The 45,960-nt window shown below is 31.0% G+C and carries 51 protein-coding genes and 1 tRNA gene (1 of these 52 running past the window's edge); 13 read left to right on the forward strand and 39 right to left on the reverse strand.

Annotation, left to right across the window (positions count from 1 at the left end; translation table 11 throughout):
• The 6 genes from QZ357_RS06860 to QZ357_RS06885 all read right to left on the reverse strand — a co-directional run.
• Positions 1-411, reverse strand: the 5' portion of a protein-coding gene (locus tag QZ357_RS06860; protein WP_290773629.1) for an aspartate carbamoyltransferase regulatory subunit. 24 nt of this gene lie to the left of the window's left edge; 411 of the gene's 435 nt are visible here — the first part of the coding sequence; the start codon lies at positions 409-411; its stop codon lies off the left edge, out of view.
• Positions 404-1,330, reverse strand: a complete 927-nt coding sequence (gene pyrB, locus QZ357_RS06865; RefSeq protein WP_290773632.1) for an aspartate carbamoyltransferase — start codon at positions 1,328-1,330, stop codon at positions 404-406. Before pyrB ends, QZ357_RS06860 begins: the two co-directional genes overlap by 8 nt.
• A 395-nt stretch (positions 1,331-1,725) precedes the next feature.
• Positions 1,726-3,033 carry a hemolysin family protein gene (locus QZ357_RS06870; protein WP_290773635.1) on the reverse strand — a complete coding sequence of 436 codons (1,308 nt, stop codon included), beginning with the start codon at positions 3,031-3,033 and terminating at the stop codon, positions 1,726-1,728.
• A 254-nt stretch (positions 3,034-3,287) separates the two neighbouring features.
• Positions 3,288-4,016 (reverse strand): 23S rRNA (guanosine(2251)-2'-O)-methyltransferase RlmB, encoded by a 729-nt coding sequence (rlmB, locus tag QZ357_RS06875; protein ID WP_290773638.1) that lies wholly within the window; start codon positions 4,014-4,016, stop codon positions 3,288-3,290.
• 15 nt (positions 4,017-4,031) lie between these two features.
• Entirely contained in the window at positions 4,032-4,805 is a 774-nt protein-coding gene (gene thyX, locus QZ357_RS06880; protein ID WP_290773640.1) for an FAD-dependent thymidylate synthase, read from the reverse strand.
• A gap of 112 nt (positions 4,806-4,917) precedes the next feature.
• Positions 4,918-5,580 (reverse strand): transaldolase family protein, encoded by a 663-nt coding sequence (locus tag QZ357_RS06885; protein WP_290773642.1) that lies wholly within the window; start codon positions 5,578-5,580, stop codon positions 4,918-4,920.
• A gap of 374 nt (positions 5,581-5,954) precedes the next feature.
• On the opposite strand from QZ357_RS06885, the gene prfB reads away from it, so the two are divergent.
• On the forward strand, positions 5,955-7,055 hold the full coding sequence (gene prfB / locus QZ357_RS06890) for a peptide chain release factor 2 (RefSeq protein WP_290773644.1): 1,101 nt from the start codon (positions 5,955-5,957) through the stop codon (positions 7,053-7,055).
• Here the strand turns inward: prfB and coaBC are convergent.
• The 5 genes from coaBC to QZ357_RS06915 are packed head-to-tail and all read right to left on the reverse strand — an operon-like array spanning position 7,052 to position 11,276.
• Positions 7,052-8,266, reverse strand: coding sequence for a bifunctional phosphopantothenoylcysteine decarboxylase/phosphopantothenate--cysteine ligase CoaBC (gene coaBC, locus QZ357_RS06895; protein ID WP_366934132.1), 1,215 nt, complete (start codon positions 8,264-8,266; stop codon positions 7,052-7,054). The genes prfB and coaBC overlap by 4 nt on opposite strands.
• Positions 8,259-8,660, reverse strand: a complete 402-nt coding sequence (gene panD, locus QZ357_RS06900; protein ID WP_290773646.1) for an aspartate 1-decarboxylase — start codon at positions 8,658-8,660, stop codon at positions 8,259-8,261. The genes coaBC and panD overlap by 8 nt, the downstream gene beginning before the upstream one ends.
• A gap of 9 nt (positions 8,661-8,669) precedes the next feature.
• On the reverse strand, positions 8,670-9,515 hold the full coding sequence (gene panC / locus QZ357_RS06905) for a pantoate--beta-alanine ligase (RefSeq protein ID WP_290773649.1): 846 nt from the start codon (positions 9,513-9,515) through the stop codon (positions 8,670-8,672).
• 14 nt (positions 9,516-9,529) lie between these two features.
• Positions 9,530-10,357 carry a 3-methyl-2-oxobutanoate hydroxymethyltransferase gene (gene panB / locus QZ357_RS06910; protein ID WP_290773653.1) on the reverse strand — a complete coding sequence of 276 codons (828 nt, stop codon included), beginning with the start codon at positions 10,355-10,357 and terminating at the stop codon, positions 9,530-9,532.
• Positions 10,308-11,276: a Rossmann-like and DUF2520 domain-containing protein gene (locus QZ357_RS06915; protein WP_366934135.1), complete on the reverse strand. Its 969-nt coding sequence runs from the start codon at positions 11,274-11,276 to the stop codon at positions 10,308-10,310. The genes panB and QZ357_RS06915 overlap by 50 nt, the downstream gene beginning before the upstream one ends.
• 264 nt (positions 11,277-11,540) lie before the next feature.
• Here QZ357_RS06915 and QZ357_RS06920 point away from each other — a divergent pair, with 264 nt between their 5' ends.
• Positions 11,541-12,218, forward strand: a complete 678-nt coding sequence (locus tag QZ357_RS06920) for a nucleotidyltransferase domain-containing protein (protein WP_290773656.1) — start codon at positions 11,541-11,543, stop codon at positions 12,216-12,218.
• Between the two features lie 62 nt (positions 12,219-12,280).
• Here the strand turns inward: QZ357_RS06920 and QZ357_RS06925 are convergent, their stop codons facing one another.
• Positions 12,281-12,472: a hypothetical protein gene (locus QZ357_RS06925; protein WP_290773659.1), complete on the reverse strand. Its 192-nt coding sequence runs from the start codon at positions 12,470-12,472 to the stop codon at positions 12,281-12,283.
• Between the two features lie 110 nt (positions 12,473-12,582).
• Between QZ357_RS06925 and nth the strand changes: the two genes are divergently transcribed.
• Positions 12,583-13,248 (forward strand): endonuclease III, encoded by a 666-nt coding sequence (gene nth, locus QZ357_RS06930; protein WP_290773662.1) that lies wholly within the window; start codon positions 12,583-12,585, stop codon positions 13,246-13,248.
• A 78-nt stretch (positions 13,249-13,326) separates the two neighbouring features.
• On the opposite strand, the gene QZ357_RS06935 is transcribed toward nth, so the two are convergent.
• The 21 genes from QZ357_RS06935 to rplU all read right to left on the reverse strand — a co-directional run bounded on the left by QZ357_RS06935 (position 13,327) and on the right by rplU (position 28,967).
• Positions 13,327-14,574 carry an ATP-binding protein gene (locus QZ357_RS06935; protein ID WP_290773666.1) on the reverse strand — a complete coding sequence of 416 codons (1,248 nt, stop codon included), beginning with the start codon at positions 14,572-14,574 and terminating at the stop codon, positions 13,327-13,329.
• Positions 14,574-15,254: a response regulator transcription factor gene (locus QZ357_RS06940; RefSeq protein WP_290773669.1), complete on the reverse strand. Its 681-nt coding sequence runs from the start codon at positions 15,252-15,254 to the stop codon at positions 14,574-14,576. Before QZ357_RS06940 ends, QZ357_RS06935 begins: the two co-directional genes overlap by 1 nt.
• 15 nt (positions 15,255-15,269) lie before the next feature.
• Positions 15,270-15,944 (reverse strand): phosphate signaling complex protein PhoU, encoded by a 675-nt coding sequence (gene phoU, locus QZ357_RS06945; RefSeq protein WP_290773671.1) that lies wholly within the window; start codon positions 15,942-15,944, stop codon positions 15,270-15,272.
• A 42-nt stretch (positions 15,945-15,986) separates the two neighbouring features.
• Positions 15,987-16,748, reverse strand: coding sequence for a phosphate ABC transporter ATP-binding protein PstB (pstB, locus tag QZ357_RS06950; RefSeq protein WP_290773675.1), 762 nt, complete (start codon positions 16,746-16,748; stop codon positions 15,987-15,989).
• An 8-nt stretch (positions 16,749-16,756) separates the two neighbouring features.
• A complete protein-coding gene (gene pstA, locus QZ357_RS06955; protein ID WP_290773678.1) occupies positions 16,757-17,605 on the reverse strand; it encodes a phosphate ABC transporter permease PstA in 849 nt (282 codons plus the stop codon).
• 16 nt (positions 17,606-17,621) lie between these two features.
• Complete coding sequence (gene pstC / locus QZ357_RS06960; RefSeq protein WP_290773681.1) at positions 17,622-18,509, reverse strand: phosphate ABC transporter permease subunit PstC; 888 nt, start codon at positions 18,507-18,509, stop codon at positions 17,622-17,624.
• A gap of 79 nt (positions 18,510-18,588) precedes the next feature.
• A complete protein-coding gene (locus QZ357_RS06965) occupies positions 18,589-19,386 on the reverse strand; it encodes a phosphate ABC transporter substrate-binding protein (RefSeq protein ID WP_290773684.1) in 798 nt (265 codons plus the stop codon).
• Between the two features lie 669 nt (positions 19,387-20,055).
• Positions 20,056-21,264: a hypothetical protein gene (locus QZ357_RS06970; protein WP_290773687.1), complete on the reverse strand. Its 1,209-nt coding sequence runs from the start codon at positions 21,262-21,264 to the stop codon at positions 20,056-20,058.
• Positions 21,265-21,434: 170 nt separating this feature from the next.
• The gene (locus QZ357_RS06975; RefSeq protein ID WP_002801797.1) at positions 21,435-21,857 is read right to left on the reverse strand and encodes a hypothetical protein; all 423 of its coding nucleotides are present in this window, start codon (positions 21,855-21,857) and stop codon (positions 21,435-21,437) included.
• A gap of 186 nt (positions 21,858-22,043) precedes the next feature.
• Positions 22,044-22,190 carry a helix-turn-helix transcriptional regulator gene (locus QZ357_RS06980; RefSeq protein ID WP_290773809.1) on the reverse strand — a complete coding sequence of 49 codons (147 nt, stop codon included), beginning with the start codon at positions 22,188-22,190 and terminating at the stop codon, positions 22,044-22,046.
• Positions 22,191-22,659: 469 nt separating this feature from the next.
• A complete protein-coding gene (locus QZ357_RS06985; RefSeq protein ID WP_290773813.1) occupies positions 22,660-23,406 on the reverse strand; it encodes a carboxymuconolactone decarboxylase family protein in 747 nt (248 codons plus the stop codon).
• Between the two features lie 14 nt (positions 23,407-23,420).
• Positions 23,421-23,792: a MerR family transcriptional regulator gene (locus QZ357_RS06990; protein ID WP_290773816.1), complete on the reverse strand. Its 372-nt coding sequence runs from the start codon at positions 23,790-23,792 to the stop codon at positions 23,421-23,423.
• A 171-nt stretch (positions 23,793-23,963) separates the two neighbouring features.
• Positions 23,964-24,524 (reverse strand): aminoacyl-tRNA hydrolase, encoded by a 561-nt coding sequence (pth, locus tag QZ357_RS06995; protein ID WP_290773819.1) that lies wholly within the window; start codon positions 24,522-24,524, stop codon positions 23,964-23,966.
• 68 nt (positions 24,525-24,592) lie between these two features.
• Positions 24,593-24,820, reverse strand: coding sequence for a hypothetical protein (locus tag QZ357_RS07000; protein ID WP_290773822.1), 228 nt, complete (start codon positions 24,818-24,820; stop codon positions 24,593-24,595).
• 353 nt (positions 24,821-25,173) lie between these two features.
• A complete protein-coding gene (yqeK, locus tag QZ357_RS07005) occupies positions 25,174-25,758 on the reverse strand; it encodes a bis(5'-nucleosyl)-tetraphosphatase (symmetrical) YqeK (RefSeq protein ID WP_290773825.1) in 585 nt (194 codons plus the stop codon).
• Positions 25,759-25,770: 12 nt separating this feature from the next.
• Positions 25,771-26,367: a nicotinate (nicotinamide) nucleotide adenylyltransferase gene (gene nadD / locus QZ357_RS07010; RefSeq protein ID WP_290773828.1), complete on the reverse strand. Its 597-nt coding sequence runs from the start codon at positions 26,365-26,367 to the stop codon at positions 25,771-25,773.
• A gap of 8 nt (positions 26,368-26,375) precedes the next feature.
• Complete coding sequence (yhbY, locus tag QZ357_RS07015; protein WP_290773831.1) at positions 26,376-26,660, reverse strand: ribosome assembly RNA-binding protein YhbY; 285 nt, start codon at positions 26,658-26,660, stop codon at positions 26,376-26,378.
• 10 nt (positions 26,661-26,670) lie between these two features.
• Positions 26,671-27,954, reverse strand: a complete 1,284-nt coding sequence (obgE, locus tag QZ357_RS07020) for a GTPase ObgE (protein ID WP_290773834.1) — start codon at positions 27,952-27,954, stop codon at positions 26,671-26,673.
• Between the two features lie 67 nt (positions 27,955-28,021).
• On the reverse strand, positions 28,022-28,315 hold the full coding sequence (gene rpmA / locus QZ357_RS07025) for a 50S ribosomal protein L27 (protein WP_290773837.1): 294 nt from the start codon (positions 28,313-28,315) through the stop codon (positions 28,022-28,024).
• A 2-nt stretch (positions 28,316-28,317) separates the two neighbouring features.
• Positions 28,318-28,644, reverse strand: coding sequence for a ribosomal-processing cysteine protease Prp (locus QZ357_RS07030; protein ID WP_290773839.1), 327 nt, complete (start codon positions 28,642-28,644; stop codon positions 28,318-28,320).
• Entirely contained in the window at positions 28,644-28,967 is a 324-nt protein-coding gene (rplU, locus tag QZ357_RS07035; protein ID WP_290773842.1) for a 50S ribosomal protein L21, read from the reverse strand. Before rplU ends, QZ357_RS07030 begins: the two co-directional genes overlap by 1 nt.
• A gap of 302 nt (positions 28,968-29,269) precedes the next feature.
• Here rplU and QZ357_RS07040 point away from each other — a divergent pair, with 302 nt between their 5' ends.
• The gene (locus tag QZ357_RS07040) at positions 29,270-29,977 is read left to right on the forward strand and encodes an N-acetylmuramoyl-L-alanine amidase (protein WP_290773846.1); all 708 of its coding nucleotides are present in this window, start codon (positions 29,270-29,272) and stop codon (positions 29,975-29,977) included.
• Positions 29,978-30,083: 106 nt separating this feature from the next.
• On the opposite strand, the gene QZ357_RS07045 is transcribed toward QZ357_RS07040, so the two are convergent.
• Together QZ357_RS07045 and mfd are read right to left on the reverse strand one after the other, a co-directional pair.
• Positions 30,084-31,577 (reverse strand): SurA N-terminal domain-containing protein, encoded by a 1,494-nt coding sequence (locus tag QZ357_RS07045; RefSeq protein ID WP_290773849.1) that lies wholly within the window; start codon positions 31,575-31,577, stop codon positions 30,084-30,086.
• A gap of 64 nt (positions 31,578-31,641) precedes the next feature.
• Entirely contained in the window at positions 31,642-35,094 is a 3,453-nt protein-coding gene (gene mfd / locus QZ357_RS07050) for a transcription-repair coupling factor (RefSeq protein WP_290773851.1), read from the reverse strand.
• Positions 35,095-35,441: 347 nt separating this feature from the next.
• Between mfd and QZ357_RS07055 the strand changes: the two genes are divergently transcribed.
• From QZ357_RS07055 to QZ357_RS07080, 6 genes are all read left to right on the forward strand, one after another.
• On the forward strand, positions 35,442-37,406 hold the full coding sequence (locus QZ357_RS07055; protein ID WP_290773854.1) for a fructose-1,6-bisphosphatase: 1,965 nt from the start codon (positions 35,442-35,444) through the stop codon (positions 37,404-37,406).
• Positions 37,407-37,502: 96 nt separating this feature from the next.
• Complete coding sequence (locus QZ357_RS07060; RefSeq protein ID WP_290773857.1) at positions 37,503-38,426, forward strand: alpha/beta hydrolase; 924 nt, start codon at positions 37,503-37,505, stop codon at positions 38,424-38,426.
• 43 nt (positions 38,427-38,469) lie between these two features.
• A tRNA-Thr gene (locus QZ357_RS07065) sits at positions 38,470-38,545 on the forward strand.
• A 377-nt stretch (positions 38,546-38,922) separates the two neighbouring features.
• Positions 38,923-39,255, forward strand: coding sequence for a hypothetical protein (locus QZ357_RS07070; RefSeq protein WP_290773860.1), 333 nt, complete (start codon positions 38,923-38,925; stop codon positions 39,253-39,255).
• 253 nt (positions 39,256-39,508) lie between these two features.
• A complete protein-coding gene (locus QZ357_RS07075; RefSeq protein WP_290773863.1) occupies positions 39,509-39,682 on the forward strand; it encodes a hypothetical protein in 174 nt (57 codons plus the stop codon).
• 127 nt (positions 39,683-39,809) lie between these two features.
• Positions 39,810-40,118, forward strand: coding sequence for an MGMT family protein (locus tag QZ357_RS07080; protein ID WP_290773866.1), 309 nt, complete (start codon positions 39,810-39,812; stop codon positions 40,116-40,118).
• A 22-nt stretch (positions 40,119-40,140) separates the two neighbouring features.
• Here QZ357_RS07080 and QZ357_RS07085 read toward each other — a convergent pair whose 3' ends face one another.
• The 4 genes from QZ357_RS07085 to QZ357_RS07100 form a co-directional block, all read right to left on the reverse strand.
• Positions 40,141-41,091 (reverse strand): sugar-binding transcriptional regulator, encoded by a 951-nt coding sequence (locus QZ357_RS07085; RefSeq protein ID WP_290773869.1) that lies wholly within the window; start codon positions 41,089-41,091, stop codon positions 40,141-40,143.
• Between the two features lie 12 nt (positions 41,092-41,103).
• Positions 41,104-41,454: a PTS glucitol/sorbitol transporter subunit IIA gene (locus QZ357_RS07090; protein WP_290773872.1), complete on the reverse strand. Its 351-nt coding sequence runs from the start codon at positions 41,452-41,454 to the stop codon at positions 41,104-41,106.
• Between the two features lie 87 nt (positions 41,455-41,541).
• The gene (locus QZ357_RS07095) at positions 41,542-42,387 is read right to left on the reverse strand and encodes a class II fructose-bisphosphate aldolase (protein WP_290773874.1); all 846 of its coding nucleotides are present in this window, start codon (positions 42,385-42,387) and stop codon (positions 41,542-41,544) included.
• Between the two features lie 10 nt (positions 42,388-42,397).
• Positions 42,398-43,663 carry a zinc-binding dehydrogenase gene (locus tag QZ357_RS07100; RefSeq protein ID WP_290773878.1) on the reverse strand — a complete coding sequence of 422 codons (1,266 nt, stop codon included), beginning with the start codon at positions 43,661-43,663 and terminating at the stop codon, positions 42,398-42,400.
• A gap of 235 nt (positions 43,664-43,898) precedes the next feature.
• Here QZ357_RS07100 and QZ357_RS07105 point away from each other — a divergent pair, with 235 nt between their 5' ends.
• The 3 genes from QZ357_RS07105 to QZ357_RS07115 are packed head-to-tail and all read left to right on the forward strand — an operon-like array spanning position 43,899 to position 45,822.
• Entirely contained in the window at positions 43,899-44,291 is a 393-nt protein-coding gene (locus QZ357_RS07105; RefSeq protein ID WP_253229621.1) for a transcriptional regulator GutM, read from the forward strand.
• Between the two features lie 18 nt (positions 44,292-44,309).
• Positions 44,310-44,834 carry a PTS glucitol/sorbitol transporter subunit IIC gene (locus QZ357_RS07110; protein WP_290773886.1) on the forward strand — a complete coding sequence of 175 codons (525 nt, stop codon included), beginning with the start codon at positions 44,310-44,312 and terminating at the stop codon, positions 44,832-44,834.
• 1 nt (position 44,835) lies between these two features.
• Positions 44,836-45,822, forward strand: a complete 987-nt coding sequence (locus QZ357_RS07115) for a PTS glucitol/sorbitol transporter subunit IIB (RefSeq protein WP_290773889.1) — start codon at positions 44,836-44,838, stop codon at positions 45,820-45,822.
• Positions 45,823-45,960 lie beyond the last annotated feature (138 nt).

The raw sequence follows: 45,960 nt of genomic DNA on the forward strand, positions 1-45,960 counted from the left end.
CTTTGAATCACAATAAGAACATCTGTACTCTCTTTTTTCTTTATTTGCAAGATAAAACTTTATATTTTCAACCTTTTCATATTGTGTGATACATCGTGGATTTTTACATTTTAAAATCCCCTCCACAACTTCGGGAAGCTCAGGCTTCACTTTCTTTACTCTTTTTCCGTCTTTAATATAGCTTACAGTTATATTAGGATCTATAAGGCCCAAAATAGTCAAGTCTAACTTTAAATCAGTTTCTATTTTTATTATATCTTTTCTGCCCATTTTATGACTGGGAATATTTCTCATAAGAACTATTACGTCATCTATTTCATCAAGCTTAAGCTGTTTAAAAACTTCATAACCGTGATTTACTTTTATATGGTCGATTACGATACCTTGTTTTAACATAGAAACATTAATCATCTAATTCTACCCCCAATAATTTCATAATAAGCGCCATTCTTACATACATCCCGAGTCTGCCCTGCATAAAATATACGGCTCTTTCATCATCATCAACATCAGTTGATATTTCGTTTACTCTAGGAAGAGGATGCATAACAATCATATCTTCTTTTGCTTTTTCAAGCTTTTCTCTTGTAAGAATAAAGTAATCTTTAAGTCTTAAATATTCCTCTTCATTTACGAATCTTTCTCTTTGAACTCTAGACATATACAAAACATCTAAATCGCCTATTACCTCATCAAGAGAATTTGTCTCAGAGTATTTAACCTTACCTTCGATTTCTTCTTTTATATATTCAGGCATTGCGAGTTCTTTTGGTGAAATAAATACAAATTCCACATTTTCGTATCTTGACATTGCTTTAACCAAAGAGTGAATAGTTCTGCCAAACATCAAATCTCCGCAAACACCGATTTTTAAATTGTCAAATCTGTGTTTATAGTACTGAATTGTAAGAAGGTCCGTTAATGTTTGGGTAGGATGCTGATGTCCTCCGTCTCCCGCATTGATAATAGGAACATCTGAATGTTCGCTCATAAGTTTAGCTGTACCTTCTCTTGGATGTCTTGCTACTATAATGTCTACATAATTTGAAATTACAACAGTAGTATCCGCAAGAGACTCTCCCTTTGATGTACTTGATGTATTTGGATCGGAAAATCCGAGGACGTTACCACCTAATCTATACATAGCCGCATCAAAAGAAAATTTTGTTCTCGTTGACGGCTCATAAAAAAGGCTTGCCAATAATTTCCCATGACATACATCAACGTATTTTTTTTCATCTTTAAGGATATCATTAGCAAGCTCAAATATTTCATCTAATTCTTCAATAGTAAAGTTCGTTGGTTCTATCAAATGACGACCTTTTAACATAGTTTTATACCTCCGATATTTATAAAAAAATACCTGCACTTAGGCTAGGTACTCACAAAAAATGCATAGCTTCTCCATCAAGCTACTCATAAATCAGATATAACCTTTTTAGCCTCTCGTGCTAAGTTAAAAGTATTTTTGTTTATTATATAAAATTACACTAACAAAGTCAACGAAATATACTGTTAATTTGCCATATTATAAAGTTTTATTTTATTAATAAGATTATTTGATATGTATATGTTGTATCGCTTTGTTTTTGAGATAAAAACTATTTATATTGTTATTAATCATCTAAATGAATTATCAAAACAGTTTATCTTTTTTGATATTAATAAAAGAATAAATCATATAATAAAAAGGCTCTAAAAAATTTAGAGCCTTTCCCTTATTCACTATGAATTATCTGTATCATCAACAACTTTATGTATCACAGCATAAATAACCTTATGATTACGTATCTTTACATCTGTTACTTTTATTCCTTCAAAATCAAATTCTATATTTTCACCCTTTTCTGGGATACTTTGAAGATTATGGAATATAAGCCCTCCAATTGTATCATACTCCTCTGATGATAAAGCCATATCTATTTGTTTCGAAATATCATCCAAAGATGCAATACCCTTTACTTTCCATGTTAAATCATCGATTTTTTCAATCTCGTTGTCCTCTTCAAGGTCGCCAACAAGCTGCTCTACCAAATCATTTATGGTAATTATTCCTGCAGTACCGCCATATTCATCAAGAACAACAGCCATCGTGTTCCCACTTTTTCTCATGTTTCTAAATAAGTCATCAGCCTTAATCGTATCCGGAACATAATATGCCTTTGATATTGTATGTTCTATTATATTTTCAATATTTTTATCTTCCAAACGAAAATATTTTTTTGAATCCAAGATACCTATTATTTTATCTATAGAGCCATCACATACAGGATATAGAGTATACTTTGTACTAAAAATTATACTTCTCCATTTATCAATATCTTCTTCCATGTCCAACATAACAATATCTGTCCTATGTGTCAGTATATCCTCAGCAGATAAATCATCAAACTCAAAAACATTTTGTATGAATTCTCTCTCTTCGTGGTCAATTGTTCCTTTTTCGCTTCCCACATCAACCATCATCCTTATCTCTTCTTCACTTACATTTTCGTCCTCCTCTTCAGGATCGATACCGATAAGTCTTAAAACAAAGTTGGTTGAAACTGTAAGCATACTTACAAGAGGTGCAAAAATCTTAGAAATGGAATATGTAAGAGAAGACATACCAAGAGCAAGCTCTTCTGATTTCCTCATAGCAACTCTCTTTGGTACAAGCTCACCGAAAATAAGAGTTATATAAGACAATATAATCGTTATTAATATTACCGCAACAGAATCCAAAACACCCGGTGGAATCGGTACCCCTAATTTCATTACTACATTAACCAGTCCGTCAGAAAAGTTTTCTGCCGCAAACGCACTGCCTAAAAACCCGGACAATGTAATCGCTACTTGAATTGTCGCAAGAAATCTTGCAGGTTGCTCGGTTAATTTTACAAGTCTTATCGCTCTTTTATCTCCTTTTGCCGCCATTTTGTCAAGCTTGTTATCATTCATGGAAATAACAGCTATTTCAGCGCAGGCAAAAACAGCGTTTAACATTATTAAAACAATTTGCAATAAAATCATCAATATTATCGAACTATCCAAAACATTACCTCCAAATACATTTTTTATTTAATTCGATATCAATCTATATCACTCTTTTTTATATCGAAAAAATATCAAATAATGCATTATCAAGGGTTTTGGTTTATTCGTCGGGACGCCGTCGTCATCATTCATCTTTGATTCTATTCTCCTTTCACAAATCTAATTTAAGCTATTTTATCATTTTGTATCTGTTAAGTCCATATAAAGTTAGCTTTATATCACAAAAACAGCACCCAAAAGGCGCTGTAAAACTATCTGTTTTTAACCGCTTCAAAAAGAACTATTCCCGCTGCAACGGATGCATTAAGAGAATCAAAATTATTCTTTAAAGGAATTGAACTTATAAAATCGCATTTTTCTTTTACAAGTCTGCCAAGCCCCTTTCCTTCTGCGCCTACTACCAATGCAAGAGGCATATCATAATCTATATCATAATAATTTTCTCCGTCCATATCGAGTCCGACAACAAACAAACCTTCTTTTTTCAAGGTATCAATGGTTTGCGCAATATTAGAAACTTCACATATATCGATATGCTCAATTGCACCCGCAGAAGATTTATACATTCCCTCTCCTATGGATGCACTTCTTCTCGTTTGCATTATTACACCATCAGCACCTGCACAATAAGCACTTCTTATTATTGCCCCTGCATTGTGTGGATCGGTTATGTTATCAAGAATCACCAAAATAGGCTTATCATCCTTTTTACTTATTTTATCCATAAGCTCTCTTAAGGATATTGTTTCTACCGGAGAGCAAAGCGCAACAACCCCCTGATGGTGTATACTCCCTGCAATATTCTCAAGCTTATGCTTATTTGTTTTTTGGATTGATATTCCTTTTTGTTTTGCCATTTTTATTATATTTGTAAGACCTGAATCATGATTTTCGCTTATATAAAGCTTATTTATATTTCTTCCTGCCTTTAACGTTTCTCTTACTGCATTTCTGCCGCTTACTTTTTCGTAATTACTCATCTTATATATTTACCTCTATAAATTCTTAAATTTTTCTCTTATCTCTTTTGCTTTACCGCAACTCATTTTTCCTTCAGGACATCCCCCGTTTACACAGCCCGGACCGGCATTTTCAAATATTACAGGACAAACTTCTTTAACCAACTTTAACATCTGTGTTGCAAGCTCCCTTATTTCCCATTGAGCTCTTACACAGGTCCTTTCCTCAAAGAAATGAAGTAGTTGTCTGGCATTCATCGTCGTTATGATTTTTGTTTCACATGCTCCGGGGAGAACAAATCTTGCATCTTCATTAGCAAGTTTAACGGCCTTTTTCCTTGCCTCACTCTCATTTAATCCATCTTCAGCCATAATTTTCTTTGTTGTATTTAAAGTTAATATATCCCTTAATTTTTCATAAGAAGCCTGAATCGTATCCATACTTTCTTCAAACACCCTCAAAGCTTCTTCATCATTTTCAATCATAGGCGGAATTATATAGTCAAACGCATTTTCATCAACATACCTTTGAGATTGTTGTGAATAACTTGCAAGCCTGTGCCTTACAAGTTGATGAGTAAGGGTTCTACTTACTCCTTCAATTGCAAAAGAAAAACTTATATGCTCAAGAGGCGACATGTGTGAAAATCCCATAAGCATTTTTACAAATTTTTCAGCTTCCTCATCATTCATTTTCTTATTTATATCTTCAATTCCTACTTTTGAATAACAAAGCTTGGCTGCCATAGCAACAGTTTTTACAGGTTCTGGAGTATATCTTACCAAACTTACTTTCAATTCACTTTTCATGTTTTAACCTCCGCTTTGTAAATATTTATTTTATTATACAATATTTAAAGTTATAAGAAAAGTATAAAAAAAGAGCAGATAAAATTATCTGCCCTTTAAAATATGGATTTAATTATTTATCGTATGTATAGAATTCAGAACCTTTTTCTTCAAATTCCATGATAGCAGCTGTTGTAAGTGGATGATATATTAATTTTTCAAATAAATCACAACTGATTGTAGCAGCATGAGAACCTACCATTGCAACGTTATGAACTTGTTGAGTATTTTTGAAACTTGCAGCCAATACTTTAGTATCTTTTCCGTACATATCAAATAATTCAACAATATCGCCTACAACCCCGATTCCGTCTGAAGAGAAGTTGTCGATTCTGTTTACATATGGAGCAACATAGTCTGCACCTGCAGTAGAAGCAAGCAATGCTTGTTGTGCTGTGAAGATAGCTGTTGCAGTAACACCAAAACCTAATTCTTTAAGTACACTGATAGATTTAAGACCTTCTCCTGTTACAGGAACTTTTACAAAAAAGTTTCCGCCTACAGCATCTCTAAGTCTAATAGCTTCTTTTACGATTTCGTCACATGTATTAGCCAATACTTGTGCATGAAGTTCGCAGTCAGGACCTATAACATCTCTTATTTCTTTAATTTTTTTATAAACATTTTCACCATTTGCAGCAATAATACTTGGATTTGTAGTTACTCCCGTGATTGGGAAATATTGAGTAATAGTTTTAATGCTTTCAATGTTAGCATCATCAATTAAATATAACATGTATAATTTCTCCTTATTTTATATAACACTTATTTTAATAAATGCATTATATATTATATAAAAAGCAATTACAAGTACTTTCGTTAAAAAAAAGAAAAAAAGGTTATTAAATTTTATTATGTTTTATTAAACATAATTATATTTAATTTAAAAAAACCTTTTCAATAGGCTAAAAAATAATAAAGATAATGATGAAATATGTTATGTTAAAAATATCAATCAATTATATATGCTTGAAATTTTATAATAATAACAACAAAATGAAAGCAATCTTTCCTTTAATATGATAATAAAGCGTATATATTGTTAAATTATCAAATATCATATATAATGTAATATAATTCTAAATCACATATAAAAAAGGAAGTAAGCAAATGGCTGAATTAACAGAACTAAAAAATCTTTTAAACGATATATCAAAAGAATTGGATGATATATCAAAATCAATAGATATACCAACGTTAAAAGAAAGTTTAATTCAAAAAGAAAATTTAATGAACGATGAAAATTTTTGGAATGAAAGTGAACAGGCAAACAAAGTCTTAAAAGAAATAAAAACTCTCAAGTCTCAAATAAACAAATTCACAAGTATCGAAAATAAAAAAGAAGATATGAACATACTTATAGAAATGCTTGAAGATGAATTTACGGAATCAGATGCATCAAGTACTATGCAAGAATTGAACTTACTAAAAAAAGAATTACAATCTTTCGTAATTGACACTCTTTTGTCCGGTGAGTATGACTCAAATAACGCTATTCTTTCAATACACCCGGGGGCCGGTGGAACAGAAAGCCAAGACTGGGCAGAAATGCTATACAGAATGTTTTTGAGATTTGCGGAAAAAAGAAAATTCAAAATAAAAATACTTGAAGAATTATCCGGTGACGTAGCGGGAATTAAAAGTGTTACAATGTTATTAAAAGGAGAAAATGCTTACGGATATTTGAAGGGAGAAAAAGGGGTTCATAGACTTGTAAGAATATCCCCATTTGACAGCAACAACAGAAGACATACTTCATTTGCTTCAGTAGATGTGGAACCTGAAATAAATGAAGATATAAACCTTGAAATCAATCCAAGTGATTTAAAAATTGATACTTATCGATCAGGAGGCGCAGGAGGGCAACACGTAAACAAAACAGACTCGGCTGTAAGAATAACTCATCTTCCAACAAAAATCGTCGTATCATGCCAAAATGAAAGAAGCCAATTCCAAAACAAAGAAACAGCTATGAAAATACTTAGAGGTAAGTTATATAAAATACTTATGGAAGAACATAAAGAAAAACTAGATGAAATAAAAGGAGATTACGGTCAAATAGCCTGGGGAAATCAAATTCGTTCATATGTATTCCACCCATACAGTATGGTAAAAGACCATAGAACAAAAGCCGAAACTTCAAACGTTCAATCAGTAATGGATGGAGATATTGATTTATTTATTGATGCGTATTTAAAAAAGACCGATTAATCGGTCTTTTTATTTTTTATTTCAAGCAATTTATCAAATAAAATCTCGCTTACTTCATCTTTACGCATAAGCTCTTTTTTCTCTATATTATCTTTTGTAAGGAATGTCACTTTATTTGTATCACTCTTAAAACCTGCTCCTCCTTCTTTTAAGCAGTTCGCCACTATTATATCGGCATTTTTATTTATAAGCTTTGTTTTGGCATTATCTATTAAGTTTTGGGTTTCCATTGCAAAACCGCATAAAACTTTATTTTCTTTTTTATTTTCTCCAAGATACATCAAAATATCATCTGTTCTTTTTAATTTTATGGAAAGATCTCCATCTTTTTTCTTTATTTTTTCATCGCTTACATCAATAGGTGTATAGTCAGAAACAGCGGCAGCCTTAATTATAAAATCCATTTCACTGCTTTTTTCTTTCACTGCCTCGAACATATCTTTTGCACTTTTTACTTTAATTAATTCAACAAAAGGAGGAACTTCTTCGCTGCTGTTTGCACTTACCAAAGTTACATTTGCACCTCTTAGCATTGCATTTCTTGCAATCGCATATCCCATTTTACCGCTTGAATGATTGGTTATGTATCTTACAGGGTCTATAGCTTCCATTGTCGCTCCTGCCGTTACCATAACATTCATACCTTTTAAATCTTTTTCATGAGCTATTTCTTTTAATACATAATTTACAAGAGTCTGTTCATCGGGAAGTTTACCGTCTCCAACATCTCTGCAAGCAAGTATACCTTTTGCAGGTTCTATTATTTCAAAGCCATAATCTTTTAATTTTTCTATGTTATCTTGAACTATTTTATTATGATACATATGTGTGTTCATTGCTGGAGAAACGATCTTTTTGCAAGTAGCTGCCAAAACCGTAGTTGATAACATATCATCCGCTAATCCATAAGCCATTTTTGCAATTATATTTGCACTTGCAGGCGCAATAAGCATTACGTCCGATTTTTGACCGAGAGATACGTGAGAAACATGAAATTCAAAATTTCTGTCAAACGTATCGACTAAACACTTTGTGTTGGTCAAACTTTCAAATGTTATCGGATTTATAAAATTCGTGGCATTTTTTGTCATTATAACGTGAACTTCCGCACCGAGTTTTATAAGCATACTTGCTACATTTGCCATTTTATAAGCAGCAATACTTCCCGTTACCCCGAGGGTTACGACTTTACCCTCCAAAATTTTATTCATTGACCATATCCTCCGTTAAAAGCCCGTGTTTTTCATATCTTGTTATTCTTTTTATTTTATTATCTTCATCAACGAAAAGTACTTTCGGAGGATTTTCTTTTATCTCATCAGGACTCATGTTTGCATAAGCCATTATTATGATTTTATCTCCTACTTGAACTTCTCTCGCCGCAGCACCGTTTAAGCATATCATACCACTGCCTCTTTTTCCAGCAATTGTGTAAGTTTCAAATCTGCTTCCGTTGTTTACGTCTACAATTTGAACCTTTTCATATTCATATATTCCGGCTTTTTCAAGAAGCTCTTCATCAACGGTAATACTTCCTACATAATCAAGCTCTGCTTGAACAACGGTTGCCCTATGAATTTTACCTTTTAACATATTAAGTAACATATTTTCCTCCTAACACTCAAACACAAAGTTGTCAATTAATCTTGTTTTACCAATATATACAGCCATTGCAACAAGAACCGTACCTTCGATTTTATCCACTTTTTCTATTCTTTCAATATCTACCGCTTCAACATAATCAATTTTCGCAAGTGGTTCTTTATTTATGTTTTCTTTCATCTTTGAAAGTAAAACAGAACTGTCTCTTTCGCCTTCTTCAAGAAGTTTCTTACCTAAATTAATTGTTTTATATAATATCAAAGCTGCTTTTCTTTCCTCTTCGTTTAAATAAGTATTTCTTGAACTCTTTGCAAGACCGTCTTCTTCTCTTACTATTGGACAGCCTACTATTTCTATGCCAAAACTTAAATCTTTTACCATTCTTTTTATTATAAGAAGTTGTTGTGCATCTTTCATTCCAAAGTACGCTTTATTAGGTGTAACAATATTAAACAGCTTACTTACAACAGTCATAACACCTCTAAAATGAATAGGTCTGCTTTTCCCGCAAAGTTCTTTTGTAAGTGAGTTCATATCAACATACGAACAAAAACCTTCAGGGTACATTTCTTCGGGTGTTGGATTAAAAATCAAATTTGCTCCTGTTTCTTCGCATAGTTTTGTATCTTTTTCAAGATCTCTTGGGTAGCTTGCTAAATCTTCGTTTTCACCAAATTGCATAGGATTTACAAACACGCTTACAAATACTCTGTCATTTTCTTCTACGGCCTTTTTAATTAAACTTTGATGTCCTTCATGAAGATAACCCATTGTAGGAACAAGCCCAACGCTAAGCCCTTCTCTTTTCCATTTATTTACAATTTCTCTTACTTCGCTGATTTTATGTACTACTTTCATATTTCTCTCCATAATTAATATAATTTTTCTATAACTTCATCATCAATTTTATATGTATTTTCTTCCATAGGGAATTTACCCTCATTTATTTCTTTATGGTAAGTTCTAAATGCATCCTGCATTATTTCCCCTATATTTGCATATTTCTTTACAAATTTCGGCGTAAAATCAGAAAACATTCCAAGCATATCTTGATATACCAAAATTTGTCCGTCACAGTATTTTCCTGCACCTATTCCGATTGTTGGAATACTAACTTTTTGAGTAATAAGTTTAGCTAATTTTTCCGGAACACACTCAAGAACAAGTGCAAAAGCTCCCGCTTCTTCAACTAACAAAGCATCTTCAAGAATTTGTTTTGCTCTTTGCTCATCTCTTCCTTGTATTTTAAAACCTCCAAATGCATTAATACTTTGTGGTGTTAAGCCAAGATGTGCCATTACAGGTATACCGGCAGAAATTATTGCTTTTATCTGCTCACATACTTCTCTGCCGCCTTCAAGCTTAACAGCATCACCTAAGCCTTCTTTCATAAGTCTTCCTGCATTTTTAACGGCATCATATACACTTGTTTGATATGACATAAAAGGCATATCTATAACAACCAATGCATCTTTTGCCCCTCTTGCAACGGCTCTTCCGTGATGGATCATATCTTCCATTGTAACAGGTATTGTATCTTCATAACCAAGGATTACATTACCAAGAGAATCCCCTACTAAAATCCCGTTAATACCTGCCTGATCAATCAATTTTGCCATTGAATAATCATAAGCCGTAAGCATGGAAATCTTACTGTTTTCTTCTTTTTGTTTTTTGAATGTTGTTACTGTGTTTTTCATCCTCTTTTTCCTCTTTAATAATTTTTTTCATATTGCAATAATCTTTTGTATTATCTTTTTTCATTGCAACATCAATAAGCTCCTCAGACAACAATTTATAAATATCCCTTTCACTTCCGTTTATAACAGATAAATGCTCTTTTACTGTTTTTAAATCGTTCCTTTCAATTGGACCGCTTAATGCATTTATTACATCTTTTGAAGCAATATTCTCTGCATTATTCATAAAAAGAGGAAGTAGTGCATTTTTAGCTTCATCAAAAGTAAACCCTGTTTCCATAAGAATTTTTATACTCTTATAAAACAAAGCTACAACTAAATTACTTGCAAAAACGCAAGATAAATGATATTTGGTTTTATTGTCTTTTGGAATGATTTTTACATGATTTCCAAGGCTTTCAAAAAAATCCTTAATAACATTAATTCTCTTTTCGTTTCCTTCAATTGTAAAGTAAGCCTTTGAAAGATCTTTGTAAGAAGTATACTTATCGCTGAAAGCATACATTGGATGAATGGAAAAACCAAGAATGTCTTGGTCACACTTTTGAAAGACAGCAGAAGACATAGCTCCGCTACAATGAGAAAATATTTTATTTTCTATATCAAATGTACATATTTGCTCCCATACTTCTTTTATCTTTGAATCAGGAACAGTCAAAAATAAAATATCACAAGAAGATATAATATCTTCCAAAGAATTAAAATAATTAGTATTTGTAAAATTTGCAGCATCAACTGCTGAAGATAGAGTATTACTATAATACCCCATTACTTTTTTTTCATGCGTAACAAAGTATTTACCAAGGCTTACCCCTACTTTGCCAGCACCGATAAATCCAATTTTCATTCTTCTTTTCTTCCTTTTGATAATTGAAAAGTCTCTTTCTTTCGATAAAAGCTTTATAGCAATTAGGTAGATTGAAGACTATTAATATTTTTCTCGGTATAGTTTCAAAAGAATACCATCCGCATAAATAATATCACTATAAATTCAAAAAGTAAATATTTTTATCTAGAAACACACTGCCTTTTACGATTTAGTATTTAACCCTATAATAAAATATCTTTTTTATGGGCTACTTTAAATTATTTTATATGTAATCAGGAACATACATACTAAAATATATTTAATACTTATAATATTAAATATGATACAATAATTAAACACAAAAGGAGGAGAAAAATGAACGATATCAATATAAACGAATGGATGGAATCATTTAAAGAAAAAATAATAGATTCATTTGGTGAAAGAGTGGAATTTATAGGAATCCAAGGAAGCAGAGGCAGACATGAAGAAAGAAAAGACAGTGACATCGATGTTGTTGTAATACTTGATACACTTAAAACGAAAGACTTGGATAAATATGAACAAACCATAAACAAAATGGAAAACAGAAATCTTATTTGCGGTTTTATCTCCGGAATTGAAGAAATAAAAAACTGGGATAAGTCAGACCTTTTTCAGTTTTACTACGATACTTCTCCGGTATACAAAAATATCGATTTTATAAAATCAATAATTAAAAAAGATGATATAAAAAGAATGATACATCTCAGTTCATGTAATATATATCATATGGCAGTGCACAATTATATACACGAGAAAAACATTGAAATACTAAAATCATTATATAAATCCCTGTCTTTTATAATTAAAGCAAAATATTTTTATGAAAGCAGTAAATATATAAAACAAAATAAAGAACTGGCAAACTGTATGAGTAACACGGATAAAGAAATATTTAGTATTTATCTAAATTTTGACAATAATATTGATAAAAACAATAAATATTTTAAAGATTACTCGGAAATGATAATAAATTATACATCGACAATCATAAAAAACTACAGTATGTAAAAGTGCTTTAATAAAATACTTTATTAAAGCACTTACCAAACTCCCCTTAAATAAACAAATCTTTAGTTTTTCATAGACATAGTAACATCTTTTATCTCATCCGCCGCTTCTTTTGCCGCCTTTTCAACTGCATTTTTCATTTTTTTCATAGGTTTCTTCAATTCTTTGTTTGAAGCAACATACGAAGCCAAACTAACTCCGGCTATAAGCCCTGTGGTTACACCTGTTATCATTGACATTGTGGTTCTTCTCATATTTTTACTTCCTTTCTTAAATTTTATTCATATTTATTGTTCCATTTTTAATTTGCTATGATACAATAAAAAAGAAATTAATCTAGGTAAAATAAGTTAAGGTAAAATTTATGAAAACAAAAAAAGAAACTTTGGAAATTATAGATTTATTAAGCGAACATTACGGAGAGTATAAATGCGGTCTTGAGTTCAAATCTCCTTTTGAACTTTTAATAGCAACGATATTGTCGGCACAATGTACAGATGAAAGAGTTAATATAGTCACAAAAAAACTTTTTGCGGTCGCAAATACTCCTAGTCAAATACTGGAACTTGGAGAGTCAAAGCTTCACGAATATATAAAAAGCTGCGGTCTTTCAAATACAAAAGCAAAAAATATAATGAAAACATGTTTTACATTATGTAATGATTACGACGAAGAAGTACCAAGCACAATGGAAGAACTAATCAAACTAAACGGAGTCGGAAGAAAAACAGCAAATGTAGTTATGTCCAATGCGTTCGGAATTCCTGCAATAGCAGTTGACACACATGTTCAAAGGGTATCAAACAGAATAGGACTTGCAAAAAGCGATGACGTATTAAAAACGGAAGAAACCCTTATGAAAAAAATACCTAAAGAGTACTGGTCCGATGCACATCACTGGATTATCTGGCATGGCAGAAAAATATGTAATGCAAGAAATCCCAAATGTAATGAATGTATGTTAAACAGCTTATGTGATTTTTATAAAAAAAATCAAAAAAATAAAACAGAGAAGACCTGTAATGCATAAATTTATATTATTTTTTAATATATAAAATCTTTATTTAAAAAAATAATAATTAAAATAAGAACAGAATTAATTCTGTTCTTATTTTTGTACCAAATTGAATGACAATGTAAATGTTGTTCCGGCATTATATACAGATCTTACATCTATATCACCGCCATATTTCATCACAATTCTTTTTACTATCGAAAGCCCAAGTCCCGAACCCTCTACCTTTCGGTTACGGCTTTTATCTACTCTGTAAAACCTTTCAAATATATGAGATAAATCTTCTTCTTTTATCCCTATACCGGTATCTCGTATCGTAATCACAGCTTTTTTCTTAATACTTTTTACGTCAATATATATTTTACCGTTGTCTTTATTGTATTTGATTCCATTTTCGATTATATTAGTAAAAGCTCTAAGTATATCTTCATGTCTGCCCATTATTATCGCATCTTTTAAATCCAAATCGATTATGATATTTTTTTCGATTATCTTATAATCCAAAATTTCAATAGCTTCTTTCACAATATCCGAAACGTTGACTTCTTCAAGAGGCAAATCATCTTCTCCTATATCTTCCAAGCTGGACAATTTAAGAATCTCTTCAACTAAGGTATCCATTCTTATGGCTTCCTTTTTTATTGTTTTGCTGTATTCTATTATCTTATCCTTATCATCTATAAGCCCGGAAGAAATGAGTTCCGAAAACCCTCTTATGGATGTAATGGGTGTTTTAAGTTCATGAGAAGCATTTGCAAAAAATTCTTTTTTGTAAATATCAATTGCACTTCCGAAAGGCTTTACAGAATCATTCGCAAATTTTTTTGCAGCAAACCAAGAAATTAAAAAGGAAATAATTATTGAAAGAACAAAAATTCCTATTTTTGTAAAAAGATCGCTATGTATTGTTCCCATAGGAACCATAACTCTTAAAACATTACCGTTTTTAAGTTTAATGGCACCATACATAACTTTCTCATCAATAGTTGAAGAACTTCTTTTGGAGTATCCTTCTCCTTCTTTCAATGCCTGCTTGACTTCCTGCCTGTCTTTATGATTTTCGCTTAAATCCTTGTGAGTCGAATCCGCCAAAACAACTCCTTTGGGAGATATTAAAGTTACTCTGTATTTATCAGTGGATATCTTTTCCAAAAATTCCACATCTTTGTCATAATCCCCACTGAAATCATACGTTTCATTAACCGTATGCAAAAAAGCTTCTATTGTTGTATGATAACCATTGTCTTGGGTTTTAGACAAAACAAAAATGAAAGAAAAACTCAATATAAGCGTACAAATAAGACCGACAAGAAAACTTCTTATAAATACGAATCTTCTCATTATCCCAGTTTATACCCTATTCCTCTTATGGTTTTTATATATTTATATTTATCGTCTTCACTTCCTATTTTATTTCTGAGAGTTTTCATGTGCATATCGAGAGTCCTGCTTTCACCCTCAAAGTCATATCCCCAAACCTCATTTAAAAGTTCTTCTCTCGTTACAACTCTTCCTTTATTTTCAAACATATAAAGAAGAATTTTATATTCTTTCTTCGTAAGAATTACTTCTTCTCCTGAATGAGTAACAAGATAATTCTCTTTATCTATAGTAATATCCTTATAAGTAAGTATATTATCTTCCTCTTTATAGCTTCTTCTAAGTACACTTTTTATCCTCGAAGAAAGCTCTAAAACGGAAAAAGGCTTGGTTACATAATCATCGGCCCCAAGTTCAAGAGCATTCACTTTATCTATTTCACTGCTTTTTGCACTTAAAATAATTATGGGAATACTTTTATATTTACTGCTGTTTTTAAGTAATTTTAGAGCGTCTACCCCGCTCATTCCTGGTAGCATTATATCAAGAAGAATAAGCTTAGGTTTTTCTTCTTTTAATGCAACCATCATATCTTCACAATTTTCATATACTTTTACAAAAAAATTAAATGCCTCCAATGAACATTTTAAAAGTTCACTTATATTATTGTCATCTTCGACTACGTAAATATAATTTCCCATAATAAATCCTTTTCCTTATAATAATTTCTTATTTTTATGTTCTCCCGTCAAATAGAAGATTACCCATTCACAAATATTTGTTGCATGGTCGCCTATTCTTTCAAGATACTTAATAAGCATTAAAGTATCCATTGCAATGCCCGGAGTAATTTGATCATTTTTAAGTCCTCTTATTATATCATCTCTAACTTCATAAAACAACTCATCCACCTCGTTGTCAGTTTTGATTGTTGTTTTAGCTAAATCTAAATTATCATTTACAAATGCAGATATACTTGATGCAACCATTTCAAGGTCAATATTTGACATTTGTACAATTTTTTCATCTACAATTTGGAATTTTTCTTGATTTTTTTCTCTTTCATCAGGTATACAGATTGATGCTATATCAGCAGCATGATCCCCGATTCTTTCCATATCGGTAATCATCTTCATTGCTGTTGAAATAAGTCTTAAATCAGAAGCAACCGGTTGTTGTCTTAAAATTAATTTAAGACATCTTGCTTCTATTTTTCTTTCCATTTCATTTATTGCTTTATCATTTTCAATAATATCTCTTGCAATATCTTCATCATCACTTTCAATTGCTTCAAATGAAGATTTTATTGCTTTTTCAATCATAGAACCCATTTCAATAAGTTCATGATATAATAAATCAAGTTCTTCATCAAATCTTCTTCTTGCACTCATTTATATATTTCTCCTTCCTGTTTGATAAATTATCATTAAGTATCAACCAAATCTTCCTGTTATGTACTCTTCTGTTTTTGGATGCTCAGGATTAGCAAACAAAGAAGAAGTTTTATTGTATTCAATTAATTCACCAAGCAAGAAAAACGCTGTTTTATCAGAAATTCTCGCAGCTTGTTGCATATTATGAGTTACAATTACAACAGTATATTTCTTTTTAAGGTCAAATACAAGCTCTTCTATCTTCATTGTGGAAATAGGGTCCAGAGCTGAAGTTGGTTCATCCATAAGAAGTATCTCAGGTTCAACGGCTAATGCTCTGGCAATACAAAGTCTTTGTTGTTGACCACCTGATAAACCAAAAGCAGATTTTTTAAGTCTGTCTTTTACTTCGTCAAATAAAGCAGCACCCCTCAAACTTCTTTCTACGATTTCATCAAGTTCGCTTTTGTTTTTTATACCATGCACTCTGGGACCATAGGCTATATTATCATATATACTCATGGGAAACGGATTCGGCTTTTGAAATACCATTCCTACTTTTTTTCTAAGTAAAGTTACGTCAATATCATTATCATATATATTTTCATTATCAATTAATATTTCCCCGGTAATTTTTACTCCTTCAACCAAATCATTCATTCTGTTGAGACTCTTTAAATATGTAGATTTACCGCATCCACTGGGACCTATTAATGATACTACTTCATTTTCTAAAATATCCATGTTTATATTTTTTAAAGCATGGTTTTCTGAATAATAAAGATTCATATCTTTAGTAATAATCTTCTTTCTGTTTTCCATTTTTCCTCCTACTTAGCTTCCAATTTCTTTGAAAGCAATCTCGCTGATACATTTATTATTAAAACAATAACTATAAGTATACTTGCAAGGGCAAAACATACTGATAAATTTTCTCCACGTGATGCATATAAATAAAGTTGAACGGTAAGTGTTGCACCGCTTTTGAATATTTGACTTACTATGCCGTCAGTCAACATATATCCCATACCCGATGTGAATATAAGCGCCGCACTTTCACCTACAACTTTACCTATACTTAAAATTACCGCGGTCACAATACCCGGCATAGAACACGGAAGCAAAATAGTTCTAATAAGATGAATCTTTCTCGCCCCCATACCAAGCGCCCCTTCTCTGTACATATCCGGTACGCTGCTCAATGCTTCCTGAGTTGTTCTTATAAGTGTCGGAAGAACCATAATTGCAAGAGTAAGAGAACCCGATAAAATCGAAACTCCAAAACCGCAAAATATACTAAAAAACATATAACCAAACAGACCGTATATAATTGAAGGTATTCCTGCCAATGTTTGAGTCGTAAACTCAACCAATCTTACCAATTTACTGTCTTTTTTTGCATATTCATTCAGATATATAGCACTGCCTATTCCGATAGGAACAGATATAAGAAGAGTAAGCACTATCATATAAAGAGTATTTACAATCATTGGAAGCACACCGACTGTACCCTTAAGTTCACTGGGAGCAGTGGTTAACATTTCCAGGTTTATGCTGCCTACCCCTTTAAATAACACATACAATACCAAAGACAGTGCAAGTAATGCAGTAAATCCTGCGCAAAAAACAATTAAAGATTTTAGTATGTTGTCACCTATTCTTAATTTTTTACTTTTCATCATTACCCTCCTGTCTTTAATCATATTTTTTATCAGCTTTGTTTAATATACTGTTTAATATTAAATTGATTGCCATAATAAATACAAAAAGAACCAATCCTATTGCAAACAAAGCATCTCTGTGTGTTCCAACGGCATATGACATTTCCGAAACGATACCGCTTGTCATGAGTCTTACAGAACCGAACAATTTCGGTAAATTAACACTGTTACCCGTCACCATAATCACAGCCATTGTTTCTCCTATAGCTCTTCCTATACCGAGAACTATACCTGTTGTTATACCGCTTCTTGCAGCTGGAATTAAAATTTTAAAAATTGTTTGTATTTTTGTTGCTCCAAGTCCCAAAGACGCTTCTTTATATTCGCTCGGAAGAGCTCTAAGGCTATCTTCACTGATTGTCACGATTGTCGGAAGTATCATAATAGCCAATACAATCATTCCCGTAAACAGACATGCACCGTAAGATAAGCCAAACACATCTGCAATAAAAGGGACCAGTAATATAAGTCCGACAAATCCGTAAATTACAGAAGGGATACCGGCAAGAATTTCAATAAAAGGTCTGATAAAATTTGCCACCTTTTTATTAGCTATCTCACTTAAAAACACTGCAGTCAGTATACCAATGGGAACACCTATTACTATAGCTCCGATTGTTGCGCAAATACTTGAAAGTATCATTGGGAAAATTCCAAAGCTCGGATTTGAACCCGTCGGATTCCACTCAGTACCAAACAGAAAATTAAAAAAACCAACTTCTTTCATAACGGGAGCTCCTGAAATTATCATATACAAACTTATGACAACTACACTGATAACAGAAACAACGGCACAAAACAAAAATATTTTTTCAAACATATTAGATATTCTATCTTGTTTATGTGTATTTTTTAATTTCATGTACTTACCTCTTTAACGAAACATTAATGCACCATAAGGTGCATTAATGTTTGTAATTATTTATGTTGTTTTTATAATCTTATTTCACTTTTACAAAATGACTGCTTTCAACGATACCTTGACCGTCCGCACTTAACATATATTCAACAAAAGCTTTAACTTCACTTGAAGCATCACCTTTTGTAACAACTATAAACGGTCTTTGTACTTTATAGCTTCCGTCAGAAACTGTTTTTTCGCTTGGTTCCACTCCATCTACACTTACTGCTTTAAGTTCATCGTCTACATAACCCAAAGACATATAACCTATAGCACCAGGAGTAGAAGCAACTGTAGATTTAACTTGACCCGTTTCATTAAGTTCCGCTTTATACTGACATTTTTCTTCAACGCCAAGGATACTTTCGAAACCATCTCTTGTACCGCTGCCTGCTTCTCTTCCCACAACTACGATTTCCTCATCGGCACCACCAACATCTTTCCAGTTTGTGATCTTACCTGTGTATATATCGGCAATCTGCTTACTTGTTAATTTCTCAACTTTATTATCTTTGTTTACTACAATAGCTATACCGTCAATTGCAACTTGATATTCTGTTAAGCCTTCCTGTTTCTCTTCATCTTTTAAATCTCTGCTTAACATACCGATTTGAGCACTTCCGTCAACAACACTTGTAATTCCGGCAGAAGAGCCTCCACCTTGAACATCAATTGTTACGTCATTGTTCAATTGATAAGCTTCTCCCCACGCTTTTGCAACGCTTTCCATTGACGTTGAACCTGCCATTGTAATTGTACCTGAGCCTGATGAACCGCATCCTGCAAAACCAAATAAACATAATGCTGCGATACCTACAGCCAATAATTTCTTTTTCATTTCTTATTTCCTCTTTCTTTTGATTATTATGTGGATATAATATATCAATAACAAAACTTGAGAAATCACATTTAAGTAAATATAATGTAAAAAAAACGTAAAGAAAGATTTTTTTATAACATTATTTTATTAAGTAAAAAATGAAAAAAATAACAAATTACCCTTTAATATTAAAATAAAATTAATTTATAAAACTAAAATAGGAAATTATAAGATATATACTTTATTTTATGAATAAAAAATATTAAGTGCATATTCATGTAAGAACAATTAAACTAAAATATGCAGAAATAAAATAATATTTATTTCTGTATATAATTTTCCAAATCATAAAATCAAAAATAAAATTTTAATATCATATCAATATTTATATAAAAAGACAACCAATTTCTTACTTAAAACCAACTGTCTTTCTTATGTCTTATTCAATTTTTCCAAGTGATAACGGCATAATTTATATCACACCATGTAAAATGCAGTTTTTCCTTGTAAATACAGCGTTTTCCGCTTAGTAGTGTATATTGTCTCTTGTTTTTTGTGCCCCCCTTGTTAGATAACGGGGGCTTGATGTTCGCTCGCAAGCTCGCTCAACTGCCGAAGTGAACCAGCCACTTAAAACGGCGGAAAAATCTAAGAGATTTTCCCACCGCCGTGTCTGGATCACTCCGTCTATGCTCTTTTACCGGCTTTGAATATGCAAGTAATATTTCTTGCTTTAAAGTATAGTTCTATTTCTTTTTTTATGTCCTCAATCTCTGCTTGTGGAAAATTAAAATCATCTAGCCAAATCATCATGCTATCATTTTCATCAGGTACTGCTTCAATGATGGCTTTGTAGATATGCGTTTCATCTTTTATTGCAAGAAGATACTTGTACATATGAATGTTTTTCATAGCAATCGTATATTTTTTGTTATTATTTTCATCTATCTCATTTGAAGTTTTTTCTTCGAGTTTCATTTTGTTATAGGTATACCAAAGCTGACATAATAAAATAGCTACAAGAATTATATCGTATATAAGCCAAAAACTTCCCATAAATAAAGGCGTCAAAAAACATAAGATAATTACTAAAGGTATCATCCATAGTGTTCTTCTAAATTTACCTTTATAATTCATATTCCAATAGATAATCGATTTATCCTTTTTATTTGACGCAGTATTTATATCTTCTGTATTTTCAATAACTACTGGACATATTTTGTGCAATAAATTTGATACTTCTGTTTGACGAAACTCATCTTCACGCCATTTGTTGCTACCAGGGAATTGGTATTCTTCACCATTAGAATATATAAACTTAACTTGTTCATAATTTCGAATAGGACCTTTATATAAATAATAGATTTTTTTAATTTCGTTTCTTGAAAAAAGGCGTCCATCCATAACTACCCAGTTTTCACTAATAAGAACATGAAAATATTTTTGTAATAAACTATTCTGAAACATTACTTTTTCAAAACATTCTCCTTGCAACAATTCTTGGAGTTCTTCTTTTGCTTTTATATGGTTTAATACAGGCACGCAGTGATAAGATAATTTAATATATCGCCATATCTTGCGTGCTGTAAAAATAGTGATAAACCAAAATAAAACTGTAAAGAATATAAATGCACCACGAGGATTGTTGAAGGTTACGAAAATTCCTCTAACTGCACCATATAAACAAAATAACCATAATAAAGCGAGTAATATTTTCTTCAATGGATAGAATCTAAGCCATTCTATCTTTGTTAAAAAATTTAATTGTGAAGTTTGTAAATTTTCTTTAGCTTTACTGCTTTCATCAGCGATTTTTTCTGTTAGCTGTTTTCTAATATATTGAGGTAAATTAGCAAGTATAAATATCAGTGCAACAGCGATAATACCATACATCATTTCTCATCCATCCTTTTTAAATTAATTTTAACTTCTTTTGATTTTGCTATTTTAACAATTACATTTCCCTTTATATGAAGATATAAATTATCTTTACCTCTGAAAATTCAAATTCTTGTATTACTAACATCAAACAAATTCACATTTTTAGTTCTACAAGCTGGAATTTGTTACTCTTTTGTATCGTAAATAATTTTGCCCGTAAAGTAAATTGAAATGTCCATTTGAACTAAATCTTCTGTTTCTAAGATAGATAAATAACCAGAATACAATACTTGATTATACCCGTATAATTCATCTACAATTTCAAAGCTATAGTTTTTGTATCTCTTTATAAAGCGTTCCAGTTCTAATTTCTCACCGTTGAATTTTCCATAGTTTCCCCATTTGCTCTGCAACATCACGCAGGTACAATCAAAATCCACACCTTCGATTGTGATGTTTCCCTCGACCTGTTCAAAAGGTTCTGTAAGTTTTTCATATCCGTCCTCGAATTCAAGGACTATTGTTTTATCTTGAATTATAATCTTTTTGACCCGCATATCATGCAGACTATATGGAATGGGCGGATTGTGTTTATATTCTGTCCTCATGAGACCTCCCCGTCAAATTCTAATTTATCGTTCTCTATAATATAAATTATATCACGCTAGAAATGAACAGTCATTCTTTTTCAGTTATCTAATGAAAATTTATTAGATATAGAAAAAGACACTATATTTCAAGTGTCATTCTCTTATACACCAGTATTCTGCAAGCAGGTAAACACAGGTTATTCCTTAATATCCTTTTGTTTGGGAAACTCCTCTCTCCCACTTTGATACGGCTTTATCGGTAACACCCATTTTATCTGCAAGCTCAAGCTGTGTCATATTATGCTCTTTTCTTAATTCCGATATTATCATCCCAAAAGTTTTTTTCTTCATGATTTACTCCTCCTTTTAAGTTATTATAATTCAGTATTGCAATAATACTCAATCGACTAACAGTATAATTAAGTAAACAATTTGTTTATATTACATTAAACATCCATTATAAATAAGACAATATAAAGATAATTGTAATAACTCTATTTTATAAAATATTATCAAATAATTTGAAACCTTTTTTATTATATCTAACATTAATCTTTAAATAAAAAAGAGAATCATTTATATATTAATCCATAAAAGATTCTCTCTATATACATATAACAAAATGCTATTTTATTTTTTATTACAATGAATCAAAATTTTTAATTTCTTGTATTTTGAAATTAATTGATTATCATGAATTCATTAAAAACTATTACTTGTATTAAATAATATCGAATATGCAATAATAAACACAAAAGAAATAATAAAATACAAAAAACTTTATAATAAAATCAACTAAATATATTAAAGTTAACCAACCTTACACTATCTCATTAAGACAGCTTAAAGCATTTAAAGTTCTCGGGAATCCGACATAAGGAAGACAATGCGTAATTACCGCAATTAAAACATCCTTTGTATTTCCCACATTGATATTTCCTTGAATATGCGCTTTAACTTGACTTTCACATCCTCCAAGGGATATTAAACAGCATAAAGTAATAATTTCTCTCGTCTTAAGAGAAATTCCGCCTCTTGTATAAAAATCTCCAAAACACATTGCAGATAAATAATTTTGTATATGCTTTTGGTTTTTTGGAGCATTTTTGTGCATATTATCTATAACATCTCCGAATATTGACTTTTGCACATCAAGACCTTTTTCAAACCTGTTTCTTTCATTTACTCTTTTTTGTTTTGAGCCGTCAGTTCGTATGCCCTTCTCATCAAATACTTCATTCATTACTTCAAGAGCATTCAACACTTTCGGAAAACCTATATACGGTGTACACTGATATATCGTTTCTCTGATTTGCACAGCGCTAGTACCGATATTTAAAGCAGCCTCCAAGTGTACTTTGAGCTGAACAAGGAGTTGATTCGTCGTAAGAATAGATATTGTAATAAGCTCCCTTAATTTACTGTCTATAAGTTCACTGCTTTCAAAAACTTCTCCGAATATAAAATAATTGAGTATTTCCGACATATCATGATTTGGAACATTTGGCAACTCTCCGTTTTTAAATAATTTTTCACGGTTTTTTATGCAAAGTTCAATTCTATCCATTATTCAACCTCCTGCTATCTCAACTCTTTTTCTTTGTTTAAACAACGCTCATATCCCTCAATTTTTTTGTCAAGTCTTTTTAAGGTCTCCTTCATTTGAGCTATTCTTTCTCTGAGCTTTTCCCTCTCCTCAAACAAAATATCTTTTCTCGCTCCTGCCGTATGCTCTCCTTCTTCAAATAATGTAACATATTCTATCAAACTCTCTATCGAAAGTCCCGCATTTCTCATGCACTTTATAAACTCTACCCATCCAAGATCCTTTTCTTTATAATCTCTTATTCCGGAAGAATTCCTTCCTACACGAGGAATTAAACCTATACGTTCATAATAACGAAGTGTATCTTGAGATAAATCAAACTTTTTACTGACTTCGGCAATCTTCATATGCATACCACCTCCTTTTAGTTATTCGTATTATAATACCTGGAGTTAACTCCATGTCAAGTTATTTTAAATTTTTTATCTTCTTATATAAATTTTTTTATTACACTTTAATTACATTTAATATATGATTATTAAAAACCCCAATGTATAAAAATACATTGGGGTTCTGTTTTATTTTTTATTATATAAATTCATTGCTTTATCTAAATCTTTTTCAACAGCCACAAACACTGCCTTTTGTGTATTAACAATTAATTCTCTTATAACTGGAATCTCTTCATCCCTAAATTTACCCAAAACATAATTGATTAAATCTCCATGTTCCGGACTTCCGACTCCAAGCCTAAATCTGGGAAAATTTTTAGTATTTAATTCCTTTACAATTGATTTCATCCCGTTATGCGTACCTGATCCGCCGCTTTTCCTTATTCTGAGTTTGCCTTTTGGAAGCTCTATATCATCATAAATAATAAATATATTTTCATCGGGAATTTTAAAATAATCTTTAAACAGTTTAACGCTTTCTCCGCTTAAATTCATATAAGTTCTCGGTTTAACAAGAAAAACATCCTCATTACCGATTCGCCCCTTGCCGTAATCAGCTTTAAACTTCATTTTGTTTATTTTTATATCGCTCTTTTCGCTTATATAATCTATTGCCTCAAAACCTATATTATGTCTTGTTAAGTTATATTCGCTGCCTATATTGCCAAGCCCTACAATCAAGTACATTGCTTTCTCCTTAAATTACAAAATAGTCTATATATTATATCATTATTTAATATATTTTAAATATGTATTTAATCATTTATTTTATTTATAATCAAATCTGCCACCATTTTAACCATATGATTCATAGAAGTTATAGCTGTTATGGCAACTTTACTTACTTCATCCAGATTTTCAAAAGAATCTTGTCGCTTATCTTTTTTACAACATACTTCCTCTTCCTCACTCTTTATAGAAATCTCATTGTTTTTACCTATAATATCTTTACTTAAAGGTACAAATTCATTTATATACTCCATCTTTAAACCTCCGTATTATAATCATATGAAAAAATTCCAAAATAATTTATCCATAATTTTGTTATTTACCGTAAATATTTGTCGTTTGCGTTGATAAAATGTCGTTTATGCGGATAGGTTTATTTTAGCCCAAATATGTTATATAATATACCTACTTAATAGATATGAAATATGTGAACTATTAAGATACAGTTTGTATTTTTTAATATAAACTTTTGGGGTTCATAAATATATAAATTTTATGATTTTGTTTGGGAGAGGGAAAATATCACATGTAAAAAGAGAATATATATTATATATTGTATTCTCTTTTTTTTATATCTATTATAATAAAAAAGCCCTAAAGGGCTTTTTTATTCTTTATTTCTTTTTTCTCTTTCCATTATTAAGTAATTTCTAGCTTTAACCGTATCCGGATGAAGTAATTTGCCATTTTTTAAAATAGAAAGAATCGTTCTATTTAAACTCATTACAATAGCTTTGTCGATACTTTGATAAGCAACCTCTCTAACCTCATCAACACCTTCATAAGTTCTTGTTTCTTCTATAACATCTGCCAAAAATACAATTTTTTGGAGCATTGTCATATTTTCCTTACCCGTAGTATGGTACTCTATCGCGCTCAATACATCTTCATCCGTTACATTAAATCTGTATTTTGCCACTATCCTTCCTGCTTTTCCGTGCAGTAATGCAGTATTTGCCAATTCGATTTCATCAAGCTTAACATATTGTTTTCTCAAAATATCAAGCATTACTTTCGTGTCCATATTTTTTGCACAATCATGAAGCAAGGCTGCAATCGAAGCCTTCTCGGGATCTACATCATAATGCTTCGCAAGTCGAACCGCTTCTCTTTGCGTTGCTAAAGTATGAATATATCTGTCTTCTTTAAGGAGTTTTTTTAGTTGTTCTTTTATGTTGGTATATTCTTTCATGATACTCTTCCTTTAATCATCATAATATAAATTATTCTCTATAATATATTGTGCCACTTTTTTCGGGATTTTTAAAGACTTATTTTCTAAAATATTTTTTCTTATTTCACTTGAAGATAAATTAATAAGCTTAAAGTTCTTAAGAATTTTAATGTTTACATCGTATTTTTCGTTATAATATAATACTTTCTTATACAATTCATCACTCATATAAGGAGCTCTATTTGCAATTACAAAACAAACTTCTTTTAAAAGCTCATCGTAGCTTTTCCATTTATGAAGTTCAAATATCAAATCCGCTCCTCCTATAAAAAACAAATCTTTATATTTACTTTTAAGATACTTTACAGTATCAATTGTATAACTTGTTCCTTTTTTATCCGTTTCATACGTATCAATTTCAAAAGAAGGGTATCCTTCTATTGCCGCTTTTACCATTTCCACTCTGTCTTGACAGGTTACTTTGCTTTTATTTTCTTTTATCGGGTTTTTACTGTTGGGAATAAATAACACCTTATCGAGACCTAACTCCTTCTTAGCTGCCAAAGCAAGCTGTATATGTCCGTTATGAATGGGATTGAAACTTCCTCCTATAAATCCGACCTTCATAATATTACCTAAACATTATATTTGTTTTTATCCGGATTTCTTTTATACAAAACGAAAGTACTCCCCATTGTTATAACAACCTGACTGTCGGTTTTTTCAGCCAAATATTCGGAAACTTCCCTTACATCTTCAAGAGAATTCTGCTGTATTTTCCCTTTTATCAATTCCCTCGCTTTTAATGCATCTTTTACCTGTATAACTATATTGTCGCTCATTCCGTCTTTGCCTATATGAACTATAGGCTGCATCTTACTTGCCTCTTTTTTTAACAAACTTCTTTCTTTACTGTTCATATTCTACTTCCTATCTGTAATATTCAAATTCATATCCTTCTATATTAATTATATCCCCGTCCTCAATACCAAGAGCTTCCAATTCGGCAAAAATCCCTTTATTTTTAAGAACTCTTTGGAAATACATACTCGACTCATAATCATCCAAGTTAACCGAACCAAGCAGTCTTCTCATCATCTTACCTTGTATATAATATATACCCTCATCAATTTCAATCTCATATTCCTTTTGCGCTTTCGGAGCATATAAAACTTTTTCTTCCGTAGTAAAGAATAAAGGTGTTTTTTCTATCGAAGGAAGCATTTCAACAATGCAGTTCATTATACCGTCAAGCCCGTCATTCATGACCGCACTTGCATCAAACACTTTATAACCTTTATCCTCAAAATATTTTTTTAAATCATTTATGATCTTTTCTTTTTCGTCGGATTGTATTAAATCAGTTTTATTCAATACAACAATTTGAGGTCTTTGCATAAGCTTTTCGGAATAAAGAGAAAGCTCTTTATTTATAATATCAAAATCTTCTTTGGGATTTCGACCTTCTATTGATGAAGCATCAAGAACATGAACAAGAAGTCTTGTTCTCTCAACATGTCTTAAAAATTGATGCCCTAATCCCTGTCCGTCACTTGCTCCTTCTATAAGTCCCGGAATATCGGCAAGAACAAAATCTTCACTGTTTTTATACTTAACAATCCCTAAGTTAGGTGATAATGTTGTAAAATGATAGTTGGCTATTTTAGGAGTAGCATTTGTAACCATGGAAAGGATGGTAGACTTCCCTACATTCGGAAACCCTATCAACCCAACATCTGCAATTGTTTTTAATTCCAGTACCAAGTCTTTTTCTTCCGCTTCGTCTCCGGGTTTGGCAAATTTGGGAGACTGTCTGGTAGAAGTCGCAAAATGTTGGTTTCCTCTTCCGCCTCTTCCACCTTTTAGCACGGTTATTTCAAGATTATCCTCAGCCATATCACAAATCAACTGCCCCGTATCGGCATCAAAAATAACGGTACCCACAGGTACTTCGATTTTTATATCTTTTCCATCTTTACCGCTCATATTACTTCTGCTGCCGCCTTCTCCCGGCTGTGCGGCAAATTTTCTTTTGTATCTAAAAGATTCCAGTGTATTCAATGCACTGTTGCTTACAAATATAACGTCTCCGCCCTTACCGCCGTCTCCGCCGGAAGGACCTCCGTTTGGAACATATTTTTCTCTTCTGAAAGCAACTGCACCATCTCCGCCTTTTCCGCTTTTTACATTTATTTTTACTTTATCTACAAACATAATTATTTTCCTTTATAAAAAATTAAACTCCACACATATTAGTATGGAGTTCATCAATTAATTTATTCTATTGAGCCTTTGGATATACACTTACTTGTTTTCTTGTTTTTCCTTTTCTTTCGAATTTAACAACTCCGTCAGCCTTGGCAAATAATGTGTCATCTCCGCCGATTCCTACATTAACTCCAGGATAAATTCTGGTTCCTCTTTGTCTAACCAAGATATTTCCGGCTAAAACATATTGACCGTCACCTTTTTTAGTTCCAAGTCTTTTAGCTTCACTGTCTCTACCATTTTTTGTACTACCCATACCTTTTTTATGAGCAAACAATTGTAAGTTATCTAAATTAAATTTAATCATTTTTATTCCTCCGTAATGTTTAATTTAATGAACTTGGGATTCTCTTTTTCAAGTCCTCTGACAGAAAGCAAAAATACATTTGTCAAAGTTTCTATCTTCATTCTTTTTTCTTTGTCTTTATCAAATATATGAATAAAAGAACATCCTTCTTCTACCTTTACTTCGATATCCGCTTTTACATATTCACTCAATCCGTTTATCAAAGATATCAATAGAGTGGATACGCTACAGCATATCAGATCATATCCTTTTTCTGCACTTCCTGCATGTCCATTAATTTCTATTTTTTCTATAAAATCCGATTTTATATCTATACTGATATCAATCATTATTCAGCTTTTACTAGACCTGTAATTTCAACTTTTGTATAAGGTTGACGATGACCTTGTTTTCTTCTATAGTCTTTTTTAGCCTTGTATTTATAAACAATGACTTTTTCGCTTTTACCTTGTTCTAAAATTTTACCTTCTACTTTGTAACCTTCTACTACAGGTGTACCAACCAAAACGTTTGAATCTTCGTTTACCATCAATACTTCATCAAAAGTTACTTTCTTTTGATTCTTTCTCTTTGGAACAATTTTTTCAACGTTTATAACGTCACCTTTTTGTACACGGTATTGTTTACCGCCTGTTTTAATAATTGCATACATATCTTTCTTACCTCCACTATCCTGTCTCGCCGTCTAAGGTGTGAAAATCAACTTATTTTAACCTTTTTCAGTGCGGATACATACTAAATTAGTATAACACAGGGGATATTTACTGTCAACAATATAATAAACTTTTTATTTGGTTTATGACATTTTAAACATTAAAAATACAATTTATATTAAACAGATTAATTATATAATAAAAATATCTTGTAACATAAAGCATTTTTCCAAGCTTAGACTATCATAAATCAATCATATTATATACTTTTATTAAGTATATTTTATATGGGAGGATAAACATGAAAAAATATATTTATATGATATTGTCAGGAATTTTTTTAATTGCATTTATGTTTGCCATATGCGGATACTTATTATTGACCACATCATATGTGGATAACTCCTTATATATACTAGACGGAAAAACGATTTGTATAGATCCGGGGCACGGAGGGAAAGACCCCGGGAAAGTAGGTACAATAGAAAATGAAGACAAAATAAATCTCAAAGTGGCACAAGAGTTAAAGAGCATCTTAATGACCATGGGTGCCAATGTTGTTCTCACAAGAGACAACGACAACGGACTTTTTGAAGACGGCAGTATACAATGGTCGAAAAAAAGCGATATGCGAATAAGAAGAGAAATAATAAAAGAATCAAAATGCGATGCAATGGTAAGCATACATATGAATTCACATACCGACAACAGCAGAGGCGCGCAGGTTTTGTACCTACAAAATCATGAAAAAAGTGAAACTTTAGCGAAGTATATAAAAGAAGAATTGGATAATACATCACAATTTTCAAAACACAGACAAATAAAACCAAGGAATGATTTATATATATTAAAAAACGATAACACTGCAAGTATATTGATAGAATGCGGCTTTATAAGTGAACCGGAAGAAGAAAAACTTTTAAATGATGAAGATTACCAAAAACAAATTGCAAAATATATTTCCCTTGGATTGGTAAAATACTTTTATTCCGATAAACCTCTAAGTTAAAATTTTCATTGAATCTATATAAACATAAATATTGTAAATTTTACCCTTCTTTACATAAATAAAAAGAGTCATAATAACATGACTCTTTTTGTTTTCTGCTCATACTTTATTTATTCATAATTGATTTATAAATTTTTACTTTATTGTCTTTTTTAAGTTTAGATATCAACATATTATAAGGCTCATCGATATCCTCGATTAAAATTTTACATTTATGCTCTTTAAGAATATCTTCATTTAACTTAATAGCAGCTTCTTCTTTTTTCTTTGCATCAAGTGTTGACAAAACAGTATCTTTATAATCTTTAAATACAGGCTGTGTGATATTTTTATCATATACATAAACTACATGATATCCATATTCAGTTTTTACAGGTCCTATCACCTCTCCTTTATCTGCTTTAAATACCGCCTTGGAAAAATCTTCAACCATTGAAGCATAAGTAAATGCTCCCAAATCACTGGCCTGTTCCACCGAAGAATTATTTTGATATTTACTCATGATATCATCGAAGTTTACGTCTTCTTTTGTTGATTGTTCATATATTTCTTTTGCAAGTGATTTATCTTGAGTAAGAATATGTTTAGCACTTACAGTTGACTTATCGTATTGTTCCGTATTTTTATTGAATTCTTTTTCGGCCTCTGATTCAGTAGGTTTATCATACTTCACATTATCGGATAATTGATCTTTATATACATCTGCAGTCGCAACCCATTTAGCTGCTTTATCATATTGAGTCTTTGTAATTCCATACGCTTCACATATTGACTCCATAGTTTGTGAACCAAACATTGACTCATAAGTACTATTTTCACTGATCTTATTTGAAATCTGTTTTTTACTTATTTGGGTTTTCGCATCTTTACCTGCACTGTAATAAGCAGCTTTTTCTTCAAGCATTGTATTACTCTCTTCTTTCAACTCTTCAACACTTTTAGACTCACTCTGGGTTTCCCCGGTATATGAACCCAAATAACTGTTATATTGGTCTTCAAGGGTTTTTTGTATAAAGCAATAATAATAAATATATGAAGGTACTTTTAAATCACCTACTGTCATATATGTTGAAGTAGCATATTCTTTACCTTGAATGCTCTTTCTGAACTGCTCGGTAAAACCTTGCAAATAAGTAGAGGATTCAGCATAAAGCTTTACTGCCTCTTTAAAGCTTTTTTCATCTTTAAATCCATACTTATTTAATGTAGACAAATAATTGTCACCTTTCATGTAACTACTGTCTTTTATCGATTTAAGGGTAGTGCTTATAGCTTTGTCTATATCTTTTTGATTAACTTTATATCCATATTTTGAAGCCACCGTTTTTACAAGTTCGTTTTGAACCAAATCTTCAACCGCCTGCTCTTTAAGAGACTCAACTGTGGCATCTGAAGTATCGACTGCCGTTCCGCTTGTGGCATAATAAGAAACCAAAGTAAATCCCACCATGTTATCCAAATCTTTTTTTTGTATAATATTATCGTTAACCTTTGCAACAGCCTTTTCTTTCAATTTTTCTTCATTCACAGTACATCCAAACATAGATAAACATAAAGCAAATATTAACGTTATACCTAAAATTTTTTTTAAATTTCTCATTATTTATCCTTTCTGTATCAAATAATTATCAGTATCAATAATCTCATAAATTATACACAATATATTAAAGATTATCAATTATTTTATCCATCAAACTCATAATGCTTAAATGAACATTCCTTGTTTTTTTATAAGGAAAACAAATTCTGATAAATTTATTGTTTTTTATAAATTTTCCTCTGAACATATCATATAGTTTATTTACTACTTCCATATCCAATTCTTTGGTTTTATCAAAATCAAAATATATTTCCCTATTTCCCTCATTGACATTTATACTTACAATTTCCTTTTTTGATGCTTTGTTTCTCAATAGCGATATATCTATAAGGTTCATGATTTCCCTCCTCACATCACCGTAAATATCAATCAGATTTTCAATCATTTCTTCCTTGTCATTTTCATTTTCTATACTTGCTATTTCTTTATATGTAAGAATACGCTGTTTTTCATCTTCGATATAATTTTTATCTATATAAGCATTTATTTTCAAATTAATGGAAGTTTCAACAGGAATCTTTTTAACTTCGCCTTTGCTTTCTGCCAAGGCTTCAGCAAGCATCTTCGTATATAATTCATATCCAACGGAAGAAAAATGACCGCTTTGATTTGCCCCAAGCAAGTTTCCTGCACCTCTTATTTGCAAATCTCTTATTGCAATTTGAAATCCGGATCCAAACTTAGTAAATTCATTTATGGCTTTCAACCTTTTCACCGCAACTTCATTTAATGATTTATCTTTTTCATATGTGATATAACAATAAGCATTTTTATTGCTTCTCCCCACTCGTCCTCTCAATTGATACAGTTGCGACAATCCCAAATTATTGCCTTCTTTTATTATCATTGTGTTTGCATTTAATATATTAAGTCCATTCTCAACAATTGCAGTGCATACAAGAACGTCAAACTCTTTGTTTAAAAATCTAAACATTGTTTTTTCAAGTTCCTTTTCAGGCATTTGTCCATTTGCAAATTCAACTTTAAGCCCGGGAATCAACTTTCTTAATGCAAGGCAGGTTTTCTCTGCATTCTTTACAGAGTTATACAAGAAAAATACCTGTCCACCTCTGTTAAGCTCTCTGTTTATAGCCTCTTTAACAATATAATCGTCATATTCAAGAACATAGGTTTCCGTCTCTTCTCTTTCTTTCGGAGGTTTCTCAATCGTTGATAAATCTCTTATTCCTATAAGCGACATATTCAAAGTTCTGGGTATTGGTGTCGCCGAAAGAGTAAGCGTATCCACATTTTCTTTTATAAGCTTAAGTTTATCTTTGTGCATAACACCGAAACGCTGCTCTTCGTCAACCACCAGAAGTCCCAAATCTTTGAACTTTACACTATCCGAAAGAAGTTTGTGAGTACCTATAACGATATCCACTTTTCCTCTTGCTAGTTTATCAATAATTTTCGTTTCTTCTTTTTTAGTTTTAAACCTTGAAAGCATTTCTATATTTACGGGAAAGTCCTTAAACCTTTCAACAAAAGTATCATAATGTTGCATGGCAAGTATAGTTGTCGGAACCAATACCGCACATTGTTTACCGTCCATCACGGCTTTGAATACTGCTCTCATGGCAACCTCGGTTTTTCCAAATCCCACATCTCCGCATACGAGCCTGTCCATGGGATAAGGCTTTTCCATATCTTCCTTAACTTCTTTTACACACCTTTCCTGATCTTCTGTAAGTTCGTATCCGAAGTTATCTTCAAATTCCTTTTGCCATACAGTATCTTCGCTAAAAGCATACCCTTTTATTTCTCTTCTTTTGGCATATAAAGTAATATATTCTTTTGCCAACTCTTTAACGGCTTTTTTTGTCTTTGCTTTCGTATTTTCCCATACTTGAGATCCGAGTTTATTCAATTTAGGAGGAGCATCTTGAGTTCCTATATATTTACTCACCAAATGCATTTTATTGGCAATTACATACAGTTTATCGTCACCGGCAAATTCTATTTCCAAATAATCGTTATAGAGTCCACCTGCTTCCATATTAACCATACCAAGATACCGACCTATACCATAGGTTTCATGAACTACATAATCTCCTTTTGTAATTTCACTGAAAAAAGCTTTTTCTTTCTTTTTATCACGCTTTTTGCTTCTTTTTTTATTTTCTTTTTTTACTAAAATATCGTTGTAAGATAAAATCAGGACTTTATCGCTTAATATATTAACTCCGCTTTTTATACTTGCTTTTATAAGAGAAATATGACCTTTTTTTATTTTATCCGTACAGTTTAAATTATAATTATCGAAAAATTCCAATAAACTGTTTTTCTCTTTTAAACTTTTATATGTAATGATAATTTTATAGTCTTCTTTTAAATAAGAAACGATACTGTCTATCAGAAAATTAATATTTTTTACAAAACTTATATTATCCGCAGATTTAATTTCAATAATATCTTTACAGAATAAATTATTTGAAGCTATGGATAAATCATAATATATAAGTGAATTTTCATTTATAAAACGGTTCTCCATTTCCTCAAACTTAAAGTGATTGTTTACCTGTATATCCAATATCTTCCCATGATCACACAAATCTTTGAGTTCGGCTCTGTTATTTTTATAAAACGCATTGTACGTTTTTTTTATAATACTGTAATCATCAAATACAAGCAGATAATCTCTGAATAAATCAATTAAAGATTTTAGATGGTCTTTTTGGTCATAACATATGTATTTTGTTGTATTATTACTGTTATCAATAATCTTTTCATACAAATCTCTGTTATTTTTACTTATTTCTTCATCCGAATCTTTTGCTATAAGTTTTTCCAGTTTACTTCTTATTTTCTTATTGATTTTGTTTATTTCTTCAAATTCTAAAATACCGGTTCTTGCGGGAATCAAAGTAAAACTTTCAACTTTTTCTATGCTTTTACCGGTTGCAGCGTCAAAGGTACGTATTGAATCTATTTCATCGTCAAAAAACTCAATACGTACCGGCTTATTATCACCCATGATAAAAACATCAACAATACCTCCCTTTAGTGCATATGCTCCCTGTCCTGTCACTTCATATTCTCTTTCATAACCGTAATATTCGAGTAAACCTATAAATTCATCTATATCCAAAATATCCTCTACTTTTTTTGTTATGATATCTTCTTTATTAAAAAATACATTTTTTTCTCCAATTGCATTTATAGAAGTAACGATAATTTTTTGACTGTTAACCAATGCATGCTTTATAACATTGACTCTTTTTCCTGTAAGTTCCATGGAATGACTGTCTATAAACTCATGTGTTACAGGTTTTGACGGGTAATATAAAATATCCTTTTCACTTGCAATATCCATAAGATTAATATAAGCTTCCTTAGCCGCCACATCGTCTTTGAGAATATATATAATAGGTTTCTTGTTTTTTTTCAGTTCATATAAAGTAACCATATTTTTTAAATTACTGCTTATTCCCTGAACAAAAATACTGCCTTTTTTATCGGCAGAATAATTAATTTTATTTATAAATGATGTTGCATCCAATATTTTTTCAAACATTTGCTTATCCTCTTATCAATCACACTAAATATATTTACACGAGTTCTATTATTTCCCAATATGAAAAGTAAAAACTACACATATTATATAGGTAAATATAAAACATATAATATAAAACAATAATTATATTATTATATCATATTTCAAATCAGTTAACATAATATATTTATTTTATATATACCATAAATAAATTTAATAAAATAATAATCGTATACCATTGTTTTCATTTCAAAATTTAAATATTTTTTAACCTTAATTTCATACTATTCTTAAGAACATAATCTATGATTAGTATTTATAAGGAAAAAATGATATAGTATAAATATAGAATAAAGGATGGTAAAAAAATGCGAAATTTTAGCACAAAGGAAATATACGATAATTTAGATTATTTAAGATTGTTTTCAAAACAATATAAAAATATACACGAAACCAGAGCAAGAATAATCGAATTGAATGCAAGTTTAAATCTTCCCAAAGGTACTGAACATTTTATAACAGATATACACGGAGAAAACGAAGCTTTTGAACATGTTTTGAGAAATTGTTCCGGAAGTATAAGACGAAAAGTAAATGAAACGCTCAAAGACCGACTAAATGAAGAGGAACTAAATACGATAATAACATTGATATATTATCCAAATAAAAAATTAAAACTGTTAAAAGAAGAAGGAAATCTAACACCTCTATGGTATAAAAATACCCTAAAGGCTTTAATTGAAATACTAAAAAATGTTTCAAGTAAATCAACCAGAGAACAGGTAAGAAAAAATATAGACAAAAATTATGTCAACATAATCGAGGAGTTATTATACAAAGACAACAGTGATGCCAAAAGAAGTTTATATTTTGAAAATATATTTGACACAATAATAGATACAAATGCAAGTGACGATTTCATTATAAAAATCTGTCGTTCAATCAGAACTTTAAATCTAGACCATCTTCACATAATAGGAGACATATATGACAGAGGAAGAGGGGCTCATAAAGCGATGGATATTATATCAAACCATCACAGTGCAGACATACAGTGGGGAAATCACGACATAGTATGGATGGGAGCAAACTACGGAAATGAAGCATGTATCGCCAATGTAATGAGAATATGCCTCAGATACGGTAATATAGAAACCTTAAGAGACGGATACGGAATAGGTATACTTCAGTTATCATTGTTTGCAGCAGATGCGTATAAAAATTCAACTAAAGAGGATTTAAAACAATTCCTTCCAAGACTAAGTGATGAAAACCCGGATATTGACGAGTTACTGATGGCAAAAATGCAAAAAGCAATGGCAATAATACAATTTAAACTGGAAAGTCAAATAATTAAAGCTCATCCCGAATATAACATGGATAACAGAGATATGCTGTCAAAATGTGATTTTGAGAAGGGAATAATCACTTTAGACGATAAAACATATTACCTAAATACAAAAGATTTTCCTACCATTGACAAAAGCAATCCAACAAAACTAACAAAAGAAGAAGAAAAAATAATAAAAACATTAAAGCAAAGCTTCATTTCAAGTGAAAAATTGACCGAACACGTAGATACATTATTCACAAAAGGAAGTGTATATCTCATATACAATAAAAACCTTTTATTCCACGGATGTATACCGTTAAATGAAGACGGAACATTCAAAGAAGTTCTGGTTTGTGATGAGTATTTTAAAGGAAAAGAACTCCTTGACAAAATGGAACTTCATTTAAGAACTGTTGCGAATACAAACACTAAAGATACTTCATATTTTTGGTATTTATGGTGTGCACCAAACTCTCCCCTATTTGGAAAAAACAAAATGGCTACATTCGAAAGATACTTTATAGATGATAAGACCACACATAAAGAAAAATATTTAGCTTATTTTACAGAATCTTCAAAAAGAGAAACAGCAGAAGAGATTTTAAATGAATTCGGATTAAATGATAAGAACTCAAAAATAATAAACGGACATGTTCCCATAAAACTAAAGGACGGGCAATCTCCCATTAAAGCAGAAGGAAAGCTACTTCTTATAGATGGCGGATATGCAAAGGCATACAGAAGCGTAACGGGTATTGCGGGTTTTACTCTTACGTATAATTCATACGGAATGAATCTCATAACCCATCATCCTTTTAATAATGTAGAGTATGCAATAGAAAATGAAATAGATATAAGAAGCGAATACAGATTTTTATATGACAATGACAAAAGAATCTTGGTAAAAGATACAGATAAAGCAAAGGAAATAAATAAAGAAATATATTATCTTGAAATGCTGCTTGCAACATATCAAAAAGGGATTATAAAAAGAAAATAAGATATAATTAAAAAGTAAGTATAAGTATATTATATGGATAATCTAATTTATGATATAATATTATCAAATATAAATTAATTTAAGTGAGGAAATAAAATGAGAGAACAATCATTTTTCCTAGATTCGGCAGATGAAAAAATCCAACTTTCATGTTTTATAAAAGCTCCAGATGATAAAGTAAAAGGAGTTGTACAGATTTCTCACGGAATGGCAGAACACAAAGAAAGATATTTCGATTTTATGAATTATCTTGTACAAAAAGGATATTTATGCGTAATTCATGATCACAGAGGACATGGAGAAAGCATAGATAAAAAGGATAATTTAGGTTATTTCTACGATGACAGCGGAGAAATGATAGTAAAAGATTTATATATCATACTTAAAAAAATAAAAAAAGAATATGAAAATGTTCCCTACTTTATTTTTGCACACAGTATGGGAACTCTTGTTGCAAGAAATTTTTTAAAAGAATTCGATCATGAAATAGACGGACTTATATTAAGCGGACCTCCATATGAAAACAAAATGGCGAATTTGGGTATTAAAATAACCGAAAAAATAGAAAAATTTAAGGGCGAACACTATAGAAGTACTTTTATAAACACATTGGCTTTCGGTTCGTTTGATGATAAATTCGAAGAAAAAATAAAAAATAAATGGTTGAACAGTGATATAAATGAAGTAAAAAAATATAACGATAATCCTTTATGCGGATACATTTTTACTTTAAACGGCTTTAAGAATCTATTTAAGATGGTTAATAAAGCTTTTAAAAAAGAAGAATATAAAGTAAGAAACAAAAATTTGCCTATTTTATTTCTTGCAGGAGAAGATGATCCTGTAATCGGAGGAGAGAAACGTTTTCTCGAAAGTATCAATTTCTTAAAAAATATCGGCTATAAAAATACCAAACATATTCTTTATTACGGATTAAGACATGAAATTCTAAACGAAGTAAATAAATGCGAGGTATACAAAGATATTTTAAAATTTATTGAAGAAAATACTAAAAAATAAATTTACAAACAATAAAAATCATGTTATCATATAGACTGTTAATGCTGCTATGGCTCAGACGGTAGAGCACTTCCTTGGTAAGGAAGAGGTCACGGGTTCAAGTCCCGTTAGTAGCTCCATTTGATAGTATGCCATATTAATACCTATTGTATTAATATGGCTTTTTTATTACAAAGAAAACTTCTATGACATAAAAATACTTTCTAACTTATGTAAAATACATGCTAAATATCTCATATAACTTGCTTCACGGCTTACAAAAATTTCAACTAATAAATATATAAAACTCATTCCAATAAGGCTAATACACCAATGTATAAACCTATAACTCAGCCTAAAATAAGGTATTTACAAGTTACTCTTTATTCAAATATTGTCATTTTTTTGTTATATTGTTGTACAAATCTTATACAGATGTTGTCATAATATTGGAAGTGTCGTAATATTTTTATATAATGAAAAAATAAGTCAGAAATTTGTATTAAAAAGGAGAATAATGATTATAGAAGAGCAATATAAGGAATTCGAAAAAGAATTAAAATCTCTTAAATCAAAAAAAGCAAGACTTAATGTTTTAAAAAACTATAAAAATTTAAGTGAACATGATAAAAATGAACTTTCTAAATTACAAGATGAAATTGAAATATTTGAAAAAGCTTTAGAGTCTATGAATTATATATTAAAAAATATAATTATTAAATACTATATAGAAGAAGAAAAGTTAAAAAATATAGCTGACAATATTGGATATTCTTTTTCATATTGTTCAAAAAAGAAGAAAGAAGCAGTAAAACTTTTATCATATTTAATAAATGGAAAAGAAATATAATGACTCAATCCCCTTCGGGTCAATTTATATTAAATATTGCATTATAAGTACTGTTAATTTTTAAACTCAAACAACCTTATTTTTATATAACGTTCAATTAAAAATTTTAATATTTTCTGACTTATTAGACAAAATTGTTATATCAGTTCAAATAAATATTTTACCATTTAAGTAAAATATCATTATAAAAGTTTCTTTTCATATCAATATCTGTTAAAATTTTTAATAAAGATGAAAAAGAGGACAAATAAAAATGGAAACTGAAAATAGAACTACAATAATAAAAAAGACCGTAAAATCAGGTATATCTTTTGGAAGCGCACTGGCAATGGTTATAAGTTATACTACATGGCATTCGATATTTTGGGCTATTATACACGGCTTATTAGGCTGGATATATGTAATATACTTTATTATATTTCACTAAAAACAACGATAAATATCGTTGTTTTTTTATTAAAATAAACTAAAACAAAACACTAAAAAACATATTTATAAATTATTTACATGCATTTTATATTAATTTATAATATATAAAAAGGAATAAATTTAAAATGAGTAAAATTCTTAACGAAGATTTAATTTTTATTGTACTTTCTATAGTAGAAGAAATACCAAAAGGAAAAGTAGCTACATACGGACAAATAGCAAATCTTGCAGGAAGACCTAAAAATGCACGTTTAGTTGGTAAAATACTCAGTATATCAGAATATTTCGGCAAATATCCATGTCACAGAGTTGTAAATTTCAACGGAAGAATTGCTCCGGGTTATGAAAAACAAAAAGAATTGCTGGAAAAAGAAGGAATCTTCTTTAAAAATGAAACCCATGTTGATATAAAAAAACATAAGTGGAATATATAAATTGCAGATACACATCAGTACTTTATCTTGCAAGTGAAATAAGTTTTTTTGCCGTATTTACATCTGTGATAAGGGAATCAATATAATTACACCTTATTGCTGTATATATACTGTCGGCTTTTTCAACTCCTCCGGCAACGGCAACAACTTCTTTTATCTTTTTTATTTCATTCAAGTCTAATGACATTAAATGATCATGCCATTTGCAATCTATTTTTTCTCCTCTTTTATTGTATATGTTATAGGATATATCCCCTACAATTGCTTCGTCTAATTCTTGAAGACTTTTATATTGTTTATACATATAATTTTCAACCCAAGTACGATATCTATCTTGCCCCCCTATTCCCACAACTGCCAAATCTGCATTTTTTGCTTTATCAAAAACTTCTTTTATAAAGTTTTGGCTTATTAACATTTTCTTTGCTTCATGAGAGTCGACTACAAGAGGCGCATGTAATTCCATATAATTACCGCCGCTTCTATGGGCAAGCATTTCGCATATTGCACTTGCCTGCATATATCTGTACTTATCTCCAAGTCCACCGGATATTGGAACAAAAGTTACATCATCAAAAGGAAGAGAACACACAAAACCTGATGCTATCTGATAACAGGTTCTGCCCCCTGCCATTGCTATAACTTTATTGTTACTCATTTTTCTTGCCAGATATTTGCTTGCGGCAGAACTTAATCTCTCAATAAGCAAGTCTTTATATTCAACATTTACACAAATTACATCTTTTAAAAACAATGCTTCTTTAAGCTCACTTTCAAGTTCTCTGTAAGGATGAACGCCTTCATCGTGAATAACAACCTCTACTATTCCAAGAAGCCTTGCTTTTGTTATCATTTTTGATATGGAAGAACGGCTTATGTTATACTTTCTTGCGATTTGTGCTTGAGTTAGATTTTTATCGTAATATAGATGAGCAATTTCGATTAGTAAACGATTTTCATCATAATTTTCCATATTTTATCCTCATTAAAATTCTATGATATCCCCTTGTTTTATATCGGGAACCACACAAGGAGAAACAAGTATGCTTCCCGGCATTAAATCTAAATCGGGACTAAAATTAATAGTCATATGCCCTAAATTATATAAATTTTCATTTGCTGCATCACCGCCGATTTTTTCAACGGTATATTCATTTCCACCAATAAGTATTTTCCCGCCAACCTTAATCATTTCTGCATTTGGCTTATCCATATACTCATGTACTATACAAATATCTTTTAACTCATCAGGACAGTCTTTACCAAATATTACAAGTAAAGGATATCCTTCAAAATATGCATCTTTTCCTATGCTTACTACTTTTGTCTTTACCATTTTAATACCTACTTTCTTTGTTGTCTTTGCATAATAAATATTTGCTATATTATAATAACATAAATTAAAATAAATTATAAATATAGACTAACAGTCAAATATAGACATTGCTCGTTTTACGTCTTCTTCCATTTTATCCGTTGCATAAAGACTCATTTTATCAAATGCCATATTATTCGGATTTTCCTTTATATATTCGTGTATACCCTCTCCGCCTGCACAGTTCATATATGTATAATAATTAATTTTGCTTATACCATTTTTGATTGATTTTATATAATCCTCTTCACTTACTCCTGAACCTCCATGCATAACAAGAGGAATTCCTATTTTTTCTTTTATTGTTTTTACTCTTTCAATATCAAGTTTAGGTTCTGTTAAATATACTCCATGTGTGGTTCCGAAAGATATTGCAAGAAAGTCTACTCCTGTTCTTTGAACAAATTCATATGCACTTTCCGGGTTTGTATATATACCTTCATCATCTTTACCTCCGCCTTCATCAGATGAGGCAAAACTTCCAACATGACCAAGCTCTGCTTCTACAGATACACCTGCTGCATGAGCAATTTCAGTAATATATTTTGTTTCTTCTATATTTGTTTCAAAATCCTTTGCTGATGCATCGTACATAATAGAGCTTACACCCATTCTTATTGCCATAATACATTTTTCAAAAGTACTGCCATGGTCTAAGTGAACACTAACAGGAACACTTGCTCTTTTTGCATAGTACATATATATAGGTAACATCTCTTCCATTTCCATTATCGGATCATGCGACTGAGCATGCTGTAAGATAATCGGACAGTTTAAGCTTTCTCCTGCTTTTATTGTAGCTCTTATTGCTTCAAGAGAAGGGCAGTTAAATGCGCCTACAGCTTTTTTGCTTTTTTGTGCATTTACTAATAATTCTTTTGTATTTGCTAACATATCTTATCTCCTATTCATTAAGTGAAATATTATAATAGTCTAATAATACTTTTTCTGCATCTTTATTCCAGCATCCATCATGTTTTTTACATTCTTCATATAGCTTTTTAAATAATTCATTATCTTCGCCAAGTTTTTCAAAGTCATCTATTGCGGTAAGTGGCATATCAATTTGAGTATATATCATCTTTTTACCACCTGGAATATCAGGAACATTTTGAGTTGCATAAATTGCACTGTCAAGTCCACCAATATGAGTTACCATAATAGTAGGACTTAATCTTCCTTTTTCCATTAAAGATAAAGCATCAAGAACATCTTGGTTTGTGCTTCCTGTAAAACCGGTAATATGTGTGTAATTATAATGAACATTATACATATTTATATTTGCACTTAATGTTTTATCAATAGGACCTGCAAAGAAATTTAAACATCCGTCTTTACCTAGGATACTGTCAGCTTGTTCTATTAATGGAGTAATAGGTGCATATACAAATACATCATCATAACCTTCATTATTACTTAATTCCATTAATTTACTTGTAGAATCTTCATATGCATTCGAATTTACAAATACTATTTTTGTATCTTTTTGAGCTTTTTGGGATAAAAGTTTTTCTGCTCTTTTTAGTCTGTCTTCTGATACATCAACTGCAACAACAAGACTTGGTGCATCCTCAAGCTGAAGTGCATAATCTATACATTCAAGACCCATAGGACCACACGCACCTAAAATTGCTATCTTTCCATTTTTCTTAACACCCATTGAGTGAATATGATTTTCATCATTTGTATGATACATTCTGTTATATCCGGCAATTATACAAGAAACAGGTTCTGATAAAGAAGCTTCAAAGAAAGAATCTCCGTTAAAAGGAATTAAACAATCATTTTCCATTACTTCATTTGGAATAATACTATATGTACTGTCTCCGCCGTAATATTGATAATAATATCCTACTGTTTTTACTTTTCCGTCTACACTAACAGCAGGTTGTACTGTAAACTTTTGTCCTTTCTTATATTTATCTTTCCACTTATCTCCCACTTCTATTATAATACCAGATAATTCATGCCCTATTACTGCAGGGTTTTCTTTTAAACCCTCAGGTGTTCTTTTATGTTTTTCTCCTTGTTTTGATAATTTATAAGTAGACATACATACACTATCTGTAATAATCTTTGCTAATATTTCATCATCTTTCATTTTTGGTAATTCATACTCTTCAAGTTTTAAATCATTTTCTCCATATAGCCTTATTGCCTTTGTTTTCATTATATACCTTCTTTCTGCTTATCATTAAAGCTAAATCTTGTAAACATAATAATGTTACAAGTAACACAAGTCAATTATTTGTTCCTATAAAGAACAAATGTTACACATATATTCCTTGAACAAATGTAAATATCGTCAATTTTGTGGAATATGTTCCACTTATGCATATCGCATTGACATTTTTTCTCCCCAAAATTAATATCAAATCAAGAATAAAGGAAAGGCGGTATAAAAAATGTGGGTTATGGTTATGGTACTGTTTCTTCTTGTTATATTTGTCCAAACCATATTTTCTTACTTGCAGCTTAGAAATATTTATACAAAAATAGCACAGCTAAAGAGTAAGTATAAAGATGAATATTATTTGGTTACAGGTACAAGTAAAAGAAAACTGTCATTTGGAAAAGGATTTTTGATAGTTACCGTTATTGATAATAATGATAATATTATCGAATTTTTAGAAATGAGTGGCTATACGGTTTTTTCAAGACTAAAAAACAAAGAAGACTATACAAATCTTTCTATTGACTCTCTACATGAAAAAGTATCTAACAAAAAATTAAAATTAGCTTTGGAAAATGCAAAAGAATTATTACAAAACAAAAAACTGGAATGCTTAGAACAATAATAAAACGGAGGTAAAAACATGGAACTAGTAGTAAAAATCGCAGAAGGTTTTAACGGAATGATAAGTAAAGGGGGCGAAAATTTAGTTGGATTAATAACAAGCATACTTCCCAACTTAATCATTTTATTAACATTAATAAATGCCATTATCGCATTAATAGGTGAAGAAAAGGTTATGAACTTTGCAAAGAAAATAACCAAATACAGAATATTAAGATATACTTTATTACCTTTTATGGCTTTATTCTTTTTAACAAATCCTATGTGTTATACAATGGCTCGTTTCGTTGAAGAAAAAGACAAAGCAGCTTGTATAGACGGTATGTTCACATTTGCACATCCTATGCTTGGACTTTTCCCACATGCAAACCCAGGAGAATTGTTCGTATGGTCAGGTATCGCAGCCGGCATAACTACCCTTGGTGCATCAATCACACCTTTAGCAGTTAGAGCAATCCTCGTTGCTTTTATCGTTGCTTTTATCAGAGGGAACTTAACAGAATTTATCACAGTAAAACTACTTAAGAAAGGAAAGGCACAATAAGATGAAAAAATTAACGGTTACAAAAGGAAAAGGCGGCTATGGGGGACCTCTAACAGTATATGAAACAGATACAAAAAAAGTCGTTGCATCAATCACAGGTGGAGGCATTCATCCTCTAGCAGCAAAAATAGCCAAACTTTTAGATGTTCCAGCAGTAGACGGATTTAACAATAAAGTAGAACCTGAAACAATAATTATCGCAGTTGTTGACTGTGGCGGTACTTTAAGATGTGGTGTTTATCCAAAAATGGGCGTACCTACAATAGATATTCATCCAATTTCGCCATCAGGTCCTTTAGCAAGTTATATGAACGAAAATAATTTTGTATCAGGCGTAAAAGAAGACAACCTATCTCTTATGGAAGATGATAAAGAAATTGAATTTGAAAAAAGCGAAGAAAGCGAAACAACAGCTGTAAATGAAACAATAGAAGCTGAAAATGCTGATGAAGGAAATAAATTCTTAAATATAATAGCATCTGTAGGTAAAGTAATCGGTAAATTCGTTAATGTATTCTATCAAGCTGGTAGAGATTCAATAGACATTATAATAAAAAATATTCTACCTTTCATGGCATTCGTAAGCGTACTTGTTGGTATAATCCTATTCTCAGGTCTTGGTGATATTATAGCAAATGCAATAAAACCTTTGGCAGGAACTTTACCGGGATTACTTATCTTATCAGTAATATGTGCCCTACCATTCTTATCTCCTATTCTTGGTCCTGGAGCCGTAATCGCTCAAGTTGTCGGTGTACTTCTTGGGGTTGAAATCGGAAAAGGAACAATACCTATTTCTTATTCATTACCTGCACTTTTTGCAATAAATTCTCAAGTTGGTTGCGACTTCGTTCCGGTTGCTTTAACAATGGCAGAAGCCGAAGATGAAACAGTTAAAGCAGGCGTACCGGCTATGCTTTTCTCCAGACTTGTAACAGGTCCAATAGCCGTAGTAATTGCTTACTTATTTAGTATCGGAATGTATTAATAAAAAAACACTTCTTAAATGAAGTGTTTTTATCATATATATATTAATATCGTATAAATAAACGTGTTCGTACAACTTATACAATGGTGGGAGAGAATGGATTCGAACCATTGTAGGCTGAGCCAACGGATTTACAGT

The organism is Anaerofustis sp. (assembly GCF_019420015.1).
Lineage (GTDB): Bacteria > Bacillota > Clostridia > Eubacteriales > Anaerofustaceae > Anaerofustis.

What these genes read in the sequence shown, in the direction of transcription:
- pyrB (WP_290773632.1), bottom strand. Translation starts at nt 1,330, where the DNA reads ATGTTAAAAGGTCGTCATTTGATAGAACCAACGAACTTTACTATTGAA.
- rlmB (WP_290773638.1), bottom strand. Translation starts at nt 4,016, where the DNA reads ATGAGTAATTACGAAAAAGTAAGCGGCAGAAATGCAGTAAGAGAAACG.
- thyX (WP_290773640.1), bottom strand. Translation starts at nt 4,805, where the DNA reads ATGAAAAGTGAATTGAAAGTAAGTTTGGTAAGATATACTCCAGAACCT.
- QZ357_RS06885 (WP_290773642.1), bottom strand. Translation starts at nt 5,580, where the DNA reads ATGTTATATTTAATTGATGATGCTAACATTGAAAGCATTAAAACTATT.
- prfB (WP_290773644.1), top strand. Translation starts at nt 5,955, where the DNA reads ATGGCTGAATTAACAGAACTAAAAAATCTTTTAAACGATATATCAAAA.
- coaBC (WP_366934132.1), bottom strand. Translation starts at nt 8,266, where the DNA reads ATGAATAAAATTTTGGAGGGTAAAGTCGTAACCCTCGGGGTAACGGGA.
- panD (WP_290773646.1), bottom strand. Translation starts at nt 8,660, where the DNA reads ATGTTACTTAATATGTTAAAAGGTAAAATTCATAGGGCAACCGTTGTT.
- panC (WP_290773649.1), bottom strand. Translation starts at nt 9,515, where the DNA reads ATGAAAGTAGTACATAAAATCAGCGAAGTAAGAGAAATTGTAAATAAA.
- panB (WP_290773653.1), bottom strand. Translation starts at nt 10,357, where the DNA reads ATGAAAAACACAGTAACAACATTCAAAAAACAAAAAGAAGAAAACAGT.
- QZ357_RS06920 (WP_290773656.1), top strand. Translation starts at nt 11,541, where the DNA reads ATGAACGATATCAATATAAACGAATGGATGGAATCATTTAAAGAAAAA.
- QZ357_RS06925 (WP_290773659.1), bottom strand. Translation starts at nt 12,472, where the DNA reads ATGAGAAGAACCACAATGTCAATGATAACAGGTGTAACCACAGGGCTT.
- nth (WP_290773662.1), top strand. Translation starts at nt 12,583, where the DNA reads ATGAAAACAAAAAAAGAAACTTTGGAAATTATAGATTTATTAAGCGAA.
- QZ357_RS06935 (WP_290773666.1), bottom strand. Translation starts at nt 14,574, where the DNA reads ATGAGAAGATTCGTATTTATAAGAAGTTTTCTTGTCGGTCTTATTTGT.
- QZ357_RS06940 (WP_290773669.1), bottom strand. Translation starts at nt 15,254, where the DNA reads ATGGGAAATTATATTTACGTAGTCGAAGATGACAATAATATAAGTGAA.
- phoU (WP_290773671.1), bottom strand. Translation starts at nt 15,944, where the DNA reads ATGAGTGCAAGAAGAAGATTTGATGAAGAACTTGATTTATTATATCAT.
- pstB (WP_290773675.1), bottom strand. Translation starts at nt 16,748, where the DNA reads ATGGAAAACAGAAAGAAGATTATTACTAAAGATATGAATCTTTATTAT.
- pstA (WP_290773678.1), bottom strand. Translation starts at nt 17,605, where the DNA reads ATGAAAAGTAAAAAATTAAGAATAGGTGACAACATACTAAAATCTTTA.
- pstC (WP_290773681.1), bottom strand. Translation starts at nt 18,509, where the DNA reads ATGAAATTAAAAAATACACATAAACAAGATAGAATATCTAATATGTTT.
- QZ357_RS06965 (WP_290773684.1), bottom strand. Translation starts at nt 19,386, where the DNA reads ATGAAAAAGAAATTATTGGCTGTAGGTATCGCAGCATTATGTTTATTT.
- QZ357_RS06970 (WP_290773687.1), bottom strand. Translation starts at nt 21,264, where the DNA reads ATGATGTATGGTATTATCGCTGTTGCACTGATATTTATACTTGCTAAT.
- QZ357_RS06975 (WP_002801797.1), bottom strand. Translation starts at nt 21,857, where the DNA reads ATGAGGACAGAATATAAACACAATCCGCCCATTCCATATAGTCTGCAT.
- QZ357_RS06980 (WP_290773809.1), bottom strand. Translation starts at nt 22,190, where the DNA reads ATGAAGAAAAAAACTTTTGGGATGATAATATCGGAATTAAGAAAAGAG.
- QZ357_RS06985 (WP_290773813.1), bottom strand. Translation starts at nt 23,406, where the DNA reads ATGGATAGAATTGAACTTTGCATAAAAAACCGTGAAAAATTATTTAAA.
- QZ357_RS06990 (WP_290773816.1), bottom strand. Translation starts at nt 23,792, where the DNA reads ATGAAGATTGCCGAAGTCAGTAAAAAGTTTGATTTATCTCAAGATACA.
- pth (WP_290773819.1), bottom strand. Translation starts at nt 24,524, where the DNA reads ATGTACTTGATTGTAGGGCTTGGCAATATAGGCAGCGAATATAACTTA.
- QZ357_RS07000 (WP_290773822.1), bottom strand. Translation starts at nt 24,820, where the DNA reads ATGGAGTATATAAATGAATTTGTACCTTTAAGTAAAGATATTATAGGT.
- yqeK (WP_290773825.1), bottom strand. Translation starts at nt 25,758, where the DNA reads ATGAAAGAATATACCAACATAAAAGAACAACTAAAAAAACTCCTTAAA.
- nadD (WP_290773828.1), bottom strand. Translation starts at nt 26,367, where the DNA reads ATGAAGGTCGGATTTATAGGAGGAAGTTTCAATCCCATTCATAACGGA.
- yhbY (WP_290773831.1), bottom strand. Translation starts at nt 26,660, where the DNA reads ATGAACAGTAAAGAAAGAAGTTTGTTAAAAAAAGAGGCAAGTAAGATG.
- obgE (WP_290773834.1), bottom strand. Translation starts at nt 27,954, where the DNA reads ATGTTTGTAGATAAAGTAAAAATAAATGTAAAAAGCGGAAAAGGCGGA.
- rpmA (WP_290773837.1), bottom strand. Translation starts at nt 28,315, where the DNA reads ATGATTAAATTTAATTTAGATAACTTACAATTGTTTGCTCATAAAAAA.
- QZ357_RS07030 (WP_290773839.1), bottom strand. Translation starts at nt 28,644, where the DNA reads ATGATTGATATCAGTATAGATATAAAATCGGATTTTATAGAAAAAATA.
- rplU (WP_290773842.1), bottom strand. Translation starts at nt 28,967, where the DNA reads ATGTATGCAATTATTAAAACAGGCGGTAAACAATACCGTGTACAAAAA.
- QZ357_RS07040 (WP_290773846.1), top strand. Translation starts at nt 29,270, where the DNA reads ATGAAAAAATATATTTATATGATATTGTCAGGAATTTTTTTAATTGCA.
- QZ357_RS07045 (WP_290773849.1), bottom strand. Translation starts at nt 31,577, where the DNA reads ATGAGAAATTTAAAAAAAATTTTAGGTATAACGTTAATATTTGCTTTA.
- mfd (WP_290773851.1), bottom strand. Translation starts at nt 35,094, where the DNA reads ATGTTTGAAAAAATATTGGATGCAACATCATTTATAAATAAAATTAAT.
- QZ357_RS07055 (WP_290773854.1), top strand. Translation starts at nt 35,442, where the DNA reads ATGCGAAATTTTAGCACAAAGGAAATATACGATAATTTAGATTATTTA.
- QZ357_RS07060 (WP_290773857.1), top strand. Translation starts at nt 37,503, where the DNA reads ATGAGAGAACAATCATTTTTCCTAGATTCGGCAGATGAAAAAATCCAA.
- QZ357_RS07070 (WP_290773860.1), top strand. Translation starts at nt 38,923, where the DNA reads ATGATTATAGAAGAGCAATATAAGGAATTCGAAAAAGAATTAAAATCT.
- QZ357_RS07075 (WP_290773863.1), top strand. Translation starts at nt 39,509, where the DNA reads ATGGAAACTGAAAATAGAACTACAATAATAAAAAAGACCGTAAAATCA.
- QZ357_RS07080 (WP_290773866.1), top strand. Translation starts at nt 39,810, where the DNA reads ATGAGTAAAATTCTTAACGAAGATTTAATTTTTATTGTACTTTCTATA.
- QZ357_RS07085 (WP_290773869.1), bottom strand. Translation starts at nt 41,091, where the DNA reads ATGGAAAATTATGATGAAAATCGTTTACTAATCGAAATTGCTCATCTA.
- QZ357_RS07090 (WP_290773872.1), bottom strand. Translation starts at nt 41,454, where the DNA reads ATGGTAAAGACAAAAGTAGTAAGCATAGGAAAAGATGCATATTTTGAA.
- QZ357_RS07095 (WP_290773874.1), bottom strand. Translation starts at nt 42,387, where the DNA reads ATGTTAGCAAATACAAAAGAATTATTAGTAAATGCACAAAAAAGCAAA.
- QZ357_RS07100 (WP_290773878.1), bottom strand. Translation starts at nt 43,663, where the DNA reads ATGAAAACAAAGGCAATAAGGCTATATGGAGAAAATGATTTAAAACTT.
- QZ357_RS07105 (WP_253229621.1), top strand. Translation starts at nt 43,899, where the DNA reads ATGTGGGTTATGGTTATGGTACTGTTTCTTCTTGTTATATTTGTCCAA.
- QZ357_RS07110 (WP_290773886.1), top strand. Translation starts at nt 44,310, where the DNA reads ATGGAACTAGTAGTAAAAATCGCAGAAGGTTTTAACGGAATGATAAGT.
- QZ357_RS07115 (WP_290773889.1), top strand. Translation starts at nt 44,836, where the DNA reads ATGAAAAAATTAACGGTTACAAAAGGAAAAGGCGGCTATGGGGGACCT.